This is a genomic window from Kitasatospora sp. Xyl93, from assembly GCF_055383135.1.
In genome coordinates, this window is record NZ_AP029185.1 from 4,695,001 (window position 1) to 4,751,487 (window position 56,487).

Annotated in this window: 47 protein-coding genes, 1 tRNA gene, 2 rRNA genes and 1 pseudogene (2 of these 51 cut by a window edge); 21 read left to right on the plus strand and 30 right to left on the minus strand. The window is 70.5% G+C overall.

The annotated features are described in order from the left end of the window. From ACZ5GH_RS21085 to ACZ5GH_RS21095, 3 genes are all read left to right on the plus strand, one after another. Nucleotides 1-1,580, plus strand: a 23S ribosomal RNA gene (locus tag ACZ5GH_RS21085) (it extends 1,541 nt beyond the left edge of the window). An 80-nt stretch (nt 1,581-1,660) separates the two neighbouring features. Continuing rightward, a 5S ribosomal RNA gene (gene rrf, locus ACZ5GH_RS21090) occupies nt 1,661-1,777 on the plus strand. 119 nt (nt 1,778-1,896) lie between these two features. Beyond that, nucleotides 1,897-2,250, plus strand: coding sequence for an antibiotic biosynthesis monooxygenase family protein (locus ACZ5GH_RS21095; RefSeq protein ID WP_401113625.1), 354 nt, complete (start codon nt 1,897-1,899; stop codon nt 2,248-2,250). A 107-nt stretch (nt 2,251-2,357) separates the two neighbouring features. On the opposite strand, the gene ACZ5GH_RS21100 is transcribed toward ACZ5GH_RS21095, so the two are convergent. The 3 genes from ACZ5GH_RS21100 to ACZ5GH_RS21110 form a co-directional block, all read right to left on the minus strand. Continuing rightward, nucleotides 2,358-3,029, minus strand: a complete 672-nt coding sequence (locus tag ACZ5GH_RS21100; RefSeq protein WP_387749332.1) for a DsbA family oxidoreductase — start codon at nt 3,027-3,029, stop codon at nt 2,358-2,360. A 313-nt stretch (nt 3,030-3,342) separates the two neighbouring features. Continuing rightward, nucleotides 3,343-3,855: a hypothetical protein gene (locus ACZ5GH_RS21105; protein ID WP_464335004.1), complete on the minus strand. Its 513-nt coding sequence runs from the start codon at nt 3,853-3,855 to the stop codon at nt 3,343-3,345. 90 nt (nt 3,856-3,945) lie between these two features. Further along, nucleotides 3,946-4,662, minus strand: coding sequence for a chitinase (locus ACZ5GH_RS21110; protein ID WP_387749337.1), 717 nt, complete (start codon nt 4,660-4,662; stop codon nt 3,946-3,948). Nucleotides 4,663-4,911: 249 nt separating this feature from the next. Here ACZ5GH_RS21110 and ACZ5GH_RS21115 point away from each other — a divergent pair, with 249 nt between their 5' ends. Further along, complete coding sequence (locus tag ACZ5GH_RS21115) at nt 4,912-6,873, plus strand: hypothetical protein (protein ID WP_464335005.1); 1,962 nt, start codon at nt 4,912-4,914, stop codon at nt 6,871-6,873. A gap of 12 nt (nt 6,874-6,885) precedes the next feature. On the opposite strand, the gene ACZ5GH_RS21120 is transcribed toward ACZ5GH_RS21115, so the two are convergent. Then, nucleotides 6,886-7,125, minus strand: a complete 240-nt coding sequence (locus ACZ5GH_RS21120) for a DUF6011 domain-containing protein (RefSeq protein ID WP_464335006.1) — start codon at nt 7,123-7,125, stop codon at nt 6,886-6,888. Between the two features lie 61 nt (nt 7,126-7,186). Between ACZ5GH_RS21120 and ACZ5GH_RS21125 the strand changes: the two genes are divergently transcribed. After that, nucleotides 7,187-7,954 (plus strand): TetR/AcrR family transcriptional regulator, encoded by a 768-nt coding sequence (locus ACZ5GH_RS21125; RefSeq protein WP_464335007.1) that lies wholly within the window; start codon nt 7,187-7,189, stop codon nt 7,952-7,954. On the opposite strand, the gene ACZ5GH_RS21130 is transcribed toward ACZ5GH_RS21125, so the two are convergent. Further along, the gene (locus ACZ5GH_RS21130) at nt 7,938-8,339 is read right to left on the minus strand and encodes a winged helix-turn-helix transcriptional regulator (RefSeq protein ID WP_387749349.1); all 402 of its coding nucleotides are present in this window, start codon (nt 8,337-8,339) and stop codon (nt 7,938-7,940) included. The two genes, ACZ5GH_RS21125 and ACZ5GH_RS21130, sit on opposite strands and share 17 nt — an antisense overlap. Before the next feature lie 102 nt (nt 8,340-8,441). On the opposite strand from ACZ5GH_RS21130, the gene ACZ5GH_RS21135 reads away from it, so the two are divergent. Then, the gene (locus ACZ5GH_RS21135) at nt 8,442-9,290 is read left to right on the plus strand and encodes an SDR family oxidoreductase (RefSeq protein ID WP_387749351.1); all 849 of its coding nucleotides are present in this window, start codon (nt 8,442-8,444) and stop codon (nt 9,288-9,290) included. Nucleotides 9,291-9,513: 223 nt separating this feature from the next. Then, the gene (gene rarD, locus ACZ5GH_RS21140) at nt 9,514-10,485 is read left to right on the plus strand and encodes an EamA family transporter RarD (protein WP_387749354.1); all 972 of its coding nucleotides are present in this window, start codon (nt 9,514-9,516) and stop codon (nt 10,483-10,485) included. Here rarD and ACZ5GH_RS21145 read toward each other — a convergent pair. From ACZ5GH_RS21145 to ACZ5GH_RS21155, 3 genes are read right to left on the minus strand one after another with little or no spacing between them, the layout of a single operon-like run. Further along, entirely contained in the window at nt 10,475-11,386 is a 912-nt protein-coding gene (locus tag ACZ5GH_RS21145; RefSeq protein WP_464335008.1) for an ABC transporter permease, read from the minus strand. The two genes, rarD and ACZ5GH_RS21145, sit on opposite strands and share 11 nt — an antisense overlap. Then, on the minus strand, nt 11,373-12,491 hold the full coding sequence (locus tag ACZ5GH_RS21150) for an ABC transporter ATP-binding protein (protein WP_464335009.1): 1,119 nt from the start codon (nt 12,489-12,491) through the stop codon (nt 11,373-11,375). The genes ACZ5GH_RS21145 and ACZ5GH_RS21150 overlap by 14 nt, the downstream gene beginning before the upstream one ends. Before the next feature lie 3 nt (nt 12,492-12,494). Then, nucleotides 12,495-13,730 carry a LolA family protein gene (locus tag ACZ5GH_RS21155; protein ID WP_464335010.1) on the minus strand — a complete coding sequence of 412 codons (1,236 nt, stop codon included), beginning with the start codon at nt 13,728-13,730 and terminating at the stop codon, nt 12,495-12,497. A 181-nt stretch (nt 13,731-13,911) separates the two neighbouring features. Here ACZ5GH_RS21155 and ACZ5GH_RS21160 point away from each other — a divergent pair, with 181 nt between their 5' ends. Together ACZ5GH_RS21160 and ACZ5GH_RS21165 are read left to right on the plus strand one after the other, a co-directional pair. Further along, the gene (locus ACZ5GH_RS21160) at nt 13,912-16,500 is read left to right on the plus strand and encodes a bifunctional FO biosynthesis protein CofGH (protein ID WP_464335011.1); all 2,589 of its coding nucleotides are present in this window, start codon (nt 13,912-13,914) and stop codon (nt 16,498-16,500) included. A 247-nt stretch (nt 16,501-16,747) separates the two neighbouring features. Next, entirely contained in the window at nt 16,748-17,863 is a 1,116-nt protein-coding gene (locus ACZ5GH_RS21165; protein ID WP_387749368.1) for an ADP-ribosylglycohydrolase family protein, read from the plus strand. 142 nt (nt 17,864-18,005) lie between these two features. Here ACZ5GH_RS21165 and ACZ5GH_RS21170 read toward each other — a convergent pair whose 3' ends face one another. The 3 genes from ACZ5GH_RS21170 to ACZ5GH_RS21180 all read right to left on the minus strand — a co-directional run bounded on the left by ACZ5GH_RS21170 (nt 18,006) and on the right by ACZ5GH_RS21180 (nt 20,471). Further along, nucleotides 18,006-18,221 carry a DUF397 domain-containing protein gene (locus tag ACZ5GH_RS21170; RefSeq protein ID WP_387749371.1) on the minus strand — a complete coding sequence of 72 codons (216 nt, stop codon included), beginning with the start codon at nt 18,219-18,221 and terminating at the stop codon, nt 18,006-18,008. After that, complete coding sequence (locus tag ACZ5GH_RS21175) at nt 18,218-19,081, minus strand: helix-turn-helix domain-containing protein (RefSeq protein ID WP_387749374.1); 864 nt, start codon at nt 19,079-19,081, stop codon at nt 18,218-18,220. The genes ACZ5GH_RS21170 and ACZ5GH_RS21175 overlap by 4 nt, the downstream gene beginning before the upstream one ends. A 649-nt stretch (nt 19,082-19,730) precedes the next feature. Continuing rightward, nucleotides 19,731-20,471 (minus strand): GOLPH3/VPS74 family protein, encoded by a 741-nt coding sequence (locus ACZ5GH_RS21180; RefSeq protein ID WP_387749377.1) that lies wholly within the window; start codon nt 20,469-20,471, stop codon nt 19,731-19,733. A gap of 297 nt (nt 20,472-20,768) precedes the next feature. On the opposite strand from ACZ5GH_RS21180, the gene ACZ5GH_RS21185 reads away from it, so the two are divergent. Continuing rightward, nucleotides 20,769-23,243 carry a D-alanyl-D-alanine carboxypeptidase family protein gene (locus ACZ5GH_RS21185; protein WP_464335012.1) on the plus strand — a complete coding sequence of 825 codons (2,475 nt, stop codon included), beginning with the start codon at nt 20,769-20,771 and terminating at the stop codon, nt 23,241-23,243. A 128-nt stretch (nt 23,244-23,371) separates the two neighbouring features. Here the strand turns inward: ACZ5GH_RS21185 and ACZ5GH_RS21190 are convergent, their stop codons facing one another. Next, nucleotides 23,372-24,910 carry a glycosyltransferase family 39 protein gene (locus ACZ5GH_RS21190; RefSeq protein WP_464335013.1) on the minus strand — a complete coding sequence of 513 codons (1,539 nt, stop codon included), beginning with the start codon at nt 24,908-24,910 and terminating at the stop codon, nt 23,372-23,374. A 994-nt stretch (nt 24,911-25,904) separates the two neighbouring features. On the opposite strand from ACZ5GH_RS21190, the gene ACZ5GH_RS21195 reads away from it, so the two are divergent. Together ACZ5GH_RS21195 and ACZ5GH_RS21200 are read left to right on the plus strand one after the other, a co-directional pair. Then, nucleotides 25,905-26,300, plus strand: a complete 396-nt coding sequence (locus ACZ5GH_RS21195; RefSeq protein WP_387749384.1) for a hypothetical protein — start codon at nt 25,905-25,907, stop codon at nt 26,298-26,300. 106 nt (nt 26,301-26,406) lie between these two features. Then, a complete protein-coding gene (locus tag ACZ5GH_RS21200; RefSeq protein ID WP_387749387.1) occupies nt 26,407-27,048 on the plus strand; it encodes a pentapeptide repeat-containing protein in 642 nt (213 codons plus the stop codon). 249 nt (nt 27,049-27,297) lie between these two features. Here the strand turns inward: ACZ5GH_RS21200 and ACZ5GH_RS21205 are convergent, their stop codons facing one another. The 10 genes from ACZ5GH_RS21205 to ACZ5GH_RS21250 form a co-directional block, all read right to left on the minus strand. Further along, on the minus strand, nt 27,298-29,940 hold the full coding sequence (locus ACZ5GH_RS21205; protein WP_464335014.1) for a valine--tRNA ligase: 2,643 nt from the start codon (nt 29,938-29,940) through the stop codon (nt 27,298-27,300). Nucleotides 29,941-30,250: 310 nt separating this feature from the next. Next, entirely contained in the window at nt 30,251-31,426 is a 1,176-nt protein-coding gene (locus ACZ5GH_RS21210) for a GNAT family N-acetyltransferase (RefSeq protein ID WP_464335015.1), read from the minus strand. Then, nucleotides 31,420-32,706, minus strand: a complete 1,287-nt coding sequence (locus ACZ5GH_RS21215; RefSeq protein WP_387749396.1) for an MDR family MFS transporter — start codon at nt 32,704-32,706, stop codon at nt 31,420-31,422. The genes ACZ5GH_RS21210 and ACZ5GH_RS21215 overlap by 7 nt, the downstream gene beginning before the upstream one ends. Nucleotides 32,707-32,719: 13 nt before the next feature. After that, complete coding sequence (locus ACZ5GH_RS21220; RefSeq protein WP_387749399.1) at nt 32,720-33,697, minus strand: phytanoyl-CoA dioxygenase family protein; 978 nt, start codon at nt 33,695-33,697, stop codon at nt 32,720-32,722. Nucleotides 33,698-33,729: 32 nt separating this feature from the next. After that, on the minus strand, nt 33,730-34,638 hold the full coding sequence (locus ACZ5GH_RS21225; RefSeq protein ID WP_387750565.1) for an aldo/keto reductase: 909 nt from the start codon (nt 34,636-34,638) through the stop codon (nt 33,730-33,732). A 5-nt stretch (nt 34,639-34,643) separates the two neighbouring features. Next, on the minus strand, nt 34,644-35,255 hold the full coding sequence (locus ACZ5GH_RS21230) for a hypothetical protein (protein WP_387749401.1): 612 nt from the start codon (nt 35,253-35,255) through the stop codon (nt 34,644-34,646). After that, on the minus strand, nt 35,252-36,853 hold the full coding sequence (locus ACZ5GH_RS21235) for a B12-binding domain-containing radical SAM protein (protein WP_464335016.1): 1,602 nt from the start codon (nt 36,851-36,853) through the stop codon (nt 35,252-35,254). The genes ACZ5GH_RS21230 and ACZ5GH_RS21235 overlap by 4 nt, the downstream gene beginning before the upstream one ends. A 38-nt stretch (nt 36,854-36,891) precedes the next feature. Further along, entirely contained in the window at nt 36,892-39,075 is a 2,184-nt protein-coding gene (locus ACZ5GH_RS21240) for a radical SAM protein (protein WP_464335017.1), read from the minus strand. Between the two features lie 174 nt (nt 39,076-39,249). Then, a complete protein-coding gene (locus ACZ5GH_RS21245) occupies nt 39,250-39,444 on the minus strand; it encodes a hypothetical protein (protein WP_464335018.1) in 195 nt (64 codons plus the stop codon). Nucleotides 39,445-40,125: 681 nt separating this feature from the next. Beyond that, nucleotides 40,126-40,467, minus strand: a complete 342-nt coding sequence (locus ACZ5GH_RS21250) for a hypothetical protein (RefSeq protein WP_464335019.1) — start codon at nt 40,465-40,467, stop codon at nt 40,126-40,128. Nucleotides 40,468-40,492: 25 nt separating this feature from the next. Here ACZ5GH_RS21250 and ACZ5GH_RS21255 point away from each other — a divergent pair, with 25 nt between their 5' ends. Continuing rightward, nucleotides 40,493-40,801: a transposase gene (locus ACZ5GH_RS21255; protein WP_464335020.1), complete on the plus strand. Its 309-nt coding sequence runs from the start codon at nt 40,493-40,495 to the stop codon at nt 40,799-40,801. After that, nucleotides 40,798-41,688, plus strand: a complete 891-nt coding sequence (locus tag ACZ5GH_RS21260) for an IS3 family transposase (RefSeq protein ID WP_464335021.1) — start codon at nt 40,798-40,800, stop codon at nt 41,686-41,688. The genes ACZ5GH_RS21255 and ACZ5GH_RS21260 overlap by 4 nt, the downstream gene beginning before the upstream one ends. A gap of 30 nt (nt 41,689-41,718) precedes the next feature. On the opposite strand, the gene ACZ5GH_RS21265 is transcribed toward ACZ5GH_RS21260, so the two are convergent. After that, a complete protein-coding gene (locus tag ACZ5GH_RS21265) occupies nt 41,719-41,865 on the minus strand; it encodes a hypothetical protein (protein WP_464335022.1) in 147 nt (48 codons plus the stop codon). A 384-nt stretch (nt 41,866-42,249) separates the two neighbouring features. Further along, entirely contained in the window at nt 42,250-42,459 is a 210-nt protein-coding gene (locus ACZ5GH_RS21270; RefSeq protein WP_464335023.1) for a helix-turn-helix domain-containing protein, read from the minus strand. Nucleotides 42,460-43,067: 608 nt separating this feature from the next. Between ACZ5GH_RS21270 and ACZ5GH_RS21275 the strand changes: the two genes are divergently transcribed. The 5 genes from ACZ5GH_RS21275 to ACZ5GH_RS21295 all read left to right on the plus strand — a co-directional run bounded on the left by ACZ5GH_RS21275 (nt 43,068) and on the right by ACZ5GH_RS21295 (nt 49,956). Next, the gene (locus ACZ5GH_RS21275) at nt 43,068-43,991 is read left to right on the plus strand and encodes a hypothetical protein (RefSeq protein ID WP_387749415.1); all 924 of its coding nucleotides are present in this window, start codon (nt 43,068-43,070) and stop codon (nt 43,989-43,991) included. Between the two features lie 431 nt (nt 43,992-44,422). Then, complete coding sequence (locus ACZ5GH_RS21280) at nt 44,423-45,346, plus strand: hypothetical protein (protein ID WP_387749416.1); 924 nt, start codon at nt 44,423-44,425, stop codon at nt 45,344-45,346. After that, the gene (locus tag ACZ5GH_RS21285) at nt 45,343-46,899 is read left to right on the plus strand and encodes a hypothetical protein (protein ID WP_464335024.1); all 1,557 of its coding nucleotides are present in this window, start codon (nt 45,343-45,345) and stop codon (nt 46,897-46,899) included. Before ACZ5GH_RS21280 ends, ACZ5GH_RS21285 begins: the two co-directional genes overlap by 4 nt. A gap of 253 nt (nt 46,900-47,152) precedes the next feature. Beyond that, nucleotides 47,153-47,225: transfer RNA gene (locus ACZ5GH_RS21290), tRNA-Arg, on the plus strand. A gap of 262 nt (nt 47,226-47,487) precedes the next feature. Beyond that, nucleotides 47,488-49,956: an FtsX-like permease family protein gene (locus ACZ5GH_RS21295; protein WP_464335025.1), complete on the plus strand. Its 2,469-nt coding sequence runs from the start codon at nt 47,488-47,490 to the stop codon at nt 49,954-49,956. 314 nt (nt 49,957-50,270) lie between these two features. On the opposite strand, the gene ACZ5GH_RS21300 is transcribed toward ACZ5GH_RS21295, so the two are convergent. Beyond that, a complete protein-coding gene (locus tag ACZ5GH_RS21300) occupies nt 50,271-51,134 on the minus strand; it encodes a phosphatase PAP2 family protein (protein ID WP_387749424.1) in 864 nt (287 codons plus the stop codon). A gap of 422 nt (nt 51,135-51,556) precedes the next feature. On the opposite strand from ACZ5GH_RS21300, the gene ACZ5GH_RS21305 reads away from it, so the two are divergent. Together ACZ5GH_RS21305 and ACZ5GH_RS21310 are read left to right on the plus strand one after the other, a co-directional pair. Beyond that, nucleotides 51,557-52,531 (plus strand): sigma-70 family RNA polymerase sigma factor, encoded by a 975-nt coding sequence (locus ACZ5GH_RS21305; protein WP_316526644.1) that lies wholly within the window; start codon nt 51,557-51,559, stop codon nt 52,529-52,531. A 126-nt stretch (nt 52,532-52,657) separates the two neighbouring features. After that, nucleotides 52,658-52,891, plus strand: coding sequence for a hypothetical protein (locus tag ACZ5GH_RS21310; RefSeq protein WP_464335026.1), 234 nt, complete (start codon nt 52,658-52,660; stop codon nt 52,889-52,891). A 70-nt stretch (nt 52,892-52,961) separates the two neighbouring features. On the opposite strand, the pseudogene mscL reads toward ACZ5GH_RS21310, so the two are convergent. The 5 genes and pseudogenes from mscL to ACZ5GH_RS21335 all read right to left on the minus strand — a co-directional run. Further along, nucleotides 52,962-53,375, minus strand: a pseudogene (gene mscL / locus ACZ5GH_RS21315) (large conductance mechanosensitive channel protein MscL); the annotation flags it as partial. A gap of 37 nt (nt 53,376-53,412) precedes the next feature. Then, a complete protein-coding gene (locus ACZ5GH_RS21320) occupies nt 53,413-53,703 on the minus strand; it encodes a hypothetical protein (RefSeq protein WP_387749428.1) in 291 nt (96 codons plus the stop codon). 394 nt (nt 53,704-54,097) lie between these two features. Then, entirely contained in the window at nt 54,098-54,418 is a 321-nt protein-coding gene (locus tag ACZ5GH_RS21325; protein WP_387749431.1) for an FmdB family zinc ribbon protein, read from the minus strand. A 125-nt stretch (nt 54,419-54,543) separates the two neighbouring features. Next, nucleotides 54,544-55,890, minus strand: coding sequence for an MFS transporter (locus ACZ5GH_RS21330; RefSeq protein ID WP_464335027.1), 1,347 nt, complete (start codon nt 55,888-55,890; stop codon nt 54,544-54,546). 301 nt (nt 55,891-56,191) lie between these two features. Then, nucleotides 56,192-56,487, minus strand: partial view of a potassium/proton antiporter gene (locus tag ACZ5GH_RS21335; protein ID WP_464335028.1) — the 3' end only. The gene runs 1,189 nt beyond the window's last position; only the last 296 of its 1,485 coding nucleotides appear in the window; its start codon lies beyond the right edge, outside the window — the gene reads right to left on this strand; the stop codon is at nt 56,192-56,194.

The following is a 56,487-nucleotide window of genomic DNA, read 5'->3' on the forward strand; positions in this document are numbered from 1 at the left end:
AACCTCTTGATGCTAAGCCCGTGAAGCCGGCCTGGAGTCTTCGGACGAAGGGACGTGGTGGAGCCGGTGGCCCAACGGGGTAGTAGGTGAGCGATGGGGTGACGCAGGAAGGTAGTCCAGCCCGGGCGGTGGTTGTCCCGGGGTAAGGGTGTAGGCCGTGAGGTAGGCAAATCCGCCTCACATATAGGCTGAGACCTGATGCCGAGCCGATTGTGGTGAAGTGGATGATCCTATGCTGTCGAGAAAAGCCTCTAGCGAGTTTCATGGCGGCCCGTACCCCAAACCGACTCAGGTGGTCAGGTAGAGAATACCGAGGCGTTCGGGTGAACTATGGTTAAGGAACTCGGCAAAATGCCCCCGTAACTTCGGGAGAAGGGGGGCCATTCCTGGTGATGGGTCTTGCACCTTGAGCTGGGGGTGGCCGCAGAGACCAGCGAGAAGCGACTGTTTACTAAAAACACAGGTCCGTGCGAAGCCGTAAGGCGATGTATACGGACTGACGCCTGCCCGGTGCTGGAACGTTAAGGGGACCGGTTAGCTTGGTTTCGGCCAGGCGAAGCTGAGAACTTAAGCGCCAGTAAACGGCGGTGGTAACTATAACCATCCTAAGGTAGCGAAATTCCTTGTCGGGTAAGTTCCGACCTGCACGAATGGCGTAACGACTTCTCGACTGTCTCAACCATAGGCCCGGTGAAATTGCATTACGAGTAAAGATGCTCGTTTCGCGCAGCAGGACGGAAAGACCCCGGGACCTTTACTATAGCTTGATATTGGTGTTCGGTTCGGCTTGTGTAGGATAGGTGGGAGACTGTGAAGCAGCAACGCCAGTTGTTGTGGAGTCGCCGTTGAAATACCACTCTGGTCGTGCTGGATGTCTAACCTGGGTCCGTGATCCGGATCAGGGACAGTGTCTGGTGGGTAGTTTAACTGGGGCGGTTGCCTCCTAAAGGGTAACGGAGGCGCCCAAAGGTTCCCTCAGCCTGGTTGGCAATCAGGTGTTGAGTGTAAGTGCACAAGGGAGCTTGACTGTGAGACTGACGGGTCGAGCAGGTACGAAAGTAGGGACTAGTGATCCGGCGGTGGCTTGTGGAAGCGCCGTCGCTCAACGGATAAAAGGTACCCCGGGGATAACAGGCTGATCTTCCCCAAGAGTCCATATCGACGGGATGGTTTGGCACCTCGATGTCGGCTCGTCGCATCCTGGGGCTGGAGTAGGTCCCAAGGGTTGGGCTGTTCGCCCATTAAAGCGGTACGCGAGCTGGGTTTAGAACGTCGTGAGACAGTTCGGTCCCTATCCGCTGTGCGCGTAGGAGTGTTGAGAAGGGCTGTCCCTAGTACGAGAGGACCGGGACGGACGAACCTCTGGTGTGCCAGTTGTTCTGCCAAGGGCATGGCTGGTTGGCTACGTTCGGGAGGGATAACCGCTGAAAGCATCTAAGCGGGAAGCCTGCTTCGAGATGAGCACTCCCACCTCCTTGAGAGGGTAAGGCTCCCAGTAGACGACTGGGTTGATAGGCCGGATATGGAAGCCCTGTGAGGGGTGGAGTTGACCGGTACTAATAGGCCGAGGGCTTGTCCTCAGTTGCTCGCGTCCACTGTGTTGTTCTGAAACAACGACCCGCCCGTGTCCACGGGTGTGCGGTTGACAGTTTCATAGTGTTTCGGTGGTCATAGCGTGAGGGAAACGCCCGGTTACATTCCGAACCCGGAAGCTAAGCCTTACAGCGCCGATGGTACTGCAGGGGGGACCCTGTGGGAGAGTAGGACGCCGCCGAACAATCATTGCTGAAGAACCCCCATCCGGGACCCGGATGGGGGTTCTTCGCGTTTACGGCCCGTGCTCGTGGTGGCAAAAGCCGCTGGATCATCCGCTGCCGCCCGCCTTACGGTGGCGCGGTGAGCAACGAACCGGAAGCACCTGTCGGGCCCGTGCAGGCCTTTGAACCCCCGTACTACGCGGTGGTCTTCACCTCGGTGCGGACTCAGGACCAGAGCGGCTACGGCGAGACCAGCGCCCGCATGGAGGAGCTGGTGAAGGACATCCCCGGTTTCCTGGGGATGGACCACGCGCAGAATCCCGGCGGGCTGTCCATCACCGTCGGGTACTTCCGTGACGCCGAGGCCCTCACGGAGTGGCGGACCAACGCCGAGCACCGCGTGGCGCAGCAGCGCGGGCGAGCCGACTGGTACCAGGGCTACACGCTGCACGTGGCGAAGGTGGAGCGGAGCCACGGGTTCGTGCGGGAGTAGCGCCCGCGGCACCGCCCGGCAGCGGGACAGCCCGCAGCCGGTGTCCTGCGGGCCCCAATTATGCGGAGCAGGAAGTCGGACGGGCCGACTTCCTGCTCCGCCGCCGTTCACTCCTTCGGCGTGAGTGGCGTCAGCGGCGTCGCGACCCGGCTCTCCCAGGCCTGCTCCAGCGCGCGGGTGAACGTTTCGGCGGGCTGAGCGCCCGAGACGCCGAGCCGACGGTCCAGGACGAAGAACGGCACGCCCGTCGCACCCATGGCGCTAGCCGTGGCCTCGTCCTCGCGCACCGCCTCCGCGTACGCCTCCGGGTCGGCCAGGACGGCCGCGGCCGCCTCGCCGTCCAGGCCGGCCTCGACGGCCAGCTCGACCAGTCGGCCCGACTCGAAGGCCGACCGCTCCTCGGCGAAGTTGGCCCGGTACAGCCCGTCCAGCAGTTGCGCCTGCCGGCCGTGCTCCTCGGCGAAGTGCAGCAGGCGGTGCATGTCGAAGGAGTTCGCCGCGTCGCGGCCCTCGCGCAGGTACGGCAGGCCCTCGGCATGCGCGTTCTCCGCGATCCGGGCCTCCGCCGCCTCGGCCTGCTCCAGGCTCATGCCGTACTTCGCGGCCAGCAGCGGCACCACCGGACGGGCCTCGCGCGGCGCCCGAGGGTCCAGTTCGAAGGAGCGGTGGACGACCTCCACCTCCTCGCGGTGCGGGAAGGCCGCCAGCGCCTGCTCGAACCGGGCCTTGCCCACGTAGCACCACGGGCAGTTGATGTCGCTCCAGATCTCCACGCGCACGGCGCCGCACTCCTTCCAGCCTCGCGCGGACCTCCCGCGTCGACGCCTACCGGAACACCGCCGTCCACCTGAATATTTCTCTCTCTGAAACATCCGGGCGAGCCGGTCGGCGGCCGCCCGCCCCAGCGCCGCTCCCACGCCTCGCGCCGGGAGGACACCGTGGGGACGGCGGCGACGGCCTCTGCGTAGTGGCCGTGCCTGCTCAGGATTCCGGCAAGGATTCGGTGAGCCCCGTACTCGGTGGACGACCTGAGCAGGCCGAGGGCCTCGTCCGTCCGGCCGTCCAGCGCCGGCAGTCGGGCCCCAGGCCCCGCTACAGGCAGATCCAGCAGTACAGCCGCTCGCCGGCCGCCCGCGCCCGGCGGGCGAGGGCGATCAACTCCTCGGCCAGCGGCAGCAGATCGGAGGGATCGGCGCCGTACCACTCCTCGGCCTCGGCCCACCGCGCGACGGCCTCCGGCACCCGCTCGTCGGGCACCCCGGCGAGCGCGTCCCGGGCGGCGGCACCCAGTTCGGTGACCCACGGGCCGGTCGCCCACGGGTCGTCCCCGTCCCAGGGCCCGGACGGGCCGGGCGGCGGCGTGGTCGGCCAGACCGCCGTCTCCGGCACCAGGCCGGCCCGCCAGGGCTCCCCGAGGACGGCCGCCACCAGCTGGCCGAGCATGACGTCCGGATCGACGCCCTTGGCCTGCACCCCGTCGAAGGCCCCCTCGGAGGAACCGCCGGAGGGCCCGTCGAACGGAGGCAGCACGCCCTCCCCGAGCTCCAGGGCCCGGACGACCGTCGCCGCATCGGGCGCCCGGAAGTAGTCGGTCAGCACACCCATCGCGGCCACCCCACTCGTTCAGGTTCGACGTCGGGGACCAGTGAAGCAGCGGGCACCGACAGCGGAGCGGGCCGGCCGTCGGCAGGGGACTCAGCAGGAGACGCTGCCGCCGCCGACGCTGGTGTTCAGGACACCGACGAACTTCTTGAACAGGTTGATCCGGTCGTCCCGCTGGCCCGGGTTCTTCCCGTCGCACTCCAGCGCGCCGTTGATGCTCCGGATGGTCTCCCCGAAGCCCTTGCCGTTGACGATGGCGTCGTGCGGGGTCATCCGCCCGGCGCCGGTCTGGCTGTTCCAGAACCAGAGGGCGGTCTTCCAGGAGACGGCCGGGTCCTTCTCGACCTTGGAGGGGTCGTGCAGCAGGTCGATGTGCAGGGCGTCGCCGGCCGCCTTGTAGTTGAAGTTCCAGCTCAGCTGGAGCGGCCCGCGCCCGTAGTACGCCGCCTGCCCCGCCGGACAGCCGTACGGCTGCGAAGCGTCGCAGTAGTGCGGGTAGTTGGCGGTGTTCTGCTCCACCACGAACCGCAGGCCGCCGGTCTCGTGGCCGACGTTGGCCAGGAAGGCCGCCGCCTCGCGTCTGCGGGTGGCGTCGTCGCCGGTGGTGGCGAACTTCGGGTAGGCGCTCAGGGCGTCGACCAGGCCCCGGTAGGTGTAGAAGCCGTTCCGGCTCGGGAACATCTGGTTGAACTGGGACTCGCTGACCACGAAGGAGCCGGCGGCGGAGGCCGGGGCGGTCCGGCCGGCGACAGCGAGGGTGCTCAGGACGGCGGCGGAGGCCGCCAGCGACAGGGTGCGCGAGAGCTTCATCGATGCCTCGATTCCGTTGGCTGGATCGGAAGTTCGCTCTTGGCGCTTCGCTCGCGAAGGACCTCGGCCATCGTGGTGGTCGCCGGCCGTCGACCGCACCCCTCGGAGGTCTAAACCACCCGCACGGGTCGTATCCGATCCAAGAGGTGGACGGCCGGGCCATGGTGATCATCCGGCTGTCGTCGGCACCGGATAGCCTCGTGCGCAGCGGGGACGGGACCGCGCGGGACCACCGGGGGAGCAGGACGAATGAGCGGTCACACCGACGACGGGGGCGACGGGCGCCTGGCCGCGCAGGGGGAGGTGGCGGTCGCCCGGCTGGCCATCGACTCGGGGGACCTGGCGCACGCCGCCGAGCACCTCGGCGACGCGATCCTCGCCGACCCCCAACTGCCCGAACTGCACGAGGCGCTGGCCGAGTTGTGCGCCGCGGCGGGAGGCCCGGCGGCGGCCCGCGGGCTGTTCCCGCTGGACGGCCAGGTGTACCTCGGCACGGTGGCCTGCCGGGCCCACGTGGAGGCCGCCGCCGGGGACTGGGACGCCGCCGTCGGCCTGCTCGCCTCCGCCGTCCAGTACGAGCCGGCCCGCCCCTGGGCGCACGCCGCCTGGCTCGCCCGCGAGGACCTGCCCGGCCTGGTCGACCCGGACGCCGTCGCCCAGGCGGTGGCCCGCGCGACCGGTGCGCTGCCCGACCCGCTCCCGGCCGGACTCGCCGAAGCCGTACGGCCGTTCCACGACTTCGCGCAGGCGGTGCTGGCCCGCCACACCGACCACGTGCTGCTGCTCGCGATGGCCTCGGGCCTGACCCGCCGGCTCGGTGACACCGTCCGGGCCGTCGAACTCGCCGAGCGGGCCCACCGGTTGGCCCCCGGCTACCTGCCCGCCGTGATGCTCGGCAACGCCCTGCGCTCGGCCGGCCGGCCGGAGCGGGCGCTCGACGTCTGGGAGGCCGAGCTGGAGCGGGCCGCGCCGGACCGCGACGACTCCAGCGGCTACCTCGCCGTCGACGTCGCCGAGCTGTACGGCGTGCTCGGCCGCCCCGCCGAAGGCCTGCCCTGGCTGGACCGGGTGCTCGCCGTCGAGCCCGACCACCCCAAGGCCGGCCCGGCCCGGTACGGGCTGCGGCACGCCCTCGACGGGGACCCGGCCCACCTGCTCGGCCTGGCCGACCACCACCGCGCCCACCCCGAGCACGGGTACGCCCAGGAGCTGCTGGAGCGGCTGAGCCGCCGGGAGCCCTGGCTCGGCCTGGTCTCCGGTGCCACCGAGGCCACCGTCAACGTGCTGCACCAGGTGCTCGCCGAGCCCGGCGCCACCCGCGACACCGAGATCGACTGCACCGCCTCCACCCTGGAGCCGCCCAGCTCGGTGCTGGCCGTCCGGCTCGCGCTGCCGCGCGCCACCGTCGGCTACCAGGCCGTCGGCGAGCCCGACCCCCGGCTGCCGCTGACCGAGCCCACCACCCGGATCTGGGCCTGGGACGGCACCGACCCGCGCCCGGCCGTCGCCCCGCCCGCACCGCGGAGCGCCGAACTCGTCCGGGCCACCGCCGAGGTCTTCTGGCCGACCATCCCCGCCGCCTACGACCACGCCGTGCGGCTGGCCGGGCTGCCGCTGGACGACCTGCTCGGCGTCCTGGTCCATCCGCCGATGCCGCGCGAGGACGAACTCGGCCGTGCCCTGCTCGCCCACCAGCCCGAACTCTGGGTGCGGGCCGTCCAGGTCTTCGCCTGCCTCGGCATCGCCCACCACCGCACCGACCAGCCCTGGGAGGGCTCCGAGCGCCGCCGGGTACTGCGCGACCTGCTGCTCGGGCCGGAGGACTGGGTGGTCGAGGCGGCCGGCTTCGCGCTGGTCGCGATCGGCTGGACCGAGCCGCGGACCCGGGCGGACGTCGCCGCCCTGCTCCAGCAGCGGCTGCACCACGACGCCCGGGCCCGCCACACCCGGGTGGTGACCATCCTGCGCTCGCTGTCCGCGCTGGTGCTCGCCGCGCCCTGGATGTCCGACGAGGACCGCGCGCTCGCCCGGCGCCTGACGGCCCGGGAGGACGCCGCCGACGCGGGGGCGGCGGCTCAATCGGCGGCCCAACCGGCGGGGGCGGAACCGGCGACGGGGGAGGCCGACCGGGCGGCGGAGCGCGCGGAGGGGGCAGCGGCGGGGAAGGAGCCCCGCCCCGGCCGTCTGCGCCGCCTCTTCGGGAGGGGCTGAGACGGGCCGGCTCTAACCCACCCCGGGCAGCGGATCCTGGTCCACGTCGAACCGCGCGACCCGCTCCGCCGGATCCCGGCACTCCGGCCCCAGCCGCAGCATCCGGGACTCCGGATCGTGCAGCGGCCGGTGGCACCGGCGGCAGGTCACCCGCGGCCGGAGGGTCCGCGCGGTGTCCGTACCGGGAAGCGGTTCGGGTCCGGTCGGGCTGGACGGACCCGCCGGGCTGGGCGGTCCGGTCGGGCTGGTCATGGTCAGACGGTAGCCGCCCGCACCGTCAAGGCCCCCTGCCGGTGCGTGGCACGATGGCCCCATGGCCACCGACCGCAGCAGCGCAGGAGATCCGGCACGCACCCTCGCCCTGCTCTGGGGACTCACCGCCGAGGAGAAGCCCGGTCGGCGCGGCCCCCGGCAGGCCCGCTCGACCGGCGAGATCGCCGCCACCGCGATCGCCCTGGCCGACGCCGAGGGCGTGGACGCCGTCACCATGCGCCGGGTCGCGCAGGAGCTGGGGCTCTCCCCGATGGCGCTCTACACCTACGTGCCCGGCAAGGCCGAGCTGCTCGACCTGATGCTGGACACGGTCTACGCCACGATGCCCCGCAGCACCCCCGCCGACGAGGGCTGGCGAGCCCGGGTCACCGCCGTCGCCGACGACAACCGCGCGCTGCACCGCGCCCACCCGTGGGTGGCCGCCGTCTCCACCAGCCGCCCGCCGCTCGGGCCCGGGCTGATGGCCAAGTACGAGTACGAGCTGCGCGCCTTCGAGGGCACCGGCCTGTCCGACGTCGACCTGGACGCCGGGCTGACCCACCTGCTCGGCTTCGTCCAGACCTGCGCCCGGATGGCGGCCGACGAGCGCGCCGCCCGGCAGGACAGCGCGATGACCGACGAGCAGTGGTGGGCCTCCAACGCCGAACTGCTCGCCCGGGTCTTCGACCCCGAGCGCTACCCGGTCGCCGCCCGGGTCGGTGCCGCCGCCGGGGAGGCTCACGGCGGCGCCTACAGCCCGGACCACGCCTACGCCTTCGGCCTGGCCCGGGTCCTGGACGGGCTCGAAGCCCTCATCGCGGAGCGGTAGCGCGCCCGTCGTACTCCTGACGGGCCGTCTCGACCTCGGGCACCCGCCGCTCCGACCAGTGCGCCAGCGCGGCGACCAGCTCCGCCGCCTCCCGCCCCAGCGGGGTGAGGCTGTAGTCGACCCGCGGCGGGATCACCGGGTGCGCCTCGCGCAGCACGAAGCCGTCCCGCTCCAGCGTCTGGAGGGTCTGGGCGAGCATCTTCTCGCTGACCCCGGTGACCCGGCGGCGCAGTTCGCTGAACCGGTAGCCGCGCTCGTTCAGCGCGCCCAGCACCAGCACGCCCCAGCGGCTGGTGACGTGCTCCAGCACGCCCCGGGACGGACACATCCGGTCGAACACGTCGGCGGGCGGCGGTCCGCCCGCCTTCAGCTCGCTTACCTTCATGTCAGTACCCTACTTTGAAGTGCGTACTTTCGAAAGGTTAGTGCCGTCCGTAGGGTGAGTTTCGAGGTCAGAACCCCGTAGCAACCCCTGAGGAGCAACACCATGTACGTCGTCACCGGCGCCACCGGCCAGCTCGGCCGTCTCGTCGTCGAGGGCCTGCTGGCCCAGGTCCCCGCGAGCGAGGTGGCCGTCGCCGTCCGCTCCGCCGAGAAGGCCGCCGACCTGGCCGCGCGCGGCGTGGCCGTCCGGGTGGTCGACTACGACCGGCCCCAGACCCTGGCCGGCGCCTTCGCCGAGGGCGACCGGGTGCTGCTGATCTCCGGCAGTGAGGTCGGCCGCCGGATCCCGCAGCACCGGGCCGTGGTGGAGGCCGCCAAGGCCGCCGGGGTCGCGCTGCTCGCCTACACCAGCGCTCCCGGCGCGGCCACCTTCCGGCTGGCCGACGAGCACCGGGCGACCGAGGAGCTGATCCTCGCCTCCGGCCTGCCGTACGCGTTCCTGCGCAACGGCTGGTACACCGAGAACTACCTGGGCGACGCGGCCGGCACGGTGGCGCGCGGCACGGTGCTCGGCAGCGCCGGCGAGGGCCGGATCGCCACCGCCCCGCGCCGGGACTACGCGGCCGCGGCGGTCGCCGTCCTGGTCGGCGAGGGGCACGACAACACGGTGTACGAGCTGAGCGGCGACACCGCCTGGAGCCTGCCCGAGCTGGCCGCCGAGCTGGCGAAGGCCTCCGGCAAGCCGGTCGGGCACCGGGACGTCACCCCGGCCGAGCACCTGGACGCGCTGGTCGGCGCGGGCCTGCCGCAGGGCTTCGCCGAGGCCCTGGTGGACGTGGACGCGGGCATCGCGCGCGGCGAGCTGGCCGGCACCCCCGGCGACCTGGCCCGGCTGATCGGCCGTCCGACCGTCCCGCTGGCCGAGTCCGTCCGCGAGGCCCTGAACGCCTGAGCCGCCACGGCCCACGGGGCTCCCGAGCCGCTACGGGCCCGGGAGCCCGAAGCGCCACCGTGCCCCCGGGGGCCCGGAACGCCGCAGCTCCGGGCCCCCGGGAGGCCGTGGAAGGTCCAGCATGCAAACGGTGTCATGACCAAAGTGCGGAAACGGAGATGACAGCCACCCCTCCCGCCGGTTACCGTCACCTGGACACACGCGCGCGGGAGGGCACTCGGCCATGGCGGACACAGACCAGCAGGACAACGGCCGGGGCCTCTGGTACGGCGTCGCCGCGTACGGCATCTGGGGCCTCTTCCCGCTGTTCTGGCCGCTGCTGGAACCGGGTGCCGCCGACGACATCCTGGCCAACCGGATGGTCTGGTCCCTGGTCGCGGTCGTCCTGCTGCTGATCGCCCAGCGGCACTGGGGCTGGATACGCCCGCTGCTGCGCCAGCCCCGCCGGCTCGCCATGCTGGCCGGCGCGGCCACCGTGATCTCGGTCAACTGGGGCGTCTACATCTGGGCCGTCAACGCCGGCCACGTCGTCGAGACCAGCCTCGGCTACTTCATCAACCCGCTGGTCACCATCGGCTTCGGTGTCCTGGTACTCAAGGAGCGGCTGCGCAACGCGCAGTGGACGGCGGTCGGCATCGGCGCCGCCGCCGTCGCGGTGCTGACCGTCGCGTACGGGCAGCTGCCCTGGATCGCGCTCACCCTGGCGCTCTCCTTCGCCACCTACGGCCTGCTGAAGAAGCAGGTCGGCCTGAGCGGGCTGGAGAGCCTGGCGGCCGAGAGCGCCTTCATGTTCCCGTTCGCCCTCGGCTACCTGGTCTACCTGGAGGTCTCCGGGCGCGGCACCTTCGGGCACACGGTGGCCGGCTCGTACGGCTGGGGGCACTCCGGGCTGCTGATGCTCAGCGGGGTGATCACCGCGATCCCGCTGCTGTTCTTCGGCGCGGCCGCCGTCCGGGTGCCGCTGACCGTGCTCGGGCTGCTGCAGTACCTGGCGCCGGTGTTCCAGTTCCTGATCGGCGTCGCGGTGTTCCACGAGTCCATGCCGCCCGCCCGCTGGGCCGGCTTCGCCCTGGTCTGGGCCGCGCTCGCGCTGCTCACCTGGGACGCGCTGCGCCAGGTGCGGGCCGACCGCGCGGTGCGGGCCGCGGCGGTGGCGCCGCAGCCCGTACCGGCGGAGCCGGCCGTCACGCGCTGATGTCCCGGCTGGTGAAGCGGGACCACGCCGCCGAGCCGAACACCGCGACGTAGGCGGCCTGGAGGCCGAGGTCCTTCAGCACGCCGTCCCAGTACATCGGTGCCCGCAGCAGGTCCGCGAAGCTCAGCCAGTAGTGGGAGAACAGGAACGGGCTGACGGCGTCCAGCTGCGGGAAGGCGTCCAGGATCTGGACGGTGACCACCAGCCCGACGGTGGCGGCCATCGCCGCGATGCCGCTGCCGGTGAGGGTGGAGACGAACAGCCCGATCGCCACCAGCCCGGCCAGTGAGGCCGCGACCACCAGGGCCACCAGCAGCGCGCGCAGCAGCGCGTCGCCGAGCCCGATGGTGTCCCCGGAGATCAGGGTGACCCGGCCGAGCGGGAAGAGCGCGGCGCCGGCGGCCAGCGCCGTCACCGCGACCGCCGCCGTCGCGGCCAGGCAGAACACCAGTCCGGCGGTGAACTTGGCGGCCAGCAGCCTGGTCCGGCCGGCGGGGGCGACCAGCAGGTAGCGCAGCGTCCCGGTGGCCGCCTCGCCCGCCACCGAGTCCCCGGCGACCACGCCGACGGTCATCGGCAGGAAGACCGGCAGCGCCACCGCGAGCGCGGTGAAGACGAGGAAGAGCCCGTTCTGGGTGGTCTGCGCGATGAAGCTCGGACCGCCGCCGCCCTCGTGCGGACTGTCCGTGTTGAGCTTGACCACCACCCCGATCAGGATCGGCAGCACCGCCAGGATGCCCAGCAGCACCTTGGTGCGCATCCGGCGGAAGGTCAGGTGCAGCTCGCTGCGGAACAGCGCCAGGAACCCGGCTGCCGTCTGCGGCCGCCGACCGATGACGATCGGCGGTGTCCCGGCCGGCGACTCGGTCCGCGACTCGGTCCGCGCGTCAGCCCGCGACATCGAAGCCCTCCCCGGTCAGCGCCACGAAGGCGTCCTCCAACGTGCCCCGCTCCAGCCCGAATCCGTGCACCCGCACCCCGGCCTCGACCAGCGCCGCGCACAGCCTGGGCAGCGCCTCCTCGTCCAGCACACCCGGCTCGCCGTCCACCCGGCCGTCGCCGGGCACCAGCGCGGTGACCCGGTGGGCCGCCAGCACCTCCGCGGCCCGCGTCACGTCCGGGGTGCGGACCACCAGCCGGCCCTGGGCCCGGGCGGCCAGCTCGGCGACGGTGCCCTGCACCACCAGCCGGCCCCGGGACATCACCGCGGCGTGGGTGCAGACCTGCTCGATCTCGTCCAGCAGGTGCGAGGAGAGGAACACCGTGGTGCCCTCCGCCGCGACCTCCCGGACCAGCGCCCGGATCTCCCGCATGCCCTGCGGGTCCAGCCCGTTGGTCGGCTCGTCCAGCACCAGCAGCTCGCGCGGCTGGAGCAGCGCGGAGGCCAGGCCCAGCCGCTGCTTCATGCCCAGCGAGTACGCCCGGGCCTTCTTGCCCGCCGCGGCGCTCAGGCCGACCCGCTCCAGCGCCGCCTCGACCCGCTGCCGGCGGGTGCGCGGGTCGGCGGTCGGGTCGGCGGCGTCGAAGCGCACCAGGTTGTCCCGTCCGGAGAGGAAGCCGTACAGGGCCGGGCCCTCGATCAGCGCGCCCACCCGGGGCAGCACCGTGGCGACGGACTGCGGCATCGACTCGCCGAGGACGGTGGCCGCGCCGGAGGTGGGGGCGATCAGGCCCATCAGCATCCGGATGGTGGTGGTCTTGCCGGAGCCGTTGGGGCCCAGGAAGCCGAAGACGGAGCCGCGCGGCACGGCCAGGTCCAGACCGTCCACGGCGAGCTGGCCGCCGCGGAAGCGCTTGGTCAGGCCGCGGGTCCGGATGACGTCGTCGGTGCCGGGACCGGGCGGGCCGGCGGCACCCCGGGAGGTGGGCGAGGCGGCGTCCTGGGGCGAGGGGGCGGAGCAGGCGGCGGAGGAAGCGGATGGAACGGGCGCGGGGGCCGGGCGCGACGCGGCGCCCGTACCCCCGGCCGACTCCGTAACGTCCCCCGTTACGGGAGCCTTGGTCATCCGTCAGTTCACCCCGGCGGCGTGCTGGAGGACCGGCAGGGTCACCGCGCCGGCCAGGACCCGGCCGTCGTCGGTGAGCAGGACGTTGAGCACCTTGGTGCTCACCAGGGTGCCGCCGGCGACCGGCTTGCCGAGCGACTTCACCATCGCCCGCGGGTCCACCGACCGCCCCGACCGGTCCCCGTGCCCGCCGCCCTGGGTGTCGCCCTTCGGCGCCCCGTCCACCGCGCCGGGCAGCTTGGTGGAGACGACCGTCGTCCAGCCCTCGCCGATCACGTTGACGCCCTCGGCCGCCCCGGCGCCCCGGTGCTCCCGGGCCCCGCCCGGCGCGCCCCCGGCCGCGTCCCCCGCCTTCTGCTCCGTCACCTTGGCGCCCTTGGGGGCGGTGAAGTCGAAGGTCCTGTCGGCCGGCTTGGCGAAGGACACCTGGGTGAAGCGGACGTTCAGCACGGTGCTGCCGTCCACGGACTTCACCGCCACCGACAGCGGCACCCCGTTCTCGGCGGCCACCGCGATCCGGACCTCGGCGAGGGTCGAACCGGACTGGGTGGGCTTCACGCTCAGCTGGTAGGCGTTCTGCCCGGCCACCTTGGCCGTCCCGGCGACGATCACCGAGGTGGTGCCGGCGCTCCCGGCCAGGAACTGCCGGGCGGCCTCCTGCGGGCTGGTCGGCAGCTCGGACAGCGGCGTCCCGGCGTGCGGCCGCTCGCCGGCGGCCCGACCGGTCATGTGCACCGCGCTGTTGGACGAGCTGTCCCAGGCCCAGGCCTGGTCGCCGTTGCGAACCAGGGTGTAGCCCGCCATGTTCTCCAGCACGTCCACCCGCTGGCGGTCCGGGCCGTCCACCGCGATCCGCAGCGTCTGGTCCCCGCCGAGCAGGCCGAGCAGCTTGGACTGCGGGTCCGCGGCGGAGCCCCCGCCGCCCTTGCCGCCGGCCGCCGCGCCGAGGCCGCCGGCCGTGCCGAGCAGCTGACCGGGCACCCCGAGGTCGGTGCTGATCGAGACCGTCCCGGACAGCGTCTGCGCCTCGGAGCCGAGCACCTTGGCGACCAGCTGCTCCGCGGACAGCGCCGGGAGGTCGGGCGCGCCGTCGGCGGCCAGCGCCGGGACCAGGCCCACCCCCGCGGCGATCACCGCGACCACCGCCACCGGCACCCCGGCACGCATCAGGACGCGCCGCCGGGAGCGGTACGGTACACCGCCGTCCAGATCGTCCCCCGCCGTCTTCTCATTGGTCATGGCGTCCTCAACTCCTCCGCGAACACGTCCGATTGGCCTTGCCCCTCCATTAGAGGCCGCCGCGCCGCCGCCGTCATCGCCCTGTGGGGGCAGATCGGGTGGCCTTCTTGGGTACGCCGACCCTGAGACGGTCTCAGGGTCGGCCCCTCCGCGGGCCCCTCCGCTGGCGTAGGGTCGCGCCATGGACGGAACCGCCACGGACGCCAGCACCCCGCCGACCGCCAACGCGATGCGCCGCGCCCTGCGCCGAGCCCGGGACGGCGTCGCCCTCGACGTCACCGAGGCCGCGGTGCTGCTCCAGGCCAGAGGCGAGGACCTGCTGGACCTCTGTGCCGGTGCCGCCCGGGTCCGGGACGCGGGCCTCGAAGCGGCCGGCCGACCCGGCGTCATCACCTACTCCAAGAGCGTCTTCATCCCGCTCACCCGGCTCTGCCGCGACAAGTGCCACTACTGCACCTTCGCCACCGTCCCCGGCAAGCTGCGCCGGGAGGGGCACGGGATGTACATGTCCCCGGACGAGGTGCTGGAGGTGGCCCGCCGGGGCGCCGAACTCGGCTGCAAGGAAGCCCTGATCACGCTCGGCGACAAGCCCGAGGACCGCTGGCCCGAGGCCCGCGAGTGGCTCGACGCGCACGGCTACGACGACACCATCGCCTACGTGCGCGCCATGTCGATCCGCATCCTGGAGGAGACCGGCCTGCTGCCGCACCTCAACCCCGGGGTGCTGAGCTGGACGGACTTCCAGCGGCTCAAGCCGGTCTCCGCCTCGATGGGCATGATGCTGGAGACCACCGCCACCCGGCTGTGGAGCGAGCCCGGCGGCCCGCACTTCGGCTCCCCGGACAAGGAGCCGGCCGTCCGGCTGCGGGTGCTGGAGGACGCCGGGCGCAGCTCCGTCCCGTTCACCAGCGGCCTGCTGATCGGCATCGGCGAGACCTACCAGGAGCGCGCCGAGTCGCTGTTCGCGCTGCGCAGGGTCTCCCGCGCCTACCACGGCGTCCAGGAACTGATCCTGCAGAACTTCCGGGCCAAGCCGGACACCGCGATGCGCGGCATGCCGGACGCCGAACTGGACGAGCTGGTGGCCACGGTGGCGGTGGCCCGGCATCTGATGGGCCCGGCCGCCTGCCTCCAGGCCCCGCCGAACCTGGTGGACGGCGAGTACGAGCGGCTGATCGCGGCCGGCATCGACGACTGGGGCGGGGTCTCCCCGCTCACCCCGGACCACGTCAACCCCGAGCGCCCCTGGCCGCAGATCGAGCGGCTGGCCGAGCGCTCCGCCGCGGCCGGCTTCGAACTGCGCGAACGCCTCGCCGTCTACCCCGAGTACGTGCGCCGCGGCGAGCCCTGGCTGGACCCGCGGGTGCTGCCGCACGTCCGCGCGCTGGCCGACCCGGCCACCGGCCTGGCGAACCCGGACGCGGTGGTCCGCGGCCTGCCCTGGCAGGAGCCCGAAAACCTGCCGGAGTCGTACGGGCGCACCGACCTGCACACCGCCGTCGACACCGAGGGCCGCACCGGCGACCGCCGGGCCGACTTCGAGGACGTGTACGGAGACTGGGAGGTGCTGCGCGAGCAGGTGCTCGCCAAGGGCGCCCCCGAGCGGCTGGCCGGGGACCTCCGGGAGGCCCTGGCGGTGGCCGCCGACGACCCGGCGGGGCTGACCGACGACCAGGCGCTGGCCCTCTTCCACGCGGACGGCCCGGCCCTGGACGCGCTGTGCCGGATCGCCGACGACGTCCGCCGGGACGCGGTCGGGGACGACGTCACCTACTGCGTCACCCGGAACATCAACTTCACCAACGTCTGCTACACCGGCTGCCGCTTCTGCGCCTTCGCCCAGCGCCGCACCGACGCCGACGCCTACACCCTCTCCCTGGAGCAGGTCGCCGACCGGGCCGCGCAGGCCTGGGAGGTGGGCGCCACCGAGGTCTGCATGCAGGGCGGCATCCACCCGGACCTGCCCGGCACCGCCTACTTCGACATCGCCCGCGCGGTGAAGGAGCGGGTGCCCGGCATCCACGTGCACGCCTTCTCGCCGATGGAGGTGGTCAACGGGGCGACCCGCACCGGGCTGTCGATCCGGGACTGGCTGCAGCGGGCCAAGGAGTCGGGCCTGGACACCATCCCGGGCACCGCCGCCGAGATCCTGGACGACGAGGTCCGCTGGGTGCTCACCAAGGGCAAGCTGCCGGCCGCGACCTGGGTCGAGGTGGTGACCACCGCGCACGAGCTGGGCATCCGCTCCTCGTCCACGATGATGTACGGGCACGTGGACACCCCGAAGCACTGGCTGGGCCACCTGCGGCTGCTCGCCGGGATCCAGCAACGCACGGGCGGCTTCACCGAGTTCGTCACGCTGCCGTTCATCCACACCAACGCCCCGGTCTACCTGGCCGGCATCGCCCGGCCCGGTCCGACCGCCCGGGACAACCGCGCGGTGGTCGCGATGGCCCGGCTGCTGCTGCACCCGCACATCCCCAACATCCAGACCAGCTGGGTCAAGCTGGGTGCCGAGGGCGCGGCCGAGATGCTCCGCTCGGGCGCCAACGACCTCGGCGGCACACTGATGGAGGAGACCATCTCGCGGATGGCCGGCTCGGCGTACGGGAGTTACAAGTCGGTGCGCGACCTCCAGGCGATCGCCGAGGCGGCGGGCCGGCCGCACCGCCAGCGCACCACCACCTACGGCGAGGTGCCGGCCGAGCGGCGGGCGGCGGCGCTGGCCTCGGACGGACACCTGCCGGAGCTGCTGCCGGTGCTGGACTGAGACCCGGGGCGTCCCCGTCCCGGCCGCCGTCCGTACGGGGGCCGGGACGGAGGCGTATTCACGGGGACCGGGACGGGGGCGCCGAACTCCGGAGGACGGGACGGAGGCGCCCGACCCCCGGGGGCGGGAGGGGCGCCGAACTCGGGGGACGGGGCCGATTCGATCGGCTCTTCGAATACAGTGCGAGGGCGCGCGCCCGGCCGAGCGTCGCGCGGCCCCCACACCCGAGGAAAGGCGCCCCGTCGTGATGCCACTGTGGTCACGCGCCCAGCAGCAGGACTACCGCAGCCGGGTGCGGGGCTGTCTGCTCGGCGGTGCCATCGGCGACGCGCTCGGTGCCGGCGTCGAGTTCGAGTCGCTGGAGAAGATCCGGGCCCAGCACGGCCCCCAGGGCGTCACCGGCTACGTCCCCGCGTACGGGCGCACCGGCGCCGTCACCGACGACACCCAGCTCAGCCTGTTCACCGTCGACGGGCTGATCCGCGCCCACATCCGCCGGGACACCGGCAGCTGGCACCCGCCCACCGACCTGCACCTGGCCTACCTGCGCTGGGCCGCCACCCAGCGCGACTGGGGCCCGGACGAGCGCCGCCCCGACCTCGGCTGGCTCGGCCGCGAGGAGTGGCTGTACGCCCAGCGCGCCCCCGGGCAGGGCTGCCTGTCCGGCCTCGGCGGGGCCGACGCCGAGCGGCTCGGCACCCTGGAGGCCCCCAAGAACCCGCACTCCAAGGCCTGCGGCACGGTGGTGCGGGCGGCGCCCTTCGGGCTGCTCACCACCTGGGAGCCGGGCCTGGTGTTCCAGCTCGCGGTGGAGTGCTCGGTGCTCACCCACGGCCACCCCACCGGCTACCTCGCGGCGGGCGCGTTCGCGGTGATCGTCCAGTCCGTCGCCCGCGGCGGCACCCTGGAGGAGGGCGTCCACCTCGCGCTCGCCCTGCTCTCCGAGCGGCCGGCGCACGAGGAGACCACCGCGGCGCTGCGGGCCGCCCTGGACGCGGTGCGGGCCGGCGAGCCGTCCGCGGACCGGGTCGAGGCGCTGGGGGAGGGCTGGGTGGCCGAGGAGGCGCTGGCGATCGGGGTCTACTGCGCCCTGGTCGCGCACGACGTGCGCTCGGGCCTGCTGCTCGCCGTCAACCACTCCGGGGACAGCGACTCCACCGGCGCGATCTGCGGCAACCTGCTCGGGGCGCTGCACGGGGACACCGCGCTGCCGCCGGGCCTGCTGGCCGGGCTCGAAGGGCGCGGGGCGATCCTCGAACTCGCCGACGACTTCGTGCTGGAGCTGGTGCACGGCCCCGAACTGCACGACCGGCGGACCGCGGAGGGCGTCAACTGGGCCGCCCGCTACCCGGTGACGGGCTGATCCGGGGCCCTCGGCGCCCTCGGAGCTCTCGGAGCTGATCCGGAGGGCCCGGAAAGGGAGTTGCCCGTAGCGCCGGCCGCCGCCGGGGGGCGACGGACACCGCTACGGGCAACTGGTCCGGGTACGGAACCGGGTGGGCCGGTCAGCCGGGGAGCTCGCCGAAGGCGCCGCCCGCCGCGGCCGAGGCGAAGGCGTTCCAGGCCTCGGTCGAGAAGCGCAGCTGGGGTCCGCGGGGGTCCTTGGAGTCCCGGACGGCGACCTCCCCCGCGCCTGGGGCGGCTATCTCCACACAGGCGCCTTGGCCGCCGCTGTGACTGCTCTTGCGCCAACGGGTTCCGTACTCGGACGGGGTGATCATTCGTGGAATTCCTTCTCGATGTCTGCTATCAGCGACCGGCTCTCCGCGACACCGAGCGCGGCCGCCCTCAGGTAGTCGTACAGACCGGTATAGCGGCGCACGTCCGCCTCCTTCTCCAGGTAGAGATCGCTCGTCACACCTTCGAAGTAGACAACCGTGGAATCGGCTGACTCGGGGAACTCCAGCAGCGAGAATGTCCCGGTCATGCCGGGATGGGCACCGTGCGAGAACGGGATCACCTGGATGGTGATGTTCGGGCGCTGGCTGAGCTCCAGCATCTGCCGCAGCTGCTGGGCCATCACGGCCTTGCTGCCGACCTCGCGGCGCAGCACCGCCTCGTCTATGACGGTCCACAGGCTGCCCAGCTGGTTCTCGCCGTGGATGCGCTCCTGGCGCTTCATCCGGACCTGCACCCGGCGCTGCACGGCGACCGCGTCGGTGTCCGGCTGGGTGCCCTCGACCACGGCCTGGGCGTAGTGCTCGGTCTGCAGCAGACCGGGGACGAAGGAGGACTCGTACGCGCGGATCGAGGAGGCCTCGGCCTCCAGCCCGATGTAGACGCTGTACGGGGTCGGCATGTCGTTGAAGTCGTGCCACCAGCCGCGCTGGCGGGACTCCTTGGCCATCTCCATCAGGCTGGCGCGCAGCTGGTCGTCGGGCACCTTGTAGACGTCGCAGAGGTCGCGCACGTCGCGCTGGCTGATGCTGCGGCGGCCGTTCTCCAGCCGGCTGATCTTCGACTGGGAGACCATCAGCCGGCCGGCGACCTCCTCGGCCGTCATACCCAGGCCCTCGCGGAGCTTGCGCAGCTCCGAACCCAGGCGTCGGCGGCGCACGGTGGGATTGACGTTGGCGGACACTTCGACCTCCGGCCGGACCTCTGGTGCTCGTTGGAACTGCAGTCCTCGGAACACTTCGGACATTGGGACCAACCCCCCTGACTTGGAGCAGCATGTCACCTTGGGCCAGCTCGGCGCCGGGGATTCACAGCAGCGCGGTAGAACAGATCATCGGAAAAGTGCTTCCGCGAGACAGCGAAAGTTCCCAGGTGGTAATGCGGCTCGGTGACTCGGACAGGTACTGCGGAAGCCGCCCCCGGACCGGTCCGCACCTGCCCCGGCACGTGCGGGGGCGGGCGGTTGCCGGGCGTCCGGGGACGGCGAAGGGGCGGTCGCCGGGCGACTCGCGTCGCGGGGCGACCGCCCCTCGGTGCTGGTGGTGCTGCCGGTGGTGCCGGCGGCGCGTCCGGAGCGGTGGTGCCGGCGGTGTTCCCGGCACCGGTACCACCGGTCGTGCGTCGGGTCGCTCAGCGTCCGCGGGCGGTGCGAGCGGGGCGGCGTGCGCCGCCGGGTGCGCGGCCGGTGGTGTCGGGCGCCGTGGTGGCTGCCCGCCGGGCCGTGCGGACCGCCCCGGCCGGGGCGGTCCTCCCCGCCTCCGCGCTCCCGGAGGCCTCCGTCTCGAAGGCCTCCGCGCTCCCGGAGGCCTCCGCGATTCTCCCGGTCTCCCGGGTCAGCGGACGCCGACCCGGGAGGCGGGGACCCGCCCACCCGAACCCCGGCTCGCCGTACGGGCGCCGGGGCGGCCGACGGCGGCCCCGGAACCCTGGGAAGAACGGTTCTGCTGTGCCGGCAGGCCGTTCTGCACGTCCATCACGGCGTGCGCGACCATCCCGCCCAGCGGGTCGTACCGGATCAGGTCGCGCAGCCTCGACCGCGAGGAACGGCCCTCGTTGCCCGGGTACAGGTGCTTGCCCAGCCCGACCGAGTGGGCGAGCGCCGCGAGCGCGGCCGTCCGCGGGTCCGGCGGGACACCGGTGCGGATCGCGGTGTCCAGCCGCTGCTTGATCGCGGCGTTGGTGCAGTCGTCGGACGCCTGGTACCGGGTCGTCGGCAGCACCCCGCACACCTGGCCCGGCACGGCCGTGACCATGCCGCAGCGTTCCAGGTGCGCCAGGTAGGTCTGCCGCAGCCCCAGCCGGGGCCCGCCGATCCAGTGCGCCGCGCGGACCGGACTGCCGCGTCGGCGCAGCAGTTCCAGTGCGTGGTCAAGGGTCGGGTCACCGGTCGGTCGTGCGAGCACGACGGCGATCCGGTCTCCCTCCGGTACGATCCGTCCGGCCAGGGACAGCTCGACGAGCTGCGCCCCGGCGAGTCCGAGGTCGAGGGTCTGCGGCTGCGCCGTGGTACCCGTGGTCGGGTCCAAAGCGAGCAGCAAGAGTTCCTCGGGAACAGTTCTGCGGCTCTTGCCCATCCAAGCCTCCCCGCGTGGATGAGAGACAGGGTGACGCCTCTCACACGGGCTTGTCGAGTACGCCTCCGAATCGTGACCTTGCGGTGAAGGCGCGGAACCGGCGGCGGCGGGCCTCGCGTCTGACCGGTGAACAGACCGCGGCGCGACCGGGCGACGACAATAAGCGCCGGTCGGGCGGGGTGTGCGCGGCCGGAACGGCCGCCGGTGGCGGAGACTGTACAGGTACACGGGCGGGGCGTCGGCTTCCCGAAATCGGGTTCGCCGGTGCCCCGCGGGGCGTTGAGGAGGCTGGGATACGTGGGCGAGTCCCCCGACAGGGTGCTGAGGGACGGCGACGAGCGGCAGCGGGACCGCGAGCGCGAACGGACCGGTGCGGCGGCCGGGGCCGCCGGGCCGACCGAGGACGGCTCCGGCTCGGAGGCCGACGGTTCGTCAACCGCGGCCGCCGGGGCGACCGCCGGGACCACCTCCGACGCCTCCTCGGACAGCCCTGCGGAGACCTCCGACGAGGCGGCTCCGAAGGCGTCCGCCGACGCTTCGGGGGCGGCGCCCAAGGGCGGCTCGACCGTGCAGCTCCGTGTCCGGGATGTGGACAGCCGGACGACGATGCTGCGGCTGCCGGTGGACAACAAGACCACCGCGCTGCGGCTGCCCGACGAGCTGCTGAAGGGTGCCGGCAACGGGAGTTCCGAAGGTGGGGACGGGAAGAAGGAGTCCTCGCCGGAGGCGGCGGAGGTGACCGAGCCCGTCGGGCGTCCGGTCGCCGCCGACCCGCGTCTCGTCATGCGGACGGACGCCGCGGTGGCGGACAAGGCCGGTGAACAGACCGGGGAGAAGGCCGGGGCGGAAGCCGGGGAGGCGGCGGCGGAGCCGTCCGGGGAGACCGGCGCCGAGGGCGCGGCCGCACCTGCCGGGAAGCCGGCCGACGACGCGGCCGACAAGGCTGCCAGGGCCGACAAGGCGCACCAGGGCGAGAAGGCGGAGCAGGGCGAGAAGTCCGAGAAGACCTCGGAGCCCGAGCCGACCGGCAAGGCCGGCCCGACCGATGCGGCCGGCCCGACCAATGACGCCAATGACGCCGAGGACACCGAGGACGCCGAGGACGCCCGAGCCGGGGACCACCCGGAGGACACCGGGGGCGCCGACGACACCGGCGCCGACGACGCACCCGCCAGGGGCGCCGTGACCCTCGCACTGACCAGGAACGGGCAGCCCGGTCAGCCGTCGGGTCAGGCCGAGAAGCTGGAGAAGCCCGCGCCGCTGCGCGCCTCCGGCTCCTCCGCGGCCTCCGCCGGCAGCGCCCGCCCGGCCGGCGCCGCGCCGGAGCCGAAGTCCGAGCCGGCCCCCGGTCCGGCGCCGCTGCCGAAGCCGGCCCCCGCCCCCGTACCCGGCCCGAAGCCGCTGCCGGAGCCCGACCCGCGGCCGGTGCCGCCGGTCCCGCCGCTGCCCAAGCCCGAGCCGCTGCCCGCCCCCGAGCCGCTGCCGTCGCCGGAGACCACCGCCGAGGCGATGGAGGTCCTGGCCTCCCTCAACGCCCGCCCGGTCTCGCCGCTGCAGCGCGCGTTCAAGCGCGTGACCATCTGGACGGTCTTCTTCGCCGTGGTGCTCGGCGCGCTCGCGGTGGCCCAGCTGCTGCGCCCGCTGCCGGACCCCAAGGCGAAGATGACCGCCGTCGGCAGCTACAGCTTCTCCGGTGACGCGCTCGACCTCGCCTGGCCGGCCAAGGGCCAGTCCGCGGCCGAGGTGGTCGGCGTCGGCAGCCTCGGCAGCTCGGGCCCGGAGACGCCGGCCTCGATCGCCAGCGTCACCAAGGTGATGAACGCCTACCTGATCCTCCAGAAGTTCCCCCTGAAGAAGGGGGAGAGCGGCCCGAAGATCATCGTCGACAAGCAGGCCGCGCAGGAGTCCGGCAACGCCGACGAGTCCCGGGTGACGCTCACCGAGGGCCAGGTGCTCACCGAGTACCAGGCGCTGGAGCTGCTGATGCTGCCCTCGGCCAACAACGTGGCCCGGCTGCTCGCCCGCTACCACTCCGGCTCCGAGGACGCGTTCGTCAAGGCGATGAACGACACCGCGTCCAAGTTCGGCATGGCCAACACCATCTACGCCGACCCGGCGGGCTTCAACCAGGAGACCAAGTCCACCGCCAAGGACCAGCTGAAGCTGGCCGAGCAGGTCATGCAGGACGAGATCTTCCGGCAGATCGTCTCCACCTCGGAGACCAACTTCAACAACGTGAAGATCCCCAACACCAACAGCCTGATCAACCCGAAGACCGGCGTCATCGGCGTCAAGACCGGTTCCAGCACCCCGGCCGGCGGCTGCCTGATGTGGGCCGCGTACAAGGAGATCGGCGGCGTGAAGCGGCTGATCCTCGGCGTCACCCTGGGCCAGCAGGCCACCTCGCCCAACCCGGGCGACGGCATCCTGCCGACCGTGCTGAAGGTCAGCGGCAAGCAGATCCAGGCCGCGCAGAACGGCGTGACCGGCCAGACCGTGGTGAAGAAGGGCGACGTCGTCGGCTCGGTCGAGGACGGGCTCGGCGGCAAGGTCCCGCTCGTCGCGACCAAGGACCTGGTGGTGGCGGGCTTCCCAGGCGTCGCCGGCACGATCACCCTGGACACCTCGAAGATCGGCCACACCGAGCAGGCCGGCAAGGAGATCGGCGTACTGCGGGTGGGCGCGGGCGCGGACAAGCTGGAGGTCCCGGTGGCGCTCCAGTCGGACCTGAACCCGCCGTCCATCCAGTCCCGACTGCTGCGCACGCTGTGAGCCGCTGAGGCGGAGGCGCTGAACCGCTCAGGCACTGAGGCGTGGAGGCGCTGACGCGCCGAGCCGTCGAGCACAGGAGGAAGGGGAGCCGGTCCGCACCGGCTCCCCTTCCTCCGTTTCCGCCGGCCCTAGACGTCCCGGTCGAGCAGCGCGAGGGTGAGCCCGCCGAGCGGCGTCACCCGGTCCGGGGCGCCGTACCGGGTGCGGAGCGCCTGCGCCTGGTCCGTCGGCATCGTGCCCAGCGGGTCCGCGGTGTCGCCGAGGACCACCAGCCAGACCCGGGACGCCCCGCCCAGGCAGTCCTCCGGCCGCGGGCAGGCGGTCGGCGAGAGCTCCTCGGCGTCGTCGGCGCTCCGCGCGACGAAGACCGGAAAGGGGCGCACGTCCGAGGGCAGGTAGTAGCCGACGCCGGGCCAGGCCATCGCCCAGGACTGGTCGCCCAGCGGGGCCGCCAGCCCGTCCCCGGCGCGGTAGCCGGCCGAGATCTCCCGGGCCACCGCCTTGAACGGCTCCTCCGAGCCGTTGTGCGAGCCCGTGTACCGCACCGCGCGCTGCTCCGGCAGCGCCGCCACGGCCGGTGCCGCGAGCAGTCCGACGGCCAGCAGCCCGGCCGCCGCGACGGCCCCTCGGGTCGCCCGGCCGCGTCGCCGGGCCAGGGCCGCCACCGCGCCGTACACCGCCCCGGCTCCGCCACCGGCCAGCACCGCCCAGGCGGGCACCGTGAACAGCAGGTACCGGCCGAGGAAGTACGAGGTGTCGCTCAGCCGGGACACCAGCCAGACGCCCACCACCGGCAGCTCCGCCAGCAGCAGCGCCTGCCAGGCCTGGATCCGCCGGCCGGGCAGCGCCAGCGCCAGCAGCGCCAGCGGGAGGAAGGCGTAGAAGACGGCTTCCGAGCCGAACAGCCGCTCGCCGAAGTAGGCGAGACCGCGCATCGAGGGGGTCGGTATCCAGCCCAGCTGCCGGTCCGACTGCCGGCTGCCCAGCAGCACCACCGGCAGCCCCGGCAGCACCGCCACCGCGACCGCCAGCGGGTACTGCCACAGCAGCCGCCGGTCCGCCGCCGGACGGGTGCGCCACAGGTGCAGCGCCAGGAGCGCCACCTGCCCGGCGACCGTGCTGAAGGAGACCAGGTGCCCGGCACCGGCCAGCGCCATGGCCACGCAGTACGGCGCCCAGCGCCGCCAGGTCGGCCGCTCCAGCGCCCGCAGCAGGAAGTACGAGGCCGCCGCGATCGCACAGGTCACCAGCGCGTAGGAGCGCGCCTCCTGGGCGTAGCGGGAGATCTCCGGCGGCACCGCGAGCAGCAGGCCGGCGCTGACCGCCGCCACCCGGCCGGCGAACAGCCGCTGGGCGGTGAGCGCCACCAGCGCCGCCGCCCCGGCCATCGCCAGCACGGAGGGTATTCGCAGCGAGACCGCCGAGTCGCCGAACACCGCCGTCCAGCCGTGCATCAGCAGGTAGTACGCGCCGTTGCTGGCGTCGACGTGCTGGAGCAGCCGCAGCAGGTCGCCCGGCGAGCGGGTGGCCACCGTCCACGTCGCGATCTCGTCCCGCCACAGGTCCGGCGTCCCCAGCCGGTACCCGCCCACCGCCAGCATGACCGCCGCGGGCCACACCCAGACCTGCCCCAACAACCGGCCCACCGGGTGCACAGCAGGTCTCATCGGGCCTTCGTCTCCTTAGCGCGGCGTGCCGGGGCGGATCCCACCCTGCCCGGCAGGCTACTTGACCCGCCCTGACACCCCGTCGGCCGCCCGTGCCCCCCTCCGTCACCCCGCGCCCCGCGCCCGATCCGGTACGCTGTGAACGGCCTGGGAGCACCCGGGCCGCGCCTCAGTGGGATGTCTCCGAAATCCAGTCGCCCCAGCTCAGGTGATGTGGCCTGGCTCCCGCGACAACGCCAGGGGGGCGATTTGCCAACGCTGCGGTTGCAGAGGTGCAGGTCAGGCCAGCTCTGCAGGTGACAGGCGCGAGCCGCTCGAAGTGAGGCCTGGCACCTGCTTTCGATCTTCAGTGACTGTGTCGGGCATGGGCCCTTTCGGGTGGTAGCCAGTGCTGGACCGTTGCTGCTTGAGTAGCAGCGGGGATCGCTGGATGTGTGTGGATCCCGGGAGCTCGACTGGAGCGTCGAGCGATGCTGTTGATCTTGGATGGCGCGAGACGGCTGTTCCTCTGCGGTGGCTGCTGTCGAGGGTGGATGCCGCCCGAATTGTCTCTGGAGTGCGGGTTCGCCAAAGTCGATCCCGTTCGCGATTTCATAGCGAGGATGTTCGGCGAAGCCGGCTACCGCGTGGGCGATATGCAGGGCCGGTCATGGCCGGGGCCGGCGGGGACGTGGGAGCGTGAGCGCCGAACCTCCATGTCGGTGATCATCTTGCGGCTACATGAGCCTGTACAGCCCACGGGTGGACCCGTCGACTCGCAGCATGTCTGGTGGAGCACTGAAGCGTTGATGCGCAACCGCCGCTCGATCTACCCCCCAGGTGTTGTCACGCTCGTGTCGGGATATCTGGACGGGTGGCTCCCGCCGGGGGAGTTGCGTCTTGAGTGACTCGAACCACGTCCGCCTTCGCCCGGGTTCGCGCCGCGAGATCCGCCGATGTCGCCACGAAGGCTGAGCCTTCGTGGAACCCTGGAGGTGAGACTGGGGCAGCTCAAATGGAGGCGCTGGTGCAGTGGTGGCAGGCCGGCCTATGGGGGGCTCTCGGGGCCGCGCTGGTGGAGGTCGCAGACTTCCAGGCGAGCTTGAAAGAGCGCAGGAAGCTGCCGTGGAAGGGGCGAAACGCGGCTTCACTAGGCCTGTATTCCCTAGCGGCTCTTCTTCGGATGTTGCTGGGAGTCGGAGTGGCCGTTGCACTTGGAGAGTCCGGCCAAGTCTCCGGAGGCTTCGGCGCGATTCTTGCCGGAATAGCTGCTCCCAAGATCCTCGAAGCGCTCCAGACGCAAGCAGCGCCAGGCCGATCGATCGAGCCAGCGGCTGACTTCTTGCAGGAGCAGAACACCGTCTTTCCCTCGCAGCTCAAGCAGGAAGGAGCTGTTCAGGATGCCAGCTGAGTCCGCTCTCACCCAGCTCTGGATGCTCCTCACCCGGTCCCACCCGGTTTTCGCAGGGCCTTCTGTGCCACAGACGCCTCTTCGGAGAGGGGGTCTCTGGGCTCTTATGACCAGGGTTCACCCGGTCTTCACGGTGGATCAGTCGATGAATTGGAAGGGTGGATCGCGGCCCCAGGATTTGAATCGGGCCGACGTGAGTAACGCTGGCCCGGTGGTCACTAAGCGGCGTCGCGTCAGTTTGCACGGCACCAGCCTGCGCGGCGCCGACCTGCTCAATACTGACCTAGCCGGTGTCAACTTGGTCGATGCCGACCTAACTGGCGCGAACCTGGCGGTCGCTGATCTGACTGCTGCCAACTTGGCGGGGGCTCGATTGGTTCGGGCCAGGCTCAGCGGTGCTGTCCTGCAGGGCGCCAGGTTGAGCTCCGCTGATCTGACCAACGCCAAGTTGAGCGGCGCCAACCTGACCGGCGCGAATCTGGCCGGCGCCAGCCTGAATGGTGCGAGGATGCGCGGCACTGATCTGAGTGGCTCCAACCTGGGTGGCGCTGACCTGCGCGGAGCAGACTTGACCCGAGCCATCCTGGTTAGTGCCAACCTGGTTGGGATCTTGTGGTCTGGGAAGACCGAGTGGCCTGCGGATTTGTACCAGGAAATCCGGAGTCGGTCGACGCAGGTTGGGCCAGGGGAGTTCGAGATCGGTGGATCCGGCGGCCAAGATCACTCCCTCTCGGTTGCTCTCGGGTGAGAAGTCGCATGTTTGTGATGAGGTACCGGAGAACGTTGTGGCCGACTGCGCCAAGGACCGTGTTTCATCCCGCCCCATGACTGAACGCCTGCGAGTTCGCTGTCGTGGCGTGTGTGTTCGCAAGGATGGTCAAGGGCAAATGGGGGGCGGTTCACGACCGCCCCCCATTCGAATTCTCGTTGCGGTGCCTTCCCGTCGGGGGCCGATATGTAGCCCTGCGGCGGCCGGGGCCCGTGTTCGGGTGTTAGGTCACTTCTGGGGCAACGCAGCGAGCTGAGAAGTGAGGCGCGCGATGTCCTCCTGAGCAGCCACCAGGCGGGTGTTGATCTTCTTTACTACCTCATCAGGAGCCTTGGCCAGGAAGGCCTGGTTAGACAGCTTTGCCTGTGCTTGCTCCTTCTCCTTCTCGGCCGTTGCCAGGTCCTTCGTCAGGCGCTTGCGTTCGGCGTCCACATCGATGACGCCCGAGAGGTCGAGCTGCACGTGCGCCCCAGCCACTGACAGGGAGGCAGTGGAGATAAAGCCGCTCTCGGCAGGCGTGAGGCGGGTCAGTTGCCGGATGGCGTCCTCGTGGCCAGTGACCGCGCTGTCGGCCAGATTCAGCTGGGCCGGGACCTTCTGGCCGGGCTTGAGCCCTTGGTCGGCGCGGAACCGGCGGATCTCGGTGGTCACTTGCTGAAGCGCGCTGATCTCTGCTTCTGCAGCTGGGTCGCGCCAGGCGGCGTCGGGCTTGGGCCACTCGGCGATCACCAGCGATTCGCCGCCGGTCAATGTGGTCCACAGTGTCTCGGTGACGAACGGCATGATCGGATGCAGCAGCCGGAGGGTGACGTCGAGGACGTGGCCCAGGACGGCGCGGACCGCTTCCGCCTGTTCGCCTCCACGGGCCAGCGACGTCTTGGACAACTCGACGTACCAGTCGAATACCTCGTCCCAGGCGAAGTGGTAGAGGGCGTCGGAGGCCTTTGCCAGCAGGTGCTCGTCGTAGAGGGCGTTCACCTCGGCGACGGTGGCGTTCAGCCGCGAGAGGATCCAGCGGTCGGTGGCTGAGAGCGAGTCCGTGTTCAGCGTCTGCCCACCTGTGCCTGCGGTACCGGCCGGGAACCCGGGCACCACGGTGGCACCGTTCATCAACGCGAATCGGGTAGCATTCCACAGCTTGTTGCAGAAGTTCCTGGAGCCCTGGACCCAGTCCTCGCCGATCGGAACGTCGGTACCAGGGTTGACGCCGCGGGCCAAGGTGAAGCGGACCGCGTCGGTGCCGTACGTGTCCATCCAGTCCAGTGGGTCAACGACGTTGCCTGAGGACTTCGACATCTTCTTCCCGAACTGGTCGCGGACCAGACCGGTGAGCGTCACGGTGTGGAAAGGTGGCGTTCCGTCCATCGCGTAGAGGCCGAACATCATCATCCGCACGACCCAGAAGAAGAGGATGTCGTACCCGGTGACCAGTACATCCGTCGGGTAGAACTTCGCGAGGTTCTCGGTCTGCTCCGGCCAGCCGAGCGTGGAGAACGGCCACAGGCCGGAGGAGAACCAGGTGTCCAGGACGTCGGTGTCCTGGTGCCAGCCCTCGCCGGTGGGCGGCTGCTCGTCCGGGCCGATGCAGACGACCTCGCCGTCCGGGCCGTACCAGACCGGGATTCGGTGACCCCACCACAGCTGGCGCGAGATGCACCAGTCGTGCAGGTTGTCGACCCAGTCGAAGTAGCGCGGCTCCATCTCCTTGGGCTCGATCTTGACGCGGCCGTCGCGGACGGCGTCGCCGGCGGCCTTCGCGAGGGGGCCGACCCTGACCCACCACTGCATCGACAGCCGCGGTTCGATCGTGGTCTTGCACCGTGAGCAGTGGCCGACGGAATGGACGTAGGGGCGCTTCTCGGCGACGAGCCGGCCTTGCGCGCGCAGGGCCGCGACCACGGCCGGGCGGGCCTCGTACCGGTCGAGCCCCTGGAACGGCCCGTGTGCGGTGATGACCGCCCGTTCGTCCATCACGGTGATGGACGGCAGGCCGTGGCGCTTGCCGATCTCGAAGTCGTTGGGGTCGTGGGCGGGCGTCACCTTGACGGCACCCGTACCGAACTCCGGATCGACGTGTTCGTCCGCGATGATCGGGATACGCCGGTCGGTCAGCGGCAGTTCGATCTCGGTACCGATCAGGTGCTTGTAGCGTTCGTCGTCCGGGTGGACGGCGACCGCGGTGTCACCCAGCAAGGTCTCAGCACGGGTGGTGGCGACCACGATGGACTTCTCGCCCTCGCCGTAGCGGATGGAGACCAGCTCGCCGTCGTCGTCCTGGTGGTCGACCTCGATGTCGGACAGCGCGGTCAGACAGCGCGGGCACCAGTTGATGATGCGCTCGGCGCGGTAGATCAGCTCGTCGTCGTACAGCTTCTTGAAGATGGTCTGGACGGCTTTGGAAAGCCCCTCGTCCATCGTGAAGCGCTCGCGGCTCCAGTCGACTCCGTCGCCGAGGCGGCGCATTTGGCCGAGGATCTTGCCGCCGTATTCCTCCTTCCACTGCCACACACGCTCGATGAACGCCTCGCGGCCGAGGTCGTGGCGGCTCACGCCGTCCTTGGCCAGCTCGCGTTCGACCACGTTCTGGGTGGCGATGCCGGCGTGGTCCATTCCCGGCAGCCACAGCGTCTCGTAGCCCTCCATGCGCTTGCGGCGAGTGAGGACGTCCATGAGGGTGTGCTGGAATGCGTGGCCCAGGTGCAGGGAGCCGGTGACGTTCGGCGGGGGGAGGACGATCGTGTAGGGCGGCCTGTCGCTCTCGACGTCCGCCTCGAAGTAGCCCGCGGCTACCCAGTGCTCGTAAAGCTTCGCTTCTACCTCGGCCGGGGCGTACTGGGTTGGCAGATCACGGGCACTGGAGCTGTGGTTCATCGGGATCCGGGGCTCAGTACCTGGCCTTCCGGCCAGGAAGAGGTGCCCCTCCCTCCTCTCGCTTGTTGACTACTGCCTGCCTGGCGGGTCGACCACCAGAGCGTGACTCCAGCGGTCGATCACGTGAGGCTCTGTCGCCTAGTCGGCCACGCGGACAGTTTACGGAGATCGAAACTCGCCCTCGCGTCGGGTAGCGCCACATCAATACGACTTTGGCGCAGACGTGTTGGCGGAAGTACCCGGATTCTCGACACTCGTCGAACGTACGGGCGCGGCCCGTATCGCCGTGCTCGTGTCCTCGGGGGCGCGACTAGGAGACGTAGGCGTTCAGGCGGGCCTGGTGAACGCGGTCGAGGGCTTCGGCCAGCGAAACCAGGACGCTGGTCTCCTGCTCCATGGCACGGACGTACATCCGCCGCTGATGGAGCACACCACCACGGTGCACCTTCGCGTCGTACGTCTCCGGGCCAGCCACGATCTGAGAGAGTCCCTGCTCCGACGCGTAGGCGACCTGCTCGTAGTAGACCATGTTGAAGTAGGCGAAGTTCCGCTGTGCGTAGTCGGACCAGCCCACCATCTTCGGGTAGAGCGATTCGGCGTCCGCGTACGAGAGCACGAAAGCCTCCATCACGCCGTCACGCTCGGCCACGAGGACGCGGCACCACGGGGAGAGGTGTTCCTTGATCCGCCTGAGCAAGGCGACCATGCGTTCCGCGGGAATGTCATGACCGTACTGACGCAACTGCTCGGACTGCAGTCGGCCCATCTCTGCCACCATCGCCTCGTCCTCCAGGACTTCCGGCCCCGCCCAGCGGGTCTTGATCCCGGATTCGGCGAAGACCCGGCGTTCACGCAGGATCTTGTATCGCCGCTTGCGGCCGAACGTGGCGAGGTAGTCCTCGAAACTCTTCCCGGGGACGGGGATGACGCACTGGGCTGTGACCGTGCTGGACACGTAGCCGCGCTCGCGCAGGATCTGGTCGAGCTGGCTGTCCTCGGCCGGCACGTGCATGACCGCGGTGGATCGTGCCCCCCAGTCCTGTGCTGCCCGGTCGAGTGTGTCGAGTAGTTCGTGAATCGTCTGCGCATCTGTCGCGGTCCGGATGATCCCGGGCAGGTATGCGCCGGGGAGCATGCAGACCGCAGCCGGGCGCATGGCATCCCGGAGCAGAGCGGAGGCTTCGTCCTGCAGGGCGGTGAGCCGTGCCACCTCCTCCGGGGCCACGTTCTCGTGGGCATCCTCGGGGCAGTCGAGCAACACCTCGACCGGGTCGTAGTTACGGAACATGTTCCCGTCGACCCGGAACACTGCGACGCTGGCATTGGGCTGGCCATCCGCATCATGGTGTACCGCGTACCTGGCCGAGTCGGGGCTGTCGTCCTCGGACGTCTCTACCCATTCAGGGGCGTTCAAGAGGGAACGTCGAGGATCGAGCGACCGCCAGGCCTCGGCGACGTCGGAGATGCGGGGGTGGCTGTTCAACATTCTTCTTTCCCCGGGACGTTGATGCTTCCGTTGTGGTCGGCGGCGGCAACAGCGGCGTTTCCGCCGAAGAAGCGCCCCTGTACGACTGCAAGTAGTACAGCGGCCCCAACACACACTGTCCACAGTAGAGACGGTTCCGTCTCGAACAAGCTGACGCCGAGGGGAGCGACCACCCCAGCCAAGCCGAGGCTGGCGCCGAATGCCCCCATGTACCGCCCGCGTGCTTCGGCAGGGGCCAACTCGGCGACGACAGCAGGCAGCAGTGCGGCCAGAGCGATTTCGCCAAGACTCCACACTGCCACGGAGAACAGCAGCACTGGCAGGTTGGTTGCGACTCCGGTCAGCGCGATCCCGCCGCCTACCAGCAGCAGGCCCGCGCCAAGACCCCACTGGCGGGGGATCCTCGACAGTGTCGGCCCGAGCAGTGGCTGCACCACGGCGATCAGCACGCCGTTCGTCGCCATCATGATCCCGTAGTCGAAGGAGCGCAGTCCGCTGCTGACGACCTGAAGGGGCACGGCATAGGTGCTTTGGAAGTAGATCGCGAACGCCACCAGACTGATGGCACAGGCACCCAGGAGTCCGCGGTCCTGCCACAGTTTGACCGGCTCGGCCGGGTTCTGAGCAGCCTGTCCGGCTTCATCAGGAGTGGGTGGGTTGGCGGGGACCTTCCAAAGAACCAGGCCGGCGAAGACCAGGGCGGTGGCGGCATCCACGAGGAACAGGACGGTCCAGTTGTGCGAGGCGAACCAGCCTGCGCCCAGTGCGGCGACCGGGACTCCCAAGTTGGTTGCCCAGTGGAGTAGGCCGTAGGCGCGCGGCCGGTCGTCTGCGGGTACCACATCGGCCACCAGGGCATTGGCGGCCGGGCGGTACAGATCGCTGGCGAGTCCCAGGAACACGATCAACAGTGCGATGACCGCTGTCGAATCGGCCACGGCCAGCATCAGTTGGCAAGAGGCGGCGGACGCCAAGCCGAAAACCATGGTCGGACGGCGACCCAGCCGGTCGGCGAGCAGTCCTCCGATGGGACTGCTCGCCAGGACGCCCACGCCGTATCCGATCAGGATGGGGGTCACGTACGAGCCGGATACGTGCCGGTGCTGGGTGAGATACAAAACCAGGAACGGGGCGACGAAGGTTCCGGCGCGGTTCACCAGAGTGCCGGCCCACAGAATCGTGAACGAGCTCGGAAGTCCGCCGAACCGGTCACGGATCAGGCCGCTGATCCCCCGAGGCTGCTGCAGCCCGCCGTGGGCCGTGCTGTCACCAGTCGTCATGCTCAAGTTCCTCTTACCGATGTGCGTCTGACGCCAATGCGGCGTGCCACGGGCCGAGATTCAGGCCAGGGTAGCGGAGTGCCATTCCTTCGAGAACGTCTTTGTCGTAGGCCTCGTGGCCGGGCAACGGGAAGCCGAACAGAGCCAGTTCCTCCGGAGTCGAACCGGCGACGAACTCCTGCCACTGCCGGGCCAGTCCATTTCGGACGAATGACTGGAGTCCGAGCCAATCGGTGTTCGCGGTCTTGTAACTGACGTTCATCCAGATCCGTGCGCCGCCGGGCGCGGTCAGATCGACCGCCCGATGCCACACGTCCGGTGCGTAGACGAGCAGGCTTCCGGCTGGCCCCGGGAAGGCGACTTCGGATTCGTAGAGCTCGGGGTCCGTGTCCGGCCAAACACGATAGGGAATCGGGGGCTTGTCGCGGGTCAGACGGCGTGGCACCAGACGGGTCGGTGCAAGCTCCTCCGGCACGTCGTGCAGGTAGAGGAACATCTCGACCTGCTGAGGGGGCGCGGACTTGGTCGGCACCAGCATGGTGTGCGTCGCATAGTCCTGGTGGAGAGGCTGGGCGTAGTTGGTGGCGCCCGTGTATTTGGCCCACAGCTGTGCCTGGTAGATCCGCAGATCGTTGCTGTCGAGGAGCTGGGCGGCGACCGACACGAGCGCGGGATGCACCACCAGCCGGTCGAGCGCCTGTCCCGTCCATGGGAAGTCGACCAGCCCGGCGAACTGCAGGGCGTGCTGGGACAGTAGCTGGGGGTTGGTCCAGTAGGAGTTGGCCCGGCCCTGACGGGTGATGCGGTACCGGTCGTTGCGTGCCGGATCGGTATCGGCGGCGAACTCCTCGGCCGTGGGGTAGATCTGGGGCAGCTCTGCCCCGGCGGCGTCGAGCTCGTTCGCCGAGAGGAAACCAGGGATCAGGAAGAAGCCATCCTCCCGCCAGGCTTCCAGTTGGGCCATGCTCAGCTTGGGTGTGGTGTCAACCATGATTGATTCCGATCGTTCGATGCGGACGGGTGTCAGGGGGTCCAGGCGTGCAGACGGGACAGCGTCGTCGCATCGTCGACCAGAGTCAGGGCGGCCTCGGCCGCTTCGAGTTGCTTCGGCCCCTTAGGGCCGATCACCACACGGGAGACCGCCGGGACACTGAGGCAGAAGGCAATGGCGGCGGCGGCACGTTCCTCGAGGCCCGCGTCAGCCCCGACGGCCTCGGCGAAGGTCCGGGCCGCGAGACAAAGCCCCGCCTGTACGTGTTCGGGTATCTGGCCGCGCCAGTCGTCCTCTGACTGCGGGCGACGGTCTGGGCGGGCCAGGAACCCGTAGGCAAGGGGTTGCATCGCCCACACCTCCCAGCCGGACTTCGCGAGCCGCCGTGCCGCGGGCACCGACACATGGCGGTTGACGGCATTCAGCTCGATCTGCGCCACCCGTGCATTGGTGCCGCAGGAAAGCCCGGCTAGTGCTTCCGGGAGATGGCTGGCCACACCGACCGTGGTCTGCGGCAGGTGCCATTCGAGGGCGTCGAGGGCCTGTGCCAACCGCCCGTCCTGGTACGACTCTGGATCAGGGTCCTTGATCAGGACGAACGCCGGTGACCCCACCAGGTCCGCTCCGGCGGTGATCTCCTCCAACAGAGCGGCAGGATCGATCCTGCTGACAGGTCGACCGTCCACCCGAGGGCGTCCGGGCTTGGCGGCCACCTGCCAGTTCAGCCCACGTGAGCGCTGCCAGTGGGCCAGTCGGCGGAGCCCTTCGCCGCCGCCGTATGCCGGGGCCGTATCGACGATCCTCAATCCCATCTCCCACGCGCGGTCGAAGGTCTCCGCCGCCGAATGCGCGCTCACCGGACCGTAGGCGGATGCGCTGGGGGCTGTGCCGGCTCCGGAGAGCCCCCAGGTGCCCAGTACGAAACGGTCCGCAGCGTTCATGGTGCTCACGTCGAAGAGCCGGCCGTGGCGGTCAGTGAGGCGAGGACGTCGACGCGAAGCCGAAGTACCTCATCCCGGGTCTGGCGAGGAAACTCTCCCCTAGGCGGGATCGCGGGCGGTGTGTGAATAGTCAGGGTGCAGGTGGCGTCGGCCGGGAACATCACGAAGTGGTAGTCACGCCAGTCCAGCGCATAACCGTCGCCCTCCTTGAGGACTTCCTGGGTGCGTGGGGTCAACTTCGGAGCGTCGAGCGTCCCATCGTTGTCGAACCGGAGGTGATGGTAGGAGCCGTTCAGAAGCCGGGTCGCGAAGGAACGGCGGTGGTAGTGCGGGCTGAGTGAGCCGGCTCGCCAGAACCTGAGGAAAGCCTCACGACTGAACAGGTTGATCCGGACGACACCCACCCCTTCGCGTTCCGCCACCGCGAGGAGCCGAGGGTCGACGTCGGGAGGGGTGGTCTGGTGGTTGAGTGCGACCAGTTCGTCGTCGCTCAGCGACTCGACGAGTTCGAGCGCGCCGCGTCGCCACTCCGCCTCGGCCCTGAGCCCTTCGGCCATCTGCTCAAGAAGCGGGTGCTGCGGGTCGATTCCGGCGAGCAACTCCAGGATCGGGTTCAAACCAGGAGCTCCTTCCTGCGCGCGATGACATCGTTCTGGGTGTAGTAGCGGACGCCTCCTTCTTCCTTCGCGACCGTGCTGAGTAGCAGGGCCTTGGCAAGGGAGAGCCGGGATTCCACCTGCGCGAGCTCGCGCGTCACGTCATCGAGCAGTTCGGTCGATCCGGGAGCGTCCTTCCCGAGGAGGTTGTCGACAGCGTTCTCCACAACCTGCGCGAAGGCCGTGTTGGAGATTTCCTCGAACCGGTCGATGGCCTTGGCCACTTCGGGCTTGCGTCCGGGGACTCGGCGCCGCCATTCGAAGGTGACCGACGACTGCAGGCCGGCGATCAGCGCCTGGTATGGGGCGTATCGGGCCGCAACTGTCTCTGCGACCTTCTTGGCCAGGGCGACGTTGGGGTCGAGGTATGCGGAGGAGAGCGTGTTGCCGTCGTCCTCCAGCGCCCCGTCGTGCTGGATCACCCGGTTCAGCGGTGTGCCGAAATGCGGATCGACCGCGCTGTTGATGGTGACCGGCTTGAGTTCCCCGATCTCCTTGAGGAAATCGAGGTTCGCGCGGACCTCGGCGATCGTCGCCCGGTGGTTGAACAGCATGAAGCCGGGCTGGAAGGACAGGCCCAGCGACTTGATGATGCGCACGGCCCGAGCGTTCTGCTCGACGGAGTGTCCCTTGCCGTACAGCCGCAGGGCCTCGTCATCGCCGGTCTCCAGGCCCACGAAGACATGCCGGAGCCCGCCCCGCGCCAAGGCGGTGAGGACCTCTTCCTCGACGTTCTCGGCCCGGCAGGACATGGCGAACTCCACGGGGAGTGCGAGCTCCTCCAGTCGCTCCCCGATCATCCGGGCGCGGGCATGCCCGGCCTCGGAACCGCCGAAGAACTCATCGTCGACCACGAGGAGTTCGATGAGACCGAACCGCTCGTGCAGATCCGCGATCTCGGCGGTCGTGTGATTGACCGAGCGGGCCAGCCAGCTGCCATTGGCAAGCGGGCGATCGCGCTCAAGTCCGTAGAAGCGCGGGATGCTGCAGAAGGTACACCTGGCGTAGCAGCCTCGACTGGTCGAGACACAGACCAGGCCGTCGAGATCGATGACCTCCCGGGTCAGATCTCGGGCCGGGGCCGCCAGTGCGTCCAGGTTTCGGACGCGGGGTGCCGGTTTCCAGCGGACCTCGCCGTCCCACCGTGCATAGACGCCCGGGACCAGACGAGGGTCCTCACCGGCGGCCACGGCCCGGACGTAGCCGACGAGAGGTCCTTCGCCTTCTCCGGAGACCACGGCATCCACGACCGGGGTGCCGTTGAGCACTCGGTCCGGGATGAAGGACACGGCGTGGCCGCCGATCACGATCTTGCCCTGGTAGCCGCTCTCGCGGAGCAGCGCGCAGAGGCGCGCGGTGCTGTCCGGGAAGTGGTTGAGGACGACGGTGATCCCGACCACGTCCGGCCGCAGCTCAAGGATCCGCCGGGCGGTTTCCTCTTCCGTCCAGTCGTGGAGCATGCCGTCGAGCATCGCGACCTCGAAGCCGTGATGACGCAGGGCTCCAGCGCAGTAGGCGATTCCGAGACACTCCACCGGCTTGCTGAACTTGTGCAGCACGTCAACCGGTGGGCGGACGAGAACAGTACGGGTACCCATCAGAAGACGAACTGGGTCGTGTGGCCGAGCAGGCGCACGGGGATGTTCCAGGTGCGTTCGAGGTCACCCCAGTGGCGGCCGACCAGGTCCCGGCCATGGGCGTTGAAGCCGGTGGCTGGAAGGAGGATGAGATCGGGCTTGCGCCCGGTGGCCTCCACCTGGCGGCGTAGGGATGAATCGATGTCGCCGACCGTGCACATGTCCATCACACGGATGTTGCCGCCGAGGTACTCGTTGGTCGCGATGACGAAGTCGATCCCGTCCGCGTGATCCGGGAGGTATCGCTCGATGAAGCAGCGGGCAGCCGGCAGCATCAGTGAGGACGTGACGAGCCAGCTGTGCCGCGCGCCGGCGTCCTCGATTGCGGCAGCGATTCCCGTCGCATCGTGGGCACTGATCGAAGGGGCTGTGACGACTCCGTGGGGAACCAAGTACTTGCCGATGTAGGCGCCGGTGAAGGGGTAGCGTGCCGGCAGCGTTGTATCGAGGATGAGATCGACCAGGTGCCCGCCGCGTCGGATCTGCATCTTGACCTTCCCCTTGACCAAGAGAAGGGCACTGACGAGCTCTGAACGAGTAGCCGGCGTCAGGAAGCCCACGCGTTCGACCACATCACCAGGCCGCAGGCCGGCCTCGGCTGCAGGGGAGCCGGGGATGGCCCCGATGATTCGGGCCGCCATCGGATCCTCGTAGAAGAAGTTTTCTTCGTAGGCGCTGGGGATCGCGATGATCGGAATGTTGGTCTGTTCGCGGGTCTTTTGCACCCACTCGATCACGCTGCCCCATAGGACGTCCGTGTCGAAGTCCATGGGGAAGGGGTGATCGCGAGTGAACCCGGGCTCGTTCACTCGGATGAAGGTGGGGTCGAGCTCTGCAACCGTCTCGATTGTTCGGGTGAGGTCGTCGAGCGGGAAGTCCGGAGTGGCTACCATGCTCACTCCGAAGGGAATCTCGTGCTTGCGCAATTCCTGAAGGCAGTTCAGTGCCGTCCAGGTGCGCGCGGCCTTCTCCTTCATCACCTCCTGCCGCAGCGGCTCGTCAACGGTGTTCGTCGACACCACGAAATGAACGGGCTTGAGGCCGGCCAGCTGCTCGACGATCTGGGGCGTGAGTGGATTCCCGTTGGTGGTGAAGAAGAACGGGCGATCAGTTCTCTCTCGAACCGTTCGCATGACCTCGGGAAGGCGCGGATCGACCAGGAACTCGTTGAGTTCCCATTGGGCGGAGAACAAGGCCTGCCGCTTCTTCGGCTGGTAGTACGCGAGCCGCGTATCCAACTCGTCGCGGGCAATACTCTTCTTCGCTCGCGCAATAGCCAGCGTCTCGGGGTTTCCAAAGAGGTAGCAGAAAGTGCACGCAACGTTGCATATGCGCGCCAGGTGTTCGTAGACCTCAGAGGGGTGCCCGTGCGAGGGGACTACCCAGTCGGCAGTGCGGCGCAGGCGAAATCCTGCGAGAGCCGTGCCCTGCTCCTTCTTGCGAACATCCAGAAGATTGGCGAGCAGGCCCCAGTGGCGGGCGAGCACCGGAATAGTGGGCTCGGTCTGGGAGACCGAGAACAGGGGCTGCCGACGGATGGTGGCGCGGGTGTTTTCGGTCCGCTCGGCGAGCGGATGCGGCTCGTTCACCGGACGCAACGGAAGGGGGCGGGCCGTCTGCCCCGTCTTGACCGCCGCTGGGTACACGACTTGGCCGTCTTGCAGCAGGTCGAGTTCGTCGAGGACGGCATCGAGGAGCAGGAGAAGGTAGTCGGTCCCGTCCAAGTCCGTCTCGACCGGTGGGATCGGGTACGAGAAGACGTAGTCTCCGGAGCCGTCCGGCACGCACTGCCAGTTGCCCCGTGCCGGGTCGGTCTTCGACTGCCACTCGGCCTCGAACAGCGGAATGTTGTCGTTCTCCGGGATGGTGAGATCCAGCAGCGCCGAGAGCGTTGCCGTTATGAGGCCGCCGTCTGGAGCCATCTCGGCCCATTGGAGCGGGACGTTGTCACCGATCCCGATACCGGTCGCCGTCTCATGTTCGCGGCAGCGCAGACGATATGCGGTTGGAGTGATCTTGGAGCCATCGTTGGCCTGTAACTCCGCAACTCCGGAAATCGCCTCTAGAATCGCAGTACAGTACATGTGGAAGGCGGTCCGTGCGCTGGGGAGTGCGACGGAAGGTGCGGCGTCCAGGGTCGTCATGATATGAACTCCGGGATAGCAATAGCTACCGCTAGGGCCGAGGGTGGGCGGTGCGTCAGGAGCACAGAGCATGGTTCGCAAAATGCGAGCCATTCCAGCTTCAGCGGTTTGATACGCTATGGGGGCGCCCGGCCGGGCGCCCCCATAGGCCTGAAGTGAGGGCTAAAGTCCTCTTCAGACGACGTTGAGCGTGGAGATCTCGGCGGAAAGCGACCGGGCGAGCGCCTCGGCACGCTCGGTCAGGTCCGCACGAGTCCAGCCCATCTGGACGAGGAGCGCGTCAGCCGCGGCCTCGTCGCTCAGGGCCTCCATGAGCTGCTCGACCGGAATGTCGAGCTTGGTCTCTGCGAGTGCAAGAGTCGGAGACATTTGATCCTCCCTGCGTTTACCGATGAACCTCAATGGGAACCGGCAAGCGATCGATATGCGACCGCGGGCGATCGACATACGAGCGCAGGAGCCGTGTGCTTCACGCTAGTCGATGAACTGCGGCCGCGGAACCCATTAATTCATATAGGTCGGTTCGATTGAGTGCGCACCATTGTGCGCGTTTTATCCGTTTCGGTGCAATGTGAATTGAGGGGCTGGTGGTGCAGAATTGACCGAGAGTCCGAATTGTCTCGTATATGGGCTTTATGGCACACTGGCTGATGGGCTGCTTTGTGGATGTCGACTGTGCGGGAGGTCTTCGGCGGAGCCGTGGGGGCCGCCGGTCTCGGCGTGCCTATGGGCTGGCTCGCTGTGCCTGCCGTGCGGTTGGGGTATGAAGAATGGGCGCCGCGGTGCATCAGAAGCGGCGGCTCTGGCGACTCCCGACTGCCGATCGCTGGTGGTCGGCGCGCGGGTGGGCTGTTGTGACCTTGGTGTGCGTCGGCGTCAGGTTCCGCACCTGAAGCGCCGCCGCTCGCCGCACTGGATTGGCGCTGTCAGCGGCGCTCTGACGTGGCCCTGGACGACTGCTCCATGTCTGAATGACCGCGATGGACTGGTACACCCTCCCGGCCGTTCAGCCGCACGGCGACTGAACGGCCGGGGCACGGCCCTTATGCGTCAGGTGCCCGGTGGTGGCCGACGGGTGATCTGCTGTGGTCGGATGCTCGTCGCGGCTCCGAAGACCGCCTTGAACTGCTCTTCCCAGCGCCGCTCGTTCACCCCGTGCCTGTCGTCGGTGACCAGCAGTTGTCCACCGGGCCCGCCGGGCGGCGGCAGGATGCCTTGCTGGGCGTACCAGGTCTTCTTCGCCTCCCAGCGGCACCTGTACTCGGGGTCGTTGAGGAGGCCGAGGTGCTCCCAGTAGATGGGCCGGCTCGGGTCGTCGGTGGTGACCGTGAAGTCGGGGTATCGGTTGCGTGAAGTTCCACCTTGCGGCTGGACACCTGGACACTGGGACATGTGAGCCCGGAGGAAGCAGTTTCAGGTGGGAACCAAGAACAACATGAGTAAGCGGTACACGACGGAGTTCAAGCGGGACGCGATCGCGTTGGTGCGGTCGTCGCCGCACCGGAACGTCACCGAGATCGCCCGTGAGCTGGGAGTCAGCCCGGAGGGACTGCGGGGCTGGGTCAAACAGGACCGCACCGACCGGGGCGAGGGCGGTCCCGGAGAGCTGACCAGCCCCGAGCGCGAGGAACTCGCCCGGCTGCGTCGCCAGAACCTCGAGCAGCAGAAAACGATCGAGATCCTGCGCAAGGCGGCCGCCTATTTCGCGACCGAGACGACACGGTGATCCGCTTCCGTTTCGTCCAGGACTACCACGGCGCCTGGGGCGTCAAGCGGATCTGCCGTGTCCTGGGCATCGCCCGCTCCTCCTTCTACGCCTGGCGCGCCGGCGAGCAGGCCCGCCGTGCCCGGGAACGGGCCGAGGACCTGCTCGCCGCCGAGATCACGGTGATCCACCTCGCGTCCAAGGGCGCGTACGGCGTCCCGCGCGTTCATGCGGAACTGCGACGCCAGGGCCGGGCGGTCAATCGGAAGAAGGTGGAGCGGATCATGCGCGAGCGCGGCATCGCGGGCGTCACCCGGCGCCGGCGCCGCGGGCTGACCCGCCAGGCCCGCAAGCCGGTCTTCGCCCCGGACCTGATCGGTCGCGACTTCACCGCACCGCGGCCCGGGATGCGGCTGGTCGGCGACATGACCTTCCTGCCGACCGAGGAGGGCTGGCTCTACCTGGCCACCGCGATCGACCTGGCCACTCGCGAGGTGGTCGGCTACGCGATGGCCGACCACCACCGCGCCGAACTGCCGGTGGCCGCGCTACGGATGGCGGCTGGCCGTGGTGGTCTGGAGCGCGGCTGCATCTTTCACTCGGATCGCGGCAGCGAATACACATCGAGTGAATTCCGCAGTGAGATAAGCAAGTTGGACATGAGGCAGTCGATGGGGAGAGTTGGCTCCTGTTACGATAACGCCGCCGCCGAGAGCTTCTTCGCCGTGCTGAAGGAGGAGATCGGCGTTCGGGTCTGGCCTGACCGCGCCAGCGCCCGCGCGGAGGTCTTCGCGTTCATCGAGACCTTCTACAACCGCAGGCGCCTACGCAGGCACCCTGAGTGGGGATACCTCACGCCCCTCGAGATCCGCCAGCGGCACCTGCAAGGTCACACCCTCGCGGCGTAGACGGAGAGTGTCCAGCCGCAGGGTGGAGCTTCAGGCCTCGAACCGGTCGTCGCGCTTCTTGGCGACATCACCGAGCATGACGCATGCGTGATTGGCCAGCGGGTCCTTGCAGACCGTTCCCGTCCAGCCCGTGTCGTGCCACGGGACCCGCACGGAAAGGTGCTGCACGTAGGCCATCGCTCATCCCCTCCTGCACGTGCTGGTAGCTCAGCAGCCCAGCATGGGCGCAGGCCCAAGCCCGACCCGCTGAGGGCATAGCGGTGACACGAGCGGTCTCCTGAGGCAGGGGTTATCGCTCGTTCGCTTGGAACATGCTGACACGCCACGCCGGACCGCGGCAGGATCTTCGTTGCGACTTCAGCGCGGAAATGGGGTGGCACCCAGGTTTCTTCAGCGGCACGAGTCCTGGGCAGGGTGTCATTGACACCTGTCACGGGAACCGGGTCGATCGTCGCTTCGCCTCATCCGCGATCACCTCCGGCCAGCCACCAGGATCACCGGAAGCCGGAATCAGTGGTAGTGCGGCGCTTCCCGCAGAGCGCCCGGGCGTGCCCCCTCCGGTCAGGCCTGGCTTTCGGGGCGTGGTGCGGGGAGTTCCTCGGAGGTCCACTGAAGGTGGTCCGGCCACAAGGGAACGCCGAGGGCGACCTCGAGGTCCACCACTGTCAGGAGATCAGGCCATACGGTGCCATTGAGGACGTTCGTGACGACCTGTCGGTTGACCCCGCTGCGCTTCGCCAGGGCGTTGGCGCTCAGGCCCTGGCCCTCCATGGCCTGAGCGAGAGCGCGAGCGACCGCCTGGGCGACCTCGGCGCCTCGGTGTGCCTTCATCTTGGCAAATGGCCAGTCGCCGCTGGCGATGTAGCCGCACGGTCGGGTTCCACGTCTCATTCCTCCAGGCACGCCTACCAGTGTGGCCGAGGCGCGCTCGGCGTGCGCCCCCGACCCAGGGATGCTACTTGTATAGCAAGAAGGGTCGAAGCTTGGGCGGAAAGGAGCAAAGCTGGGCGGCGCCCGGGGTTTCGGACAGGCATTCGATGGCTGGTGCCTGGGTGGCGCACCTGCCGCTCCTTGCGGCTCCGGGGCGTCAACCTGGCGCCCGATCCTCGGGGTCGCGCTCGCGGGTGATTGTCCGAAGTCGCCGCGGGGGTGGGCTCTGGCGGCGAGGGGTGGCACCCGTCGTGCACAGGAGTCCGGCCCGGGCCGTGTGGGAACTGGCACCGGTGCGGACTGCGCAGGGGCCAGGCTGCATGGCGAACGTCCACACTGCAATGCCTCGGCGCCTGCGCGCGGGCCGCTGCCCAGTCGTGCGGTCCATGTCCGCGATCTAGGATCCCAAGCGACCACACACAGGCCTCTCTCATGCGCGAGGAGTAGTCATGGCTCGTCCGCCGCAAGGCAGTCGCGACCAGCTGGCGCGGCCACTGCCGACGATTCGCGTGAAGATGTACGACCAGATCGCGATCATGCGGGCGTCATGTGAACAGAAGGCCGCGTTCGCCAGCCGTCAGATCGCCGAGATCGTCGACGTGGCTCACGAGCGTACGGGCCTGGTCATGGGCTTCCTGGTCGCCGCAGGACTCCTGACCAAGGTGAGCGGTCATGGCATCTATCTGGCGAACCCGCGCGGCGCGCGCGTCGCCGCAGCCTGGCGCCACGACGAGTTGCTCGGACGGGTTGAACTCGCTCGGAACCTGAACAAGACCTGGTACGCGAGGGCGACCTACAAGGCCCTGGAGGGCGGCTCGGGGACGCGCATCAAGGTCATGAACCGGCTGATGGGCATCGCGCAGGCACCCGAGGTCCGCAGAGCCGAAGTCGAGCTGCTCATCGAGTGGCTGCTGGAGGCCCGGCTCCTCGTCCCTGGTGCCGAGGAGGGGTACATCCAATGGAATGCCCAAGCCCTCGATCCGCACCACGTCACGCCCACCATGCAGGCCGAGCAGGAGGTCCCCTTGTTCGATGACGTCGCAGCTGAAACTGACACCGGACCAGACATCGGCCAGACGCCGCCCGGCGAGCCTCCTGCTGACAAACCCACCGATGCGGGGTCATCTCAGCCCGAGGCGGATGCCGAGGCCACAGCTGAACACGACGCCGAGGCGCACATCCCGCGCCAGCGACAGCCTGACCCTGAGCCCCCCGCACCAGCCTCCCCGCTGATCGGCCTGGCGCACCTCGCGGAGCTCACCGCCCGGCCGTTCCAGCTCCACGAACTTCTGAGCCTCACTGAGGACGAGCTGGTCACGCTGCACCGCAGCCTGCGCAGTTTCGCTGCCGTCCTCACCGCACCGAACGGATGAAGCCAGTCATGAGCGGACGACTCCTCGGCCCAGCCCGACCGCCCCCCGACTGGCCCCCCAACGATTAACGGGCCCGGCGCGCCTCGACCCTAGGAAAGTTATGGCGCAGCCGGGCCCTCCTCCTCCACCACCACCAAACCCCGTCGTGCATGGCGCGACAGAAAGTGGCTTCGGTATGCCCTCAATCAAGAGAGCTCACCGTCACGTTAGCGGCAACCTCCACGCCCTCCCAAGCCCGTCACGCCTTCGTGCGAAATCGCGCAACGTTTTGATCAGCCACTCGTTGGACGAGCTCGCGAGGACCCCATTCGACTTGTCCTGTCACGTCGCAGCGCGCGGGAACCGCGAAACCTTCCTGCGCATGCTTGGCCGCCCGAGCACGAATTCGTGCTGCGTGCCCGAAGCGCGCTCGAGCGCGGGGGTGGCCGCCGATGCCTGATGCCAGCATCCGCACTGCGGTCTGCCTCGTCGCCAGGGCCTGGGACCGCAAAGCCTCCCAAGGCCTCCTGCGGCGGCAGAGCCTGGACAAACTGATCACCGTCAGCGAGCGGTTCCTCAAGTTCGCCGACGCACTCGACATCTCCCGGATGAAGGATGTCGACGAGCACCTCCTCCAGGCGTTCATCGATGCCCCCGGCCGGGACCGCCGCGGCCGCATCAGTGCCGAAGGTCCCGCTGATTCGACCCGACGCAGCCGGCGCTGGACCCTGTCCCTGTTCTGCGCCGAGGCGCGCCGCCTGAGCCTGACCACTCTTTCCCCGATCCTGGACACCCCGGCCATAGCGCGCACCACCGTAGCCGGCCGCTGCGACCTCACCCCGGACGACATCCGCACCCTGTGCTTCCACGCCGAACGGGGCATGCCCCATACCCGCCACGCCAGCGTCCTTGCCCTCCTCCTCGCCGGGCTGGGCACCGGCGAAATCGGACCGGCCAATACCGCGGACCTCGACCTGGAACACAACCGCGTCTGGGCCAGCGGAACCCAGCAACTCGCTGCCCGCTTCTGTCCCTTGGACGACTGGTCCTGTACCGTCCTGGAACTGCGCGCCACTCACGTGCACCGTCGCGCCGGCACACAGGCGCCGATCCCGCTCACCGTCCACTCGGCCACCAGCGACTACACGACCCAGGCCAGCATCTGCACCACCTTCGCTGACATCTCCCGCCGCAGCGGGGTGCTGTCCAACGGGCACCGCGCCAAACCCCGCGACATCACCTCCTACATCGCGGCACAGACACTCGCCGACACCGGCCAGATCACCCAGGTCGCTCTCCGGCTCGGCGTCGCTTCCCTCGACGTCGCCGCCCAGCGTGCAGGCCTCCGCTGGGACCAGAACCGAGGCCAGCGATGACCCCCACCCCGAAGACACCTGCTGGCCGGCCCCAGTCCACCCCGTCCAAGGCCACCGCCCGCCCGGCCCCGTCCACGAAAACGTCCGCCAGCACCGGCAAGACCAAGAAGACCAAGCCCTACACGATCGGGCCCACCCCCGACGACGTCTTCGGATCCGCCGTCGACCAACCCGAGCCTCGAGGGCCACAAGCACCCCACATCACGCCCGACCGGCGCTTCACCGCGCTGACACACAATCAGCGGCTCTACCAGGTCGCGGCGGCCGTGCTGCCGGCGAAGCCAGAGGGCAGCAGCGGGCGACCTCCACTCTTCCCGCCTTATATCTACCTTCTGTTCGCTGCCAGCATCTCCATCTTCGGCTCCGCCCGCAGCACCCAGGCCCACCTGCGACAACCCCTGTTCTGGGGCATCCTCAAGGCAGGGGTCACCGCATGCCTTGGCACGGAGGAGGCCGACCGCCTCCCGGACGCCGGACCGACCTCGAGCCAGTGGTACTACTACCGCCTCAAAATGCTCGACTTCGTGTCCCACCTCCGCGAAGCCAGCCGCGACGCATGGATCGTCCAGGCCTTCGACGTCGGCCTGCTCAGCACGAACGGCCCCCGCGGGAGCTGGGTCTGCCCCCACCGCAGCCAAGTCATCCACGGCGACGGAACGGTGATGAAGCCCCCCACCGACCAGACAGAGCCCGTCACGGTGGACGAAGAGACCGGAGAAATCCGCAACCACCACATCGACCCGGATGCCAGCATCCAAACGGAAGGAGGCGGCCGCCAGGTATACGGAAACAAATACATCACCATTGCCACACGGCTGGCCAGAACCCCCCACAGTCGCATGATCCTCAACGTGGACGCCGTCCGACACCGAGCCAAGCACCTCGACCCCGAAAAGCTCGACGAAGCCGCATCGGCCGTCAAGATCGCCACAGAGGTCCTCGAGGCCGCCCCAGGTGTCAAAGCCATCACCTACGACACCGCACTCCGCGGCGTCCACCGCGCGCCCCTCATCCGCCAAGGCGTCGTCGTCTTCACTCGCCAGCACGATGGAATTAACCCCCACGAAGTCGAGGAATTCCGAGAAGGGAACTGCAGGCACTCGCTCTACGCGGCCGCCGGACGCGTATGCGAACGCCAGATCACCGTCGACGGAAAGACCCTCTACACGCCCCTGCCGGTCCGTGAGCTCGAAGTTCGAGGAAGGGGAAAGATCCGCTTCTACCACCGCATTGAAATCCCCTGCTCGAAAGGGAAGCACATCACCCGCATCCGCGTGGACGAAACTCAGGAAGACCAGGAAGCGGATGCAAACGGACAGGGCATGAAATTCAATCGGACCGAACACCTCCGGCAGGTCCCCCCGGAAACACCCGCCGGCCGGCGTCTACTCGGATTCCGACAGGACAGCGAATCCACCAACTCCCGACTCGACCAGGCCTTCCCCCACGGAAGGCTGCCCGCGTACGGTTCGAAAGCAGGCCTGCTCATCGTGATCGGCTTCGCCTGGGCCCAGAACGCGCTGACCTACGCACTCCACCGATTCCGCACGTAGCCAGGGCCACATGCGTCGAGGCTGAGCCGGCTCCGCCCCTGCCCCTGGCCTCGAAGCACACGCCAGGGCCCTCACGACCTGCAAGATCACCGCAACTGGCCCGACTCGCGCACGGTCGCGTGACGAGGCGCTACACTGTGGCACGTGCGACCATCGTGGGGGTCGCACGTGCTGGATCTAACGGGCATAACTGCAGCGAGATGACTCTGGAGAAATCCGAAGGAATTTCAGACACGTTTTCCGATAGATCCCCGCCTCAGTAGCTCAGGGGATAGAGCACGGCTCTCCTAAAGCCGGTGTCGCAGGTTCGATTCCTGTCTGGGGCACAACGAACACGCAGGTCACAGGCCCTCCGCCCGCACAGGGTGGGAGGGCCTGCGGCATTTCCGGGGCCGTCGCGGCGCGCCGGTGCGACCGGCGTCGGGGGTGGTGTACCTCCCGAGGAGGAGACGTCGGGGGCGGCCGTCCGCCCACGGAGTGATCATGAAGCAGACCTCGTGCTGACGGGCCGTGGCCACGGCGCTCCTAGGCTCGACGGGACCCCTGCCGGAGCACCGTTCCCGGTCAGGGCGGACGAGTCGGGGAACCATGACGACGTACCGATACACCGTGGCCGAGCTGCGCGGCCAGCTGCGCCAACTGCTCCTGAGCGGTGCCGCGATCGCGCTGGGGGTGGCCTTCCTGATCGCCTCCGTCAGCGGCAGCGGGGCGCTGGTGGACTCCTACCGCCAGACCGCGGCCGCCGAGGTCGGCCCCGGCGACGTCCAGGTGACCGGGAAGGCCCCGGACGGCGGACTGGACGCGGCCGCCGTGGAGCGGGCGCGGCGGACCGCCGGGGTGGCCGCGGTGGCTCCGCGGCTGACCGGCAAGGGCGGCGTGCTGGCGGCCGACGGGCGGCCGCTCGACCGGACCGCCGCCGTCAGCGCCGTCGCCGAGGACCCGGCGCTGCGCTGGCAGCTGCTCGCGGACGGCCGCTGGCCCGTCGCCCCCGGCGAGGTGCTGCTCGACACCGCGACCGCGCACCGGCTGGACGCCGTCGTGGGCGCCGAGGTGCACCTGACCCGGGCCGACGGCAGCGCCGCCACCGCCCGGCTGGTGGGCACCCTGGACGAGCGGGGCGCGCCGAGCCTCGCCGGAGTCCCGGTCATCGGCGTCCCGGCCGGCGCGGTCGCCGGTTACGCGACCGGTGTCACCACCGACCGACTCGACGTCAGGGTCGCCCCCGACGCCTCCCGGACCGGGACCGTCGAAGCCCTGCGCGCCACCCTCGGCGCCGGCGCCCAGGTGCACACCCGCGAGGCCTCGGTCACCGAGGCGACCCGGCAGAGCGGCACCATGTACGGCGTCGTGCTGATCGCGGCACTCTCGTTCGTCCTGATCGCGCTCGCGGTGGCCCGGATGGTGGTCGGCAACACCTTCACGGTGGTGCTCGCCCAGCGGACCCGCCAGCTCGCCCTGCTGCGCTGCGTGGGCGCCGACCGGCAGCAGTTGCGCCGGCTGATCCGCCGCCAGGGGCTGCTGCTCGGGATCGGCGCCTCGGCCGCGGGCGTGCTGCTCGGGGTCGCCCTCGGCGCGCTCGGCACCGCCGTGGTCGGCGGACTCGACCTCGGGCCGGTGCACCTGTCGCTGATGCCCTCCCCGCTGACCTGCCTGCCGGCCGGGCTGTTCGGCGTCCTGCTGACCCTGCTGGCCGTCCGCGGCCCGGCGAAGGCCGCCGCGGCCGTGCCGCCGATCGCCGCACTCGGCGGTAGCCCCGCGCCGGCCGGCGGGGCGGCCAGGGTGCGCGCCGCGGTGTGGACGTCAGCACTGCTGCTCGCGGGCACGGCGCTGCTGGTGGCCGGGGCGACGATCCCGCCGCCGCTGTCGCTGCTCGCCGTCACCGTCGGGGCGATCGCCAGCTTCTTCGGGGTGCTGCGGCTCTCCCACCGGGTGCTGCCCGCGGTCGTCGCCCTCCTGGGCCGGCCCGCCCGGAAGCTCGGCGGCACGGCCGGGCGGCTCGCCACCCAGCAGCTGCGGCTCAACCCCGGCCGCACCGGGGCCACCGGCGCGGCGCTGCTGCTCGGCGTGACCGTGATGGTCGGCGCGGTCACCGCGCTGGACCTCACCTCCCGGTCGCTGGTGCCCGCGATCTCCGCGCGCCAGCCGGGCGTCTTCTCGGCGGCCGCCACCGGCGGCGGCGCCCTGCCCGCCGGGACGCTCGGCGCGCTCGGCGCCGAACGCGGGCTGACCGTCACCCCGGTCCGCTCGGCCACCGTCGACCTCGACGGTCGGCCCACCGTGGTCGCCGCCGTCGACCCGACCCGGCTCAACTCCTCGACGGACGACGTGGACCGGGCCCGGGCGCTCACCGAGGGCACCGCGCTGAGCGGGCTCGGCGAGACCGGGGTGCGGCGGGTCGGCGGCGTCGAACTGCGGCTCCAGGCGGGCCGCAGCACCCTGCCGTTCACCCTGCAGAGCGGCGCCACCCTGCTGGTGACGCCCGCGACCCTGGACCGCCTCGCCCCCGCCGCGCCCGTCACCACCGCCTGGATCAGCCCGGCGGCCGGCGACGACCGGCCGACCGCCCGCCGCGCCCTGGACCGCGCCCTCGCCGACCACCCCCAGGTCGCCGTCACCGACACGGCCGCCCAGGCGGACACCCTGGGCTCCCTGCTGGACCGGCTGACGGCCGTCAGCATGGCCCTGCTGTCCTTCTCCGTCGCCATCGCGGGCCTCGGCGTCGCGGCCACCCTGATGCTCAGCATCAGCGAACGATCCCGCGAGATCGGCATGCTGCGCGCGATCGGGATGTCGCGCGAGCAGCTGCGCCGGATGCTCACCCTGGAGGCACTGCTGCTCTCCCTGGCCGGCGCGCTGGTCGGGACCGCCCTGGGCGCCGCCTACGGCTGGGCGGCCGCCCGCTCGATCACCTCGACGGTGGGGACGGTGGGCGCCCCGCCCGTCCTGCCCGTGCTGGCCGCCCTGGGCCTGACCGTCCTGGTCGGGCTGGCCGCCGCGGTGCTCCCGGCCCGCCGGGTCGGGCGGATGAGCGCGGTGGCCGCGATGCGGGCCTCCTGAGCCGGGTGTCGTGAGCCGGGTCTTCCGAGCCGGGTCTTCCGAGCCCGCGGTGCCGGCTGTGCCGCCAGCCCAGGGCGAACCGGGTCCGGGGTGCGGTCGGCCGGGCGAGGGTGAGATCGGCGAGGAGGGTCTCGGCCTCGCGGGTGCTGCGCGGGACGGCCGGGTCGACGTCGACGACGAGGAGTTGGCGCCGGTCCTCGCCCGCCCCGGCGATCAGCCGCCGGTCAGGCCCCCGGACGGCGCTGTCGGACCGGCCCGCACACCCGTCGCGACGGCCCGCAGCGGCCGTCGACGGCTGACGGGGTGACGGGTCCTCAGGGGGCGGTCCTCGGGTGCCCCGGGCGGCGGGGCCGGTCGGCCTGGTCGCCCAGGGGTTCCTCCCGGGGGCCGTGCGGCCCGTCCTCGTCCAGCGGGGTGGCGGGGTGCGGGGCCTGCCCGGTCGACACGACGACCCGCTGCACCCGGGGTCTGGTGCGCCAGTTGACCCGCCGCACGTCCCGGGCCAGCGCGCCGGGGCGCCAGACCTGGATCACCGCGGTCACGGCGCCCAGCACGATCCCGGCGGCCAGCCAGCCGCCCAGCACGTCGCTGGGCCAGTGCACCCCGAGCGCGACCCGGGTCCAGCCGATGGTCAGCACCGCGGTCGCCGCCACCACGCAGGCGGCGGTCCGGCCGCGCCGGCGGACCCGGTACCAGAGCAGGCCGACCAGGACGGCGCAGGTGATCGCCGAGGCCATGGCGTGCCCGGAGGGGAAGGCCGGGCTGCCGGCGTGCGAGACCGGGTCGGTGAAGGAGGGGCGGCCGCGTTCGAAGGCCAGCTTCAGCGCCCACTGGGCGCCCCAGCCGACCAGGGCCTGGGCGGCCACCCAGCCGGCCAGCACCCGGGCGCCGATCAACCAGAGCCACCCGGCCGCGATCCCGAGGAGTGCACGCATCGTGACGGTGCCGCCGATGTCCGAGAGCGTCTGCACCGCGGCGGTCCAGATCGGGTGCCCCCGGGCATAGGTGTGGAGGTCGCCGACCCACTCCTGGTCGAAGCTGGCCAGCGGGCCCCAGCGGCCGGTGACCAGGACTGCCAGCAGGCCGAACAGCGCGGCACAGCCCAGCGCGAGTGCGGTGTCCCGAAGGAGACTGCGATTACGCGCAGTGAGGTGCGTCGTGCTGTTGGTCAGGTGCATGGCTGACACCTTCCCAGTGTCCCGCGCCGAGCAAGAGCCGCAGTGATAGCGATTCGGCATCTTTTGTGGGGAGAACCTGCGCGCACCGGAGCGGGGCGTGCTCGGGAGACGGCGCGCACGGGGAACGCCGGCGGCCGTTCGCGGGTTCAACGAGTAGGCGGCGGCCCAGTGTGGGCCGGGTGAAGAAATCGCCCCCGAACCGGTCGCCCGATGGCACGGGAAGTATTCGGCCGGTCACCCGCTGTCCATGACCGGGGTGAAAACCGGCAGGATACTGCATCGCCGGGAAGAATCTGAGTGACTTGGGAATGTTGTCCGGATTCTGTTCGTTGGATCGTTACGTGTGAGGCCCCAGGGCCCGCACTTCTTGCCCTCACGAGGCAGGCAGGCAGACCTCGGCAACACCAGCAAAGGGAGCAAGCATGGCCACCCGTGCCGTCGTTCGCGACAGGGCCGACCGGAGTCGCGCGGCCCGCCCGACCAACCTCGAGGCCGACCGCGACCTGGTCGGCATGTACCTCGACGAGATCGCCAGGACGCCCCTGCTCGATGCCGCCGAGGAGGTCGAGCTCTCCCTGCGGATCGAGGCCGGCGTGTACGCCCAGCACCTGCTGGAGGAGGAGGGCGGACTCCCCGACGGCGTCACGCGCGAGGAGCTGGAGGCGATAGCCGCCGACGCCGAGCGCGCCAAGGACGTCTTCATCCGCTCCAACCTCCGGCTCGTGGTCGCCGTCGCCCGTCGCTACCCGCGCAGCGGCCTGCCGCTGCTGGACCTCATCCAGGAGGGCAACGCCGGCCTGGTGCGCGCGGTCGAGAAGTTCGACTACGCCAAGGGCTTCAAGTTCTCCACGTACGCGACGTGGTGGATCCGGCAGGCGATCACCCGGTCCATCGCCGACCAGTCCCGCACCATCCGGCTGCCCGTGCACCTGGTGGAGGAGCTGGGGCGGATCCGGCGGGTGCAGCGGGAGAAGTCCAAGGAGCTGGGCCGCGAGGCGGAGCCGGCCGAGATCGCGGCCGAGCTGGACACCACCGAGGCCCGGATCAAGGACGTGCTGGACTGGGCGAGGGACCCGGTCAGCCTCAACATGTCGGTCGACGACGAGGGCGAGACCCAGTTCGGCGACCTCGTCGAGGACACCGGGGCGACGTCCCCCGAGGACGCCGTGATGGTCATGCTCCGCCGTGAGGAACTGGACGACCTGATCGGGCGGTTGGACGACCGCACCGCCTCGATCATCCGCTCCCGCTACGGGATGGAGGACGGCCGCGAGCGCACCCTCACCGAGGTCGGCAAGCAGCACGGCCTCACCCGTGAGCGGATCCGGCAGATCGAGAAGCACGCGCTGGCCGAGCTGAAGAAGATCGCGGACCACGCGGGCTTCGAAGCCGCCTGACGGACCAGCCGGCCCCCTGGCCGAGCCCTCACCCGGGCCCTGGCGCGGAGCGCTCCGCACCGGGGCCCGAGGCGTGCCACGGGCTCTTAGGCTTGAGGGAAGGGACGAACGGACGGAGTGGACAGCGTGAGCGAGCAGGGACGGGAAGAGGACCGGCGCCAGGCGCAGGACCAGGACCGGGCGCAGGAGCCCGGGAAGGCCGCGGCCGCCAAGGCCCGACTGGTCTTCCGGGACCCGTTGGACCAGCAGTCCGGGGACGACACCGACGCGGGCTGGGGCGGTCGCCCCGGAGCGGGGGAGAGCGGTGGACGGGGGCTGGACTGGTACCTGAGCCAGCGCCCGCCGCACCACGGGGACTGACCGCACCACGGGGACTGACCGCACCACGGGGACTGGGGAGCGGGGACCGGGGGCGTGGGGCGCCCGCCGGTCAGCGCAGCGGCGAGACCAGCGCGTCGCGGATCTCGGTCAGCAGCTTGACCTCCTTGGCCTCGAGTTCCGCCGCCTTCTCGACGTCGGTCTTGCGGCGGGCCGCCAGCTTGTTCATGGGCAGGATCAGAACGAAGGAGACGACCGCCGCGGTGATCAGGAACTGGAGCGCGGCGCTGAGCACCGATCCCCAGAGGATGAGGATTCCGGACGTGACCTCACCGGTCGGGCTCGCCTCGCAGGGCCCCTTGAGGCAGGAACTGTAGGACGCGAGGTCCTTCGTCCCGAACACGCCGACGATCGGATTGATCACGCCTTTGACGAAGGCGTTGACGATGTTGGTGAAAGCCGCGCCGATGACCACGGCCACGGCGAGTTCGACGACATTTCCACGCAGCAGGAATTCCTTGAAGCCCCTTCATGTCGCCTCGAACGACGAAGTCGTCCTCCGGTCACGGGTGATCTTCCGCGACCCCGGATTGACAACCCGTCCGGCCCAGCGCGCCGCCCTGGGGCGGCGGCAGCCCGGCCCGTGCGGGCCCCAGCGCGAGCGCCGACGCCACCGCGAGCAGCACCAGGACGGGCACTCCGGCTCGCCGCCGCACGGCGCTGCGCCAGCGGTGCCAGCCACCGCACCCGCGCCGGATCGGCGGGAAGCTCGGCAGCTCCTGTCGGGGCGGCACGGCCGGCGCGGGCAACGGCAGTGGTACGGGCAGGGGGAAGGAGAAGCTCGCGGTCGTCATCGACGCACCTCCGGACTGTCGGCGGACCGGCCCCTCGCGGACCGGATGCCCACACGATGAGCGTTTTCGGCGACGTCGGAAAGCCCTTTCCCCAGGCCTGTGGACAACCCGGCCCTGTGGGCAACTCCGCTCACTCGTGCGGGTGAATTCGACCCGTCCGAGAAGACAAGAGGCAGCAAGACGTGGTAGAGGCGGCACCGCGCCCGCGACAACATGGACACGCCCGTGACAACAGGACACGCCCGCGTCGACAGCACGCGCCCGGGACGACAGCGCGCACCCGCCGGACGACCCCGGACGGAAACGCGGAAAGGCCCGCCGCCCCCGCGTGGAAGCGGGGCCGACGGGCCTTTCCGAGGTCTGCGGTCCGTCCGGGCCGGTGCCCGGCGCCGGGTCAGCCGGCGGCCGGAGCCGGGCTGGACGAGGCCGGGGTCGACGCCGAGGAGCCGGAGCCCGACGACGTCGAGGAGGACGTGGACGCGGCGGACGAGGTCGAGGTGCTCGACGACGATCCGGAGCTCACCGAGCTGCTGGAGGAGGAGCGGCTGTCGGTCCGGTAGAAGCCGGAGCCCTTGAACACGACGCCCACGGCCGAGAAGACCTTGCGGAGCCGTCCCTGGCAGTCGGGGCACGTGGTCAGCGCCTCGTCGGTGAACTTCTGCACCGCCTCCAGGCCGTTGCCGCACTCGGTGCACTGGTACTGGTACGTGGGCACTTGTCTTCCTCCTGGCACTCTCGCCTGATGAGTGCTAACGATGGTCAATGATGCGGCATTCCGCCGGAACAGTCCAGCGACCCCGGTGTGAGATCGGCCCGCAGCGCCCGCCGGTCACCGTCCGCTCAGCCCTCGGCGACACCCGCCAGCTGCATCGGGCGCCCGCTCTCCGCGGTCCGCGCACCGGCGCCCGCCCCGTCCTTCGGCGCGACCAGCAGGTGCCGCAGCGAGAACAGCGCGACCAGCCCCAGCCCGGCGCCGGCCACCGGGACCAGGAAGCCGGTCGAGGGCCCGTGCCCGTCGATCAGCTGGCCCGCCGCCATCGAGCCGACGGCCAGGCCCAGCCCGATGGCGCCGGTCAGCCAGGTGAAGGCCTCCGTCTTGGCGCCGTCCGCGACCAGCGTCTCGACCAGGGTGTAGCCGCTGATCAGGGTCGGCGCGATGGCCAGCCCGCAGACCAGCCCGGCGACGGTCAGCGCGACCAGGTTGGGCATCGCCCACAGCACCGAGCAGCCCAGCACCAGCAGCGCGTAGCTGATCAGCATCCGCTGCTGCACCGGCCGCCGCCAGGCGATCACGCCGTACAGCACGCCGGCCAGCATCGAGCCGCCGGCGAAGATCCCGTACACGGTGCCCCCGGCGTCGTGCTGTCCGACCGAGTCGGCGAAGGCGTTCACCGAGACCTGCATGCCGCCGAAGACCGCGCCGACCCCGAGGAAGGTCCCGGCCAGCAGTCGGACGCCGGGGGAGGCGAGCGCCGAGGCCCGCTTGGTACCGGGCTGCGGCACGATCCGGGCCGGGGCGGTGCCCCGCTGGGCGGCGAAGGCCAGACCGCCGACGAGGGTCAGCGCGGCCTCGGCGACCAGGGCGGTGGCCGGGTTGGCGAGGGCGGCGATGCCGGAGGCCAGGATCGGGCCGATCACGAAGGTGAACTCGTCCGTCACGGACTCGAAGGCGAAGGCGGTGCTCACCCGGGCCGCGGAGTTCTCGGAGGCGCCGTCCGCCGTGAACCGGGCCACCCAGCGGGCCCGGACCATCGCGCCGACCTGCGGCACGCTCGCCCCGGCCGGGACGGCGGCCAGGAACAGGCTCCAGGCGGGCGCGTGGCCGAGCGCGAGCGCGATCAGCGCGCCGACCGAGGCCGCGTGCACCAGGACGGTCGGGACGAGCACCGCGGCCTGGCCGTAGCGGTCGGCGAGCCGCCCGGTCTGCGGCCCGATCAGGGCCTGGGCGACGGCGGCGACCGCGGTGACGGTGCCGGCGGTGCCGTACGAGCCGTGGGTCTGGGTGACGAGCAGCAGGATGCCCATGCTGAGCATCGCGTACGGCAGTCGCGCGACGAGGGCGGGGGACAGGAACGTCCAGGCCCCGGGCGTGCGCAGCAGCTCGCCGTACCCGACGCGGGCGGGGGCCGTAGCTGCGGGGGTGGCCGCGTGGTCCGCGGCGGTGTCGACCGTTCGGCGCGCCGTCACGGTCGGTCCTTCCTGCTGCCTGGTAGCGCGGCAGGGCATGGTGGAGCCCCGACGGCGCCGAGAGTCGTCCTCTCGCGCGTCGACCGGGGTAGATACCGGGTCGGTCCGGCGTGCTGGCCGGGGGCCGGACCGCGGCCGCCGAGCGGTCGCGCCAACTCTGCGTCAGGCAGATGCTGGGGGTGGTCTAGCGGTAGTCATACGACGTGGTCGAACCAGCATACAGTTACGCGCGTAGACGACGCCAGCCCTCCCGGCTCGCCAGGCCCCGAGCAGGCGGGCCCGCCCCGGGGAGGCCCCGCCGTCACCGCCCGTTCAGCCACCCCGCGAGCTTGCCGCCCTTGTCCACGGCCCGCAGTCGCCGCTCCGCCGCCTCGCCGACCTCGTCGGTGGTGACCACCAGCAGCTCGTCCCCGCCGCGCAGCACCGTCGCCTTGTCCGGCACGAAGGAGTTCCCCTCCCGCACGACCAGGGTGACCGCCGCCCCCTTGGGCAGCCGCAGCTCGCTGATCTCCACGCCCGACATCTTCGAGGCGGGGGAGAGGGCGACCGACAGCAGGTGCCCGTGCAGCTTCTCCAGCGGGGCGGACTCGATGCCCA

Coding starts and splice junctions, on each gene's coding strand:
- ACZ5GH_RS21320 (WP_387749428.1), bottom strand. CDS start 53,703: ATGACGACCGCGAGCTTCTCCTTCCCCCTGCCCGTACCACTGCCGTTG.
- ACZ5GH_RS21165 (WP_387749368.1), top strand. CDS start 16,748: ATGCCACTGTGGTCACGCGCCCAGCAGCAGGACTACCGCAGCCGGGTG.
- ACZ5GH_RS21125 (WP_464335007.1), top strand. CDS start 7,187: ATGGCCACCGACCGCAGCAGCGCAGGAGATCCGGCACGCACCCTCGCC.
- ACZ5GH_RS21270 (WP_464335023.1), bottom strand. CDS start 42,459: ATGGAGGGCCAGGGCCTGAGCGCCAACGCCCTGGCGAAGCGCAGCGGG.
- ACZ5GH_RS21145 (WP_464335008.1), bottom strand. CDS start 11,386: ATGTCGCGGGCTGACGCGCGGACCGAGTCGCGGACCGAGTCGCCGGCC.
- ACZ5GH_RS21245 (WP_464335018.1), bottom strand. CDS start 39,444: ATGTCTCCGACTCTTGCACTCGCAGAGACCAAGCTCGACATTCCGGTC.
- ACZ5GH_RS21135 (WP_387749351.1), top strand. CDS start 8,442: ATGTACGTCGTCACCGGCGCCACCGGCCAGCTCGGCCGTCTCGTCGTC.
- ACZ5GH_RS21200 (WP_387749387.1), top strand. CDS start 26,407: ATGACCAGGGTTCACCCGGTCTTCACGGTGGATCAGTCGATGAATTGG.
- ACZ5GH_RS21215 (WP_387749396.1), bottom strand. CDS start 32,706: ATGACGACTGGTGACAGCACGGCCCACGGCGGGCTGCAGCAGCCTCGG.
- ACZ5GH_RS21250 (WP_464335019.1), bottom strand. CDS start 40,467: ATGTCCCAGTGTCCAGGTGTCCAGCCGCAAGGTGGAACTTCACGCAAC.
- ACZ5GH_RS21105 (WP_464335004.1), bottom strand. CDS start 3,855: ATGGGTGTGCTGACCGACTACTTCCGGGCGCCCGATGCGGCGACGGTC.
- ACZ5GH_RS21120 (WP_464335006.1), bottom strand. CDS start 7,125: ATGACCAGCCCGACCGGACCGCCCAGCCCGGCGGGTCCGTCCAGCCCG.
- ACZ5GH_RS21210 (WP_464335015.1), bottom strand. CDS start 31,426: ATGTTGAACAGCCACCCCCGCATCTCCGACGTCGCCGAGGCCTGGCGG.
- ACZ5GH_RS21285 (WP_464335024.1), top strand. CDS start 45,343: ATGACCCCCACCCCGAAGACACCTGCTGGCCGGCCCCAGTCCACCCCG.
- ACZ5GH_RS21300 (WP_387749424.1), bottom strand. CDS start 51,134: ATGCACCTGACCAACAGCACGACGCACCTCACTGCGCGTAATCGCAGT.
- ACZ5GH_RS21115 (WP_464335005.1), top strand. CDS start 4,912: ATGAGCGGTCACACCGACGACGGGGGCGACGGGCGCCTGGCCGCGCAG.
- ACZ5GH_RS21110 (WP_387749337.1), bottom strand. CDS start 4,662: ATGAAGCTCTCGCGCACCCTGTCGCTGGCGGCCTCCGCCGCCGTCCTG.
- ACZ5GH_RS21220 (WP_387749399.1), bottom strand. CDS start 33,697: ATGGTTGACACCACACCCAAGCTGAGCATGGCCCAACTGGAAGCCTGG.
- ACZ5GH_RS21150 (WP_464335009.1), bottom strand. CDS start 12,491: ATGACCAAGGCTCCCGTAACGGGGGACGTTACGGAGTCGGCCGGGGGT.
- ACZ5GH_RS21130 (WP_387749349.1), bottom strand. CDS start 8,339: ATGAAGGTAAGCGAGCTGAAGGCGGGCGGACCGCCGCCCGCCGACGTG.
- ACZ5GH_RS21155 (WP_464335010.1), bottom strand. CDS start 13,730: ATGACCAATGAGAAGACGGCGGGGGACGATCTGGACGGCGGTGTACCG.
- ACZ5GH_RS21225 (WP_387750565.1), bottom strand. CDS start 34,638: ATGAACGCTGCGGACCGTTTCGTACTGGGCACCTGGGGGCTCTCCGGA.
- ACZ5GH_RS21280 (WP_387749416.1), top strand. CDS start 44,423: ATGCCTGATGCCAGCATCCGCACTGCGGTCTGCCTCGTCGCCAGGGCC.
- ACZ5GH_RS21240 (WP_464335017.1), bottom strand. CDS start 39,075: ATGACGACCCTGGACGCCGCACCTTCCGTCGCACTCCCCAGCGCACGG.
- ACZ5GH_RS21205 (WP_464335014.1), bottom strand. CDS start 29,940: ATGAACCACAGCTCCAGTGCCCGTGATCTGCCAACCCAGTACGCCCCG.
- ACZ5GH_RS21305 (WP_316526644.1), top strand. CDS start 51,557: ATGGCCACCCGTGCCGTCGTTCGCGACAGGGCCGACCGGAGTCGCGCG.
- ACZ5GH_RS21275 (WP_387749415.1), top strand. CDS start 43,068: ATGGCTCGTCCGCCGCAAGGCAGTCGCGACCAGCTGGCGCGGCCACTG.
- ACZ5GH_RS21195 (WP_387749384.1), top strand. CDS start 25,905: ATGGAGGCGCTGGTGCAGTGGTGGCAGGCCGGCCTATGGGGGGCTCTC.
- ACZ5GH_RS21170 (WP_387749371.1), bottom strand. CDS start 18,221: ATGATCACCCCGTCCGAGTACGGAACCCGTTGGCGCAAGAGCAGTCAC.
- ACZ5GH_RS21160 (WP_464335011.1), top strand. CDS start 13,912: ATGGACGGAACCGCCACGGACGCCAGCACCCCGCCGACCGCCAACGCG.
- rarD (WP_387749354.1), top strand. CDS start 9,514: ATGGCGGACACAGACCAGCAGGACAACGGCCGGGGCCTCTGGTACGGC.
- ACZ5GH_RS21295 (WP_464335025.1), top strand. CDS start 47,488: ATGACGACGTACCGATACACCGTGGCCGAGCTGCGCGGCCAGCTGCGC.
- ACZ5GH_RS21180 (WP_387749377.1), bottom strand. CDS start 20,471: ATGGGCAAGAGCCGCAGAACTGTTCCCGAGGAACTCTTGCTGCTCGCT.
- ACZ5GH_RS21265 (WP_464335022.1), bottom strand. CDS start 41,865: ATGGCCTACGTGCAGCACCTTTCCGTGCGGGTCCCGTGGCACGACACG.
- ACZ5GH_RS21190 (WP_464335013.1), bottom strand. CDS start 24,910: ATGAGACCTGCTGTGCACCCGGTGGGCCGGTTGTTGGGGCAGGTCTGG.